Origin of the sequence: Loktanella sp. IMCC34160, from assembly GCF_004145845.1 — a bacterium.
Classification (GTDB): domain Bacteria; phylum Pseudomonadota; class Alphaproteobacteria; order Rhodobacterales; family Rhodobacteraceae; genus SELP01.
This window is the reverse complement of sequence record NZ_SELP01000005.1, coordinates 1-56650: the sequence shown is the minus strand read 5'-3', so window position 1 is coordinate 56650 and position 56650 is coordinate 1. Positions and strand designations below refer to the sequence as shown.

Genomic DNA, 56650 nt, shown 5'->3' with positions numbered 1-56650 from the left:
CCGGCGTGGCGCAAGGCCGCGATCAGCGAATACGACTGGTCCCTGTCCGAAGCCGCAAAGCGGATGGGGCTGGCCCCGCGCGAATGCCGGTTGTTCATGGTCGCCACCGAGCGGTGGAAGTTCATGCATGCCGAGGGCGGGTTCCGGCCCATGTTGTTCGACCTCGAAACCGATCCGCAAGAGCTGGTCGATCTGGGCGCCAGCCCGGATCATGCCGGGGTGATCGACGAGATGTACGATCTTCTGTTCACCTGGGCGCGGCGGATGTCGCAGCGCACGACGGTGTCAGAGCCTGAGATCCTTGCCCGGCGGCAGGGCGGGTCTGCGCGACGGGGCATCCTGCTCGGCGTCTTTGATGAAAACGATGTCGCGGACGAAATGCTTGTGAAATATCGCGGTCCGGCCAAACCCATTCCCGCGAGGGGTTAGGGCGGGTCGCGGGCTAGGCCGCATCAAGCGCACGGAGTGCGCTTGCGTAACTGACAGCCGGGTTTGTCACATCGAAGTGGACGGCCGTCATTCCTGCGGCTTCGGCACCGCGAATGTTCTTCAACTGGTCATCGACAAAGACGCAGTCGCCCGGCGCCACCCCCAGCGCGTCGGTCACCAAACCGTAGGCGCGCGGATCGGGCTTGAGGATGCCGGTATAGGTGGCGTCGACGATGGCGTCGAAGTCTTTCAGGAACGGCAGCTTTTCGCGGAAGTCGGCCCCGTAGAACAGGTCCAGTTCATTCGACAGGATGGCAAGCTTTCGACCGGCGTTCCGCGCTTTTTCGATCGCCGCCAAAGCCTCGGGCCGGATGACGGCGGCGGGATCCGCACCGCGCACACGCCCGACGAATTGCGCAAACTCGGTCCAGTCTTCGCCCACCAATGCGCCGGTGTCCCGCATCCGCAAGGTCCAGTAGTCGCGTTCCGTCATCTCGCCCGCCTGCATGGCCCGCCAGGGGGCATCCTGATCGGGGTCGAAGGGACCGCGCCAGGTCAATGTTCCGGGGGCAAGACCAAGGGCGCGTTCGGACAGATCGTGGGTTTCGAAAAGGGTGCGCGAAATCACCCCGCCGAAATCGAGCACAAGGGCTGCCGCCATGGTCAGACGACCCCTTGCAGGAGGCCAGTGTCGACCCAACCGTCGAACAGGTCCAAGGCTGCTTGGGCAAAGGCCGGGTCGTTTATGTGGGCCTCGAGTTCGACAAGGGTGACATTGTCCGGGCAATGGGCGCGGATCTCGTCAACGAAGGCCTGCAGACCCTCGGGATCGGACAGGGGGCCGCCAGCGCGGTCCCATTCATTGCCGCCGTGCATCGGCAGAAGCAACGCGGTCGGCCCCTTGGCCCGCGAGAGTTTTTCGCAGATGGCGCGGGCCATCTCGCGGCGTTGATCGGCAGTCATCAGGACAGAGGACAGAAGCCGGTTATGGGCGTGCACATCCTGTCCTCGCAGCCGGGCAGGGGTGTCTTGCCAACCCACGAAATCGACAAGGTCGTAACAGCCGATCGAGACGATCTGTGGCGTTCCCGATGCGCCTGCGTTGGTCATCCGGTCGGCGCCCGCACTGATCGACGACCCCATCAGGTGATTGCCGACTTCCTGCGGGGCGAAATCCAGAACCGCAGCAAAGGCGCCTTCGGCCACAAGGCTTTCGAATGCCCGCCCGCCCATGCCGGTGGCGTGAAACACCGCGACCTCGAAGCCGCGCCGTTCCAGTTCCGGCTTCAGGGTGACCATGTAGCGCAGCACCGTCTTTCCGAAAGAGGTCATGCCGATCAGCGGACGGTCCCGCTTGGGCCGTTCTACCGCGCGGGCCGCGCCCAGAACGGCACCCGCGGCCTGACTGAGCGAGGCCTTGCAGATCGAATTCAGGCCGAAAAGTCCGCCCGCCCAAAGGATCATCTGCACGTCCGCCGCGAGCCGGTCTGGCGGGATCAGCGGGGAAAAGGACACGGTCGAAACGATATATTTCGGGACGCCAAGCGGCAGGGCAGCGCAGACATCAAGCGCAAGGTCGGTGCCCATGGTGCCCCCCAGTACGAGCACCCCGTCGATGCGCCCCTCGCGGTGCAGGCGGGCGGTCAGCAGAGCCGCCCCCTTTGCCATGATCTGCATGGCAAGGTTCTCGTCGCCGCCGTCGATGGCCTCTTGGATCGAATGCCCGCCTTCCTCGGCGACCTAATGCTTGGACAGGTCCGTCGGAACCGAAGGATCGCCCAGCACGCTGACATCCATGGTCAGGACGCCGCCGCCCTGCGCGCGGATGACCTGCGCGATATAGGTTAGTTCGTCGTCCTTGGTATCGTAGGTCCCGACGACAAGGATGGTGCGATCCGTCATAGTTTGATCCAGGCCGTCTTGAGGTCGAGATACTTGTCGAAAGCGTGCAGCGACTTGTCGTGCCCATTCCCGGACTGCTTGACCCCGCCCAAGGGCACGGTGACGTCCGGGCCGCCATAGGTGTTGACGTGAACAACGCCGGCTTTGATCGCGCGGATCATGCGGTGGGCACGGCCCAGATCGGCTGTCCAGACCCCGGCGGCAAGGCCGTAGTCGGTGCTATTTGCAATCGCGATGGCTTCCTCCTCGGTGTCGAAGGGGATGACGCCGAGAACGGGCCCAAAGACTTCTTCCCGGACGATGCGGTCCTCGGGCGTCAGGCCCGTCACGATGGTCGGGGCCATGTAGTAGCCGCCCGTTTCTTCTAGAATGCGGTGCCCGCCGGTCCGGATGTCCCGCCCCAGGGCGCGGGCCTCTTCGACGAACCCCAGATCCTGCTCCAGCTGGCGCAGGGAGTTGACCGCGCCTGCCGTCGTGGACGGGTCCAGCGGGTCGCCCACCTTCATGGTTTCGGTAAATGCGGCGAGGTCCTCGACGAACCGGTCATGGATCGACCGCTCTACCAACAGGCGCGACCCCGCCACGCAGACCTGCCCGGAATTGCGAAAGATCGCGCTGGCCGTGACCTTGACCGCCTCGGCCATGTTCGGGGCATCGGCGAAGACGATGTTCGGGGATTTGCCCCCAAGTTCAAGAAACACGCGCTTGAGGTTCGAGCGGGCTGAGTACTCCATCAGGCGCCGCCCGACCGGACCCGACCCGGTGAACACAAGCACATCAATGTCCATCGACAGGCCCATCGCCTCACCGACCACGGTGCCTTTTCCGGTGACGACGTTCAGAACGCCCGGTGGCATCCCGGCCTCCAGCGCCAGTTCTGCAATCCGCACGAGGGTAAGCGAGGCGGTTTCGGCCGGTTTCAAAACAACGGAATTGCCCGCGGCGAGGGCCGGGGCCAGCTTCCATGCGCCGATCATCAGAGGGAAGTTCCACGGCACGATTGCGCCGACGACACCGACAGGTTCACGGTGGACCAGCCCGAGGATGGCCGGATCGGTCGGCGCAATCTCGCCGTAGATCTTGTCGATTGCCTCGGCATAATAGCGGATCGTGGCGATGGCCGATCCGGGTTCGGCGTTGATCGCCATGCCGATTTCGGTTCCGTTGTTGCGGGTGCCCAGAACGGCGAGTTCGGTTTTCTCGGCCTCGATAAGATCCGCCCATTTCAACATGACCGCCTTGCGGCGCGCCGGGGGAAGGGACGACCAGCGTCCGTCGTCAAAGGCACGGCGGGCGGCGGCGATCGCCGCTTCGGTATCTTCCTTGGTTCCGCGCGCCATCGTCGTCAGGACCCGGCCGTCCAGCGGTGACAGGACATCCATCGTCCCGCCATCCGACGCGGCGCGCCGTTCCCCGTCGATGATGTGCAGGGCGGGCGGGACAGCGCTGTTGCGCAGCGCCTCGATCCGGGTCTGGTCAAGCATCTTGATTATCCTTGTTGGCTGTCGTGCATGTCATGATCGTGCGCCGACTCTGGTTCGGTCAGCTTGCGTTCCCGCAGCACGCCCCAGAAATGCAGCACGATCAGAAAGAGGATGGCCGCGGCGAGGATCGCAGAGATCGGCCGGTCGACGAAATCCAGCGGTGTCTTCACGCGTGCCATGGCAGAGCGCAGTTTGACCTCCATGATGCCGCCGAGCACCATCCCGAGGATGACCGGAACAATCGGCAGGTTCTGCCGTTTGAGCACCAGCCCAAGGATACCAAAGACGGCGGCCAGCATGCAGTCGGTCAGCGAGTTCCGCAGCGAGTAGACCCCGACGAAGCTGAGCGTGAGAATGGCCATGCCGAGGAACCGGGTCGGGATCTGGATGATCTTCATGATCAGGTTCGAGGACAGCCCGACGAACACCACGACGATCACGTTCAGCAGGATCATCGCGATGAACAGCGCATAGATGAAATCCATGTTGTTCTGGAACAGCGCGGGCCCCGGCACGACATTGTGCACGTAGAACACCGAGAGCATCATCGCGGTCAACGCTTCGCCCGGAATGCCGAGGGCAAGCAGCGGGATCATCGCCGCGGCCGGGACGGCATTGTTGGACGCCTCGGACGCGATCAGGCCTTCCTCGCTGCCCTTGCCGAACTGGTCCGGGGTCTTCGAGGTCCGTTGGGCATAGGTATAGGACAGGAATTGGGCCGTGAATTCGCCGACGCCGGGGATCATCCCCATGAGCACCCCGAACCCCGAAGAGGCAGAGGCAACACGCTTGTGTCTGAAAACGCCCGCCATCGCCTTGAACATATTACCTTCGACCCGTTGGTCGCCCGGCGCATGATCGGGTTCCGAAAGCAGGACAAAGGCCTGGCTGAGCGCGAAAAGCCCGAGGACGACGACAATCAGGTTCACGCCCGACGACAGGAATTCGAACCCGTAGGTGAACCGCTGCGTGAACTTGACCGGCTCCAGCCCAACGGTGCCAAGGAAAATGCCGAAGGCGGCCAATGACCCCGCCGCGAAGGTCTGGCCGCGATGGGCGACGATGACCAGCACGATGCCTAGAAGCGCCGCAAGGAATATCTCTCGGCTGCCGAACATGGGCGCGATCTTGGCAAGGACGGGGGACAGAGCGATCAGCGCGATGATCGAGGCGATCCCGCCAAAGAACGACGCGCCATAGGCCAGCCCGAGCGCCTTGAGCGCCTCGCCCCGCTTGGTCATCGGGTGCCCGTCATAGGTGGTCAGCGCGTTGACCGCGGTGCCGGGGGTATTAATGAGAATGGCCGGAAGCGACCCGCCATACATCGACGACCCGTAGATGCCCAACAGCATCGTCAGACCAATGATCGGCTCGAAGGCGAAGGTGGCGGGCAGCAGGATGGCGATGGCCACCGCCGCACCGACACCGGGGATCGCGCCGATGATCACGCCACCGATCGAACCGATCAGCAGGGCGATGGCGACTTCTGGTGTAAAGACCAGTTGCAGTCCGGAAAGAAAGGCGTCCATCTGGCGTTCCCCTTAGAGGTACAGAATGAAGAAGGTGCGCAGTGATCCGGCTGGCAGCAGGTCGTAGATGGCGCCGGCGGGGATCTTGACCTGAAGGAACCCTTTGAAAAGCGCCACAACCGCGACGGCGAAGACGGCCGACGCCAGGATCGGCCGAGGGCCGCGATAGCCCAGCCGAAGGGTCAGGGCGATGCAGAACAGAAGGGTGCAGGGCAGGTATCCAAGGCGCGGCACCAGCAGCGCGTAGACCAGGAACCAAATCGCGTATTCGATGGATTTGACCCAGTGCAGGACCTCTTCCATCCGGCCCGGAAGCCTCTCGGACACCAAAGCGCCGATGACATGGAGACCCGAGAAAAGAACCATGAATCCGACCGCCACCGTGGGCCAGAATGAAGGTTGGGCAAAAAGCGCAGTGCGTTCTACCCAGGTCGTTTGAAAGGGCAGGCTGACGGCAAGAAACAGCGCGAAGGCAAGCGAAAGGACAGCGATCGCAAAGTCGCCCGGACGCCGGTAACGGCGGAACAGATCCTGAAGTGTCTTAATGCGCGCCATGAAATGACCCCCTGAATGAACTGGACCCCGCGGCAGGTGCCGCGGGGTCCGGAAGCTTACTGGCCGTTCCGTTCGGCGATGGTGGCCATGGTCGCCATGTCGCTTTCGATCTGCGCGGCCGATGCCTCGGCGTCCTTCCAGTAGATCAGTGCGCCGGTCTGCGCGGACAGTTCGCGCGCCGAGTCGGAATTCATGACGCGTTCGGCCACATCGGCGATCTTCTCGCGCACATCTGCGGGCGTGTCCTTGTGAACGAACAGGCCGTTCCACAGCGCGACATCCAGGTCCGGCGCAACCTCTCCGATGGCGCGGGTGTCGGGAATCAGCGAAATGCGCTCACCGGTGATCGACACGAGAACGTTGACCTGATCGAGGCAGGGCAGGATCAGCTGCAGCGTGGTGTTGATCACGTCCGCATCGCCAGACGCAAGCGTGTTGCAGTCCAGCGCGTCGAAGGCGGCTTCGGAACCGTAGTCAAACCCCAGTTCGGCAGCGAGAGCGAAGGTTGCCTGGGTCGGAACCAGAGGCGACCCGAAATGGCCGAGCGCCACATCGTTGTCCTGTGCGTAGGCGGCAAGCTCTTCCATTGACCCATACGGCGCGTCAGCCGAGGTGGCGATGACGAAGGGGTAGGTGAGGAAAAGCCCAACCGGTTCGAACGGATTCGGGTTCAGCACCGGGATACCGGTTTGCGGACCGACCAGCGGAACACCCGTCACGAAGGAGCCGATCGTATAGCCATCGGGGGCCGCCTGCGCGACCTCGGCAGCGCCGGGGAAGGGGCCGCCGCCGCCACCGGGCTTGTTCACCACTGCCGCGGGCACGCCATAGGTGGCCTGGAACTCGTCAGCGATCATCCGGGTCAGCACATCCTCAAGGTCACCCGGGGGCCACGGCACGACGAATTCGACCGGCTTCTCGGGGTATTCAGCGAGCGCCGCCATCGGCAGCGCGGTTGCGGCAATGGCGGCCAGCGCCAGAAATTTCTTCATCTCTTCTCTCCCTGTTCGGTTCATTATTTGAACCAGCGGTAACATAATTCTTGCCTACTTTTGAATTCTCTGTCAATCATTGTCTCACCGGGTAACGCGCAATGAGCGCCTCACACAAAAGCAGGTCTGATGGGAACGATCACTAAAGCTCTGGAAATGTTGAACTTCTTTTCAAGGAGTCGTTCACATATCGGGCTAAGCGAATTCGTGAAGCTGACCGGGCGCGACAAGGCAACTGTGCACCGTCACCTTGTTGAACTGGAGGAAAACGGCTTTCTCGAACAGGATTCCGTGTCGCGCGCCTATCGGCTCGGGCCGGCGATTCTGCGCCTGACCGGGGTGCGCGAGGCGGCTATTCCGGTCCGCACGGTGGTGCGGCCAATCGTGCGCGCGCTGGCCGAGGACGTTGGCGAATTGGCCCATGTCTCGCTTTTGCAGGGGCGCATGTTGTCACCGGTCTTTCATTTCGATCCGTTCGAACACGGCACGCAGGTCCATTTCGACGAGGCCGAGATGTTGCCGCTGCATGCCACGTCCTCGGGGATCGCGCTCCTGGCGTTTGGCGCGGAAGGGCTGCGCAATGCGGTTCTGTCTGGTGCGCTGACGGAATTCACCCCCGATACGCCGACCGATTCGGAACGGCTGAAACAAGCGATCGAGGACGCGCGCCGCGCCGGATACAGTCGCCTGGACCGCGCTTTCGATCGTGAGGTCAGTTCCCAGGGGGCGCCGATCTTTGACGCAGGCGGCATTGCAATCGGAGCGGTTTCGGTTGCCGTGCCTGCCGTGCGCGCCACGCCCGAGAAGCTGGAAACGATCAAAGGCAAGCTGCTCGCCGCCGCGGCGAAACTCACCGAATCCCTCGGGGGACGCCCGTCCCCCGCCCATCCGTCCGAACCCACCACCGGCACCGCGTCCGCGTGACGCCGCGCCGATCTCAGAATGAGGCCGACATGAAAGACTCTAACTTCCTGAAAGAAATGAACGCGCGCAGCCTCTGGCACCCGATGGCGCACCCCGCTGACAGCATGGCCAACCCGCCGGACATCATCGTCGGTGCGGAAGGCGTTGAAATCATCGACGTGGACGGCCACCGTATGGTCGATGCGGTCGGCGGGCTGTGGAATGTCAACCTGGGCTATTCCTGCGCCCCGGTAAAAGAGGCGATCTCGGCGCAACTCGACCGGCTGCCATATTACTCGATCTTCCGAGGCACCTCGAATGACAACGTCATCGAGCTGTCCGAGATGCTTGCGGAATTCTTTGCCCCGGACGGGCTGACCCGCGCCTTCTACACGTCGGGCGGATCCGACAGTGTCGAAGTCGCCCTCCGGTTGGCGCGCCAGTATCACAAGATCCGCGGTGAGGGCGGACGCGTCAAATACCTGAGCCTGAAGAAGGGCTATCACGGCACTCATACGCTGGGCGCGTCGGTGAATGGCAACGCGAATTTCCGCACCCAGTATGAGCCGATGATGCCCGGCTGCTATCACATCCCGGCACCCTATACCTATCGCAACCCTTTCAATGAAACCGACCCGGAGCGTCTGGCCCAGCTGTGCCTTGCCGCGCTTGAGGACGAGATCAGGTTCCAGGGGGCCGAAACCATCGCCGCCTTCATCATGGAGCCGATTCTGGGGGCCGGCGGGGTTATTCCGCCGCACGAAAGCTTCATGCCCGGCGTGCGGGAGATCTGCACGAAATACGGGATCCTGCTGATCGCGGATGAGGTGATCACGGCCTTCGGGCGCACCGGAAGCTGGTCGGGATCGCGCCATTGGGGTGTGCAGCCGGACCTGATGTGCACCGCCAAGGCGATCACCAATGGCTATTTCCCCTTTGGTGCCGTGATGATCGCGGGCCAGGTTGCCGAGGTGTTCGAAAAGGATACCACGGGCAAGGGCGCAATCGGGTCGGGTTACACCTATTCCGGCCATCCTGTCGGGGCGGCCGCGGCCATCGCCTGCCTGAAGGAAACCGACCGGCTGCAGGTCAAGGACAATGCCGCCGCGCGGGGTGCGCAGCTTTGGCAGGGTCTTCAGGACCTGAAATCGCGCTTCGATCTGATCGGCGACGTTCGGGGCGGCCATGGCCTGATGTGCGCAATGGAACTGGTGTCCGACCGGGCCAGCAAGGCACCCGCCGGCCCCAATGTGACCTCGGTCGTGCATCGCACCGCCTATGAACAGGGCGCAATGATCCGGGTGTCGGGCAACAACATCATCCTGTCGCCGCCGCTGGTCATCGCAGAGGCCGAAATCGACAAGATCCTGTCGGCGCTTGCGGCGGGTTTTGCCGCGGCGGGTTGATCGGCGCACGCCAATGGGAGCTGCTGCTTGGCTTCCTTCGTTTCGGCTGCAACAATATGGCAGCCGAAACACACGAAAGAGGACACGATGAAACTCGAGACATTCTTTCCCTATCGGCTGGCCGTCGCGGCCGAAGCGTTTTCCCGCAACCTGACCGATGTCTATGGGCGGGAATTCGGGCTGACGCGCGAGGAATGGCGCCTTTTGTTCCTCCTTGCCGACGAGGAGGAAGTCACTTCGCTGGAATTGGCGCGTCGGACGACCTTGGACAAGGTGCAGGTCAGCCGCGCCTCGCTCCGGCTCGAGGAAAAGGGTCTGATCACCCGCAGTGTCTCGGACACCGACCGGCGCCTGCGCATCTATCGCTGCACAGAGAAGGGCAGCAGCCTGTTCGAAGCGGCGCTTGCCAAGGTCGAGGAGCGGGCGCGGCTGATCCTTGACGCGATGCCCGCCGCGGACCGGGATGCGCTGTCACGCGGGCTTGATGCGCTTGTCGCGGCGGTGGGAACCGTCCACGAACGTCTGGACGGGGACGATCCGGTCTGAACCTATTGGTCCAATGGCGGCCGCGGGGCCGCAAGCGGATCGTCGTCAAGCACCTTGTGGAGCTTCTCGACCACCGAAAGAAACTGGTCCATTTCCTGGGGCGACACCGTCTGGACCAGATTTGACTCGAAGGCGAGCGCGTCGGGCACAATCGCTGCAAGCGTCTTGCGCCCCTTGTCGGTCAGGGAGATCACGATCAGCCGCTGATCTTCCTTCCCGCCCTCCTTGCGCAGAAGCCCCTCGGCTTCGAGGCGGGATACCGCGCGACTGACACGCGGCTTGTCGAGATTGGCGAAAGTATGGATTTCGCGGATCGACACCTCTTCGCTACGGGCCAAGTGAACAAGCACGCGCCATTCTGCGACAGACAACCCATGATCCTTGCCATACTCCAGCGACAGCCGCCTGCTGACCCGTTCCGACAGAAGGGCAAGGCGGTAGGGCAGGTACTCGGACAAGTTGAATGTCGCGTAATCCATGGCGGCTCCAAGTCGTTTCAAATGTAACGACATTGACTTTCGTTTCTTTTGAAACGATAACCAGATTCGTAGCGGGCGCAAGTGACCCGGCCAGATGGGGGGATCCCCAACACCACGGCCGCGCCCACAGGAGGAGATATCGCATCACTCTGTCGCCGTCTCGCGACGAAACCCCGCCCGGCGACCCTTATTCGATATACAGACAGCAACCCAAAGGGAGGAGAAACCATGGGCCTGAAATTTCCCAAGATTGCGAACGCGTTTGCAGGAATTGCGATCGGTGTCGGGGCATTTGCCTCGGCCGCTATCGCCGAAACCGAACTGGTGATGTCCAGTTGGCTGCCCCCGCGCCACCCGATCGTCGTCGGAGCCATGAAGCCATGGGCCGAGCAGATCGAAGAGGTGACCGAGGGCCGCGTGACCGTACGTGTTCTGACGTCGCCACTCGGGGCGCCGCCCGCACATTTCGACATGGCCGCGGAAGGTGTGGCCGACATCACCTATGGTCTGCATTCCTTCACCACCGACGACCGGTTCCAGCGTTCGCGCATCGGCCAGTTTTCGTTCCTTGGCGATGATGCCGTCTCTGGGTCCAAGGCCTTCTGGAATGTCTATGCCAATGACCTTGATGCGCAGGCCGAACACGAGGGCGTCAAGCTGCTGGGCCTTTTCGTCCATGGCCCCGGCGTTCTTCACAACAACGTCCGGCGGATTGAAACCGTCGACGATATCGCCGGTCTGAAGATCCGCGTGCCGGGCGGTTACATCGCCGATCTGATGGCCGATCTGGGCGCGACGACGCTGTTCATGTCGTCGGGCGAAGTCTACGAAAAACTGTCGCGTGGCGTGATTGACGGCGTGACCTTCACCTACGAGGCCTTGACCGCCTTCAACCTGACCGACGACCTGCAATATTCCATGCGGGTGCCGGGCGGCATCTATAACACCACCTGGTTTGTCGTCATGAACGACGACAAGTGGAACGAGATTTCCGCCGAGGATCAGGCCGCGATCGAAGCGATCTCGGGCGAGGCCTTTGCGGAGTTGGTTGGCGCGGCCTGGAACGCCGCGGACGAAGCGGCCATCGAAGAGATTCAGGCAGAGGGGATCGAGATCTACGACGCCCCGGCGCCGGTTCTCGAAGCGATCAAGCAGGCCGCCGCGGCCTATGAACAGGCGTGGATCGATGCCATCGCCGCAGACGGTTATGACGGTGCCGCCGCGCTTGGGGCGTTCCGCGCGCAAACCGGCGTGGCCTACTGACCCATGGAGGAGTTGCGCAAGCGCTTCAAATCCGGGCCCCCCGAGAACGGGGGGCTCGAGATTGGTCCGATCCTTGACTGGTCGGTCGGGATCGGGGCCGCAACCATCCTGTTCTGCCTCGTTCTCATCACCTGCGTGGACGTGGTTGGACGTTATATCCTGGATACCCCGTTGACCGGCGCGTTCGAATTGACCGAGGTCTTGCTGGCGGCGCTGGTTTTCCTTGCCCTGCCACTGGCCACCGAACGGCGCGAACATGTCGAGGTCGATCTGCTTGGCCTTCTCGGACCAAGATGGAACACGCTCTTCTCCGCCTTCGCGGGATTGTTCTCGGCGGCGCTGCTCGCTACCTTCTCGTGGCGTCTGGCCTCGCACGCCTGGAAGGCGGCACAGGACGGCTCGGTCACCAACGCGCTTGAAATACCGCTGGCCCCGTTCGGGTATCTTGCCAGCCTGTCCTGTCTTTTCTGCGCCTTCATCGCGTTTCTGCGCGGCATCCAACCCCCGGCCCATGAACGTCGGGCCAAGACAGAGGAGGGAATCCTGTGACGGAATCCCTGATCGGTTTCGCAGTTCTTTTCGGCCTTATCCTGTTGCGGGTTCCGATTGCCTTTGCGATGGCCGCCGTTGGCGGCATCGGCTTTGCGCTCCTCCGGGGGTGGGAACCTGCTTGGGCGCTGACCGGGCAGGTCGCCTTTGACACGACATTGTCCTACAGCCTGTCGGTGATCCCGCTGTTCATCTTCATGGGCAACGTTCTGGCAGCCTCGGGCGTGGCGCATGGGCTTTATGCCGGGGCGGACCGGCTGTTCGGACGGATGCGGGGCGGCTTGGCCATGGCCTCTGTCTTCTCCTGCGGCGGCTTTTCCGCCGTCTGCGGCTCGTCGCTTGCCACGGCCGCGACCATGTCCAAAGTGGCCATGCCCTCCATGCGCAAGTTCGGCTATGACGACCGCCTTGCCACCGGGTCCATCGCCGCGGGTGGCACGCTGGGCATCCTGATCCCGCCCAGCGTAATCCTGATCATCTATGGGCTGATGACCGAAACGGACATCGCCAAGCTGTTCATCGCCGGGGTGATCCCGGGGATCATCGGCGTGCTGTTCTACCTGTTTGCAGTCCGCATCGCGGTTGCGATCAACCCCGCGCTTGCGCCTGAAGGCCAGCATTCAGAGCCTATGACCCGGAGTGACAAGATCGGCGTGTTTGCCGTGCTTGGGCTGTTCCTGTTCATCATGGTCGGCATCTATGGGGATTTCTTCACCCCGACCGAAGCCGCGGGGATGGGCGCGGGGGCCGCTGTCGTGATCGCAATCGCGCTGCGCGCCATGAACCTGCGCGCCTTCATCGAGGCGACGCTGGACAGCGTGCGGGCCACCGCGATGATCTTTGCCGTCATCATCGGGGCCGAGCTGTTCACAAAGTTCATCAACCTTGCCGGGCTTCCGGACGCGCTTGCCGGGATTGTCCTTGATCTTGAAATGCCCGCCTGGGCGGTGATCGGGATCATCATCCTGATCTACCTGCTTCTGGGCTGCGTTCTGGAAAGCCTGTCGATGATCCTGCTGACGGTCCCGGTCTTCTATCCGCTGATGTATGACCTGCCGTTCCAGAGCGAGCTTCTGCAAGACCCGGAAAACGCGCTGATCTGGTTTGCCATCGTTGTGGTCGTGGCGACCGAGATAAGCCTGATCACGCCACCTGTGGGGATGAATGTTTTCGTGCTCAAGGGGGTATTGCGCGACGTGTCCCTGTCGACTGTGTTCCGCGGCGTCCTGCCGTTCTGGATCGCGGATATCTTCCGGCTGGGTCTGTTGATCACCGTGCCGATCCTGTCGCTCTGGCTTGTGAACCTGATGTAGGCCGGGCGACAAAAGTGTATCGTTGCAAATGCAATGATCTTGACATTCATTGCATTTGCAACGAAAAAGGAATTGTTGCGATGACAACGATTCTCTGATGAGGGCGCAAGGCGCCAAGGAACTGACCGGGCCGACCGGCAAAGATACAAGGAACACTCCATGGCCAAGGCTTTCGCATCGCAGGGCGACACCGCAGAGAAGAAGATTTCGTTCACCGAGATCGGCGAGGGGCTTTATGCCTTCACCGCCGAGGGGGACCCGAATTCCGGCGTGATCATCGGTGACGAGAGCGTCATGATCGTCGAGGCGCAGGCGACCCCGCGCCTGGCCAACAAGGTGATCGAATGCGTGCGCTCGGTCACCGACAAACCGATCAGCCACGTCGTTCTGACCCATTACCACGCCGTGCGCGTTCTGGGGGCAAGCGCCTTTGGTGCCGAGCAGATCATCATGTCCGACAAGTCCCGGTCTATGGTTGTCGAACGTGGGCAAGAGGACTGGGACAGCGAATTCCAGCGTTTTCCGCGTCTGTTCGAAGGCCATGAAAGCATTCCCGGCCTGACCTGGCCGACCACCACCTTCAATGACCAGATGACGGTCTACCTTGGTAACCGCAAGGTCGAGATCAAGCAGATCGGCCGCGCCCATACCGCCGGCGACAGCGTGATCTGGGTGCCTGACGCCCAGACCATGTTCACTGGCGATATCGTCGAATACCACTCGGCCTGCTATTGCGGCGATGGCCATTTCGAGGATTGGGGCGGCACGCTGGACGCCGTGAAAGCCTATGATCCGCAAAGCATCGCGCCGGGGCGCGGTGACGCGCTTGTCGGCCGCGAAATGGTCGATGCCGCGCTGGAAAGCACCCGCGACTTCGTCAACAGCACCTATCTGCCGGCCAAGCAGGTCGCCGCGAAGGGCGGCAGCCTCAAGGACGCCTGGGACGCCGTGCGCGAGGCCTGCGATCCGAAGTTCAAGGACTATGCCATCTACGAGCATTGTCTGCCGTTCAACGTGTCCCGCGCCTATGACGAGGCGCGCGGCATCGATACCCCGCGGATCTGGACCGCACAGCGCGACATGGAGATGTGGGAACAGCTTCAGAACTGAAGCATCGCCTGAGGAGGAAAGGCATGTTCGACGATCGTTACAAACTGGCCCAGAAGGTCTATCCCTACGAAAAGTCGCCCGACCAGGACCGGGATGGCGCCGTTCGGCACCCGGTCGTGATCGTCGGCGGTGGCCCGATCGGGATCGCGACGGCCATCGACCTTGGCCAGCAGGGCATTCCCGTCCTTGTCCTCGATGATCACGAAGGCATCGGTATGGGCAGTCGCGCGATCTGTTTCGCCAAGCGCTGCCTGGAAATCGCAGATCGTTACGGTTGCGGCGAACCGATGCTGGACAAGGGTGTCGTCTGGAACCTCGGCAAGGTGTTCCACAAGGATGACAAGGTCTTCGAATTCAACCTGCTTCCGGAAGAGGGCCACAAATACCCGGCCTTCATCAACCTTCAGCAACCCTATTTCGAACAATACATGATCGAACGGGTCCGGGCCCTTCAGGCCGAGGGCGCCCCGATCCAGCTGCGCGGCAAGAACCGCGTCGACGCGATCGAAGACAAGGGCGACCATGTCGTTCTTGACGTGATGACGCCCGACGGCCCCTACAAGGTCGAAGCGGATTGGCTGGTGGCCTGCGATGGTGCCAACTCGCCGCTGCGCGGGATGCTGGGCGAGGAATTCACCGGCAAGGTGTTCCAGGACAGTTTCCTGATCGCGGATATCAAGATGAAGGGCGAGCTTCAGTTCCCGACCGAACGCTGGTTCTGGTTCGAACCCAGCCACGGCGAAGGCGCCTCGACCCTGCTGCACAAGCAACCGGACGACGTCTGGCGCGTGGACTTCCAGATCGGCTGGGACGTTGACCGCAAGGAAGAGCTGAAAGAGGAAAACGTTCGTCGCCGCCTGAACGCCTTCCTTGGGCCGGATGTCGAGTATGACATGGTGTGGTCCTCGATCTACACCTTCCAGTGCAAGCGCATGGAAAGCTTCCGCCACGGGCATATCTTCTTTGCCGGGGACGCTGCGCATCAGGTGTCGCCGTTCGGAGCGCGCGGCGCGAATTCGGGCATGCAGGACGCTGATAACCTTGGCTGGAAGCTGGGGCTGGTGATCAAGGGGAAGGCGCCCGAAACGCTGCTGGATACCTATTCCGAGGAGCGGGTCCATGGCGCGGATGAAAATATCCTGAACTCGACCCGATCCACCGATTTCATCACCCCGAAGACCGAGATCAGCAAGATCTTCCGCGATGCGGTTCTAACGCTTGCCGGAAAGGCCGCCTTTGCCCGGCCGCTCGTCAACTCGGGCCGTCTGTCGGTGCCCTGCGTCTATGACGGGCTGTCGCTGAACGGGCCAGACGCCCTTGACGACGGCCCCGAGCGCACACGCGTCGGCGCGCCGATGGTCGATGCCCCCGTGGATGGAACCTGGCTGCTGGAACTGCTGGGCGGATCGTTCCAGATTTTGACCATCGACGCTGACGCCCCCGACAGCATTGACGTGGACGGGATCGGCGTCACCCGCGTCGCGCTCTCGGCCGCGGGCAACCCGGAACTGGCACAGCGCTATCTGGGAGACGCCAAATCTGCTGTCTACCTGATGCGCCCGGACCAGCATATCGCCGCCCGCTGGGACAGCTACGACGCGGCCGCCCTGCGCAAGGCCGTCAACACTGCAACCGGACGCGCCTGAGGAGGACCCGGACAATGACCAAGCTGAACATCGACCCGAACATCGCGAAACCGGACGATTTCTATGCCAAGTTGCTGGCCGTGCACGACGGCCGGTCCAAGGAGGAGAGCGACGCGATCAACGCCCGCCTCGTCCTGATCCTGAGCAACCATATCGGCGATGCTGCCGTTCTGGACGAGGCTTTGTCCCTCGCCGCAGACGCCTGAACGCGCCCAAGGAGAGAAACCATGAAGATCGAAAAAATCCACCACGTCGCCTATCGCTGCAAGGACGCCAAGGAAACCGTCGAGTGGTATGGCAAAATGCTGAACATGGATTTCATCCTCGCCATCGCTGAGGACCATGTGCCGTCGACCCATGAACCCGATCCCTACATGCACCTGTTTCTGGATGCCGGGAACGGCAATGTTCTGGCGTTCTTCGAACTTCCGACCAAGCCCGAGATGGGCCGTGATCCGAACACCCCGATCTGGGTCCAGCACATTGCCTTCAAGGTCAAGGATCGTGCGGAACTGATCGCGTTCAAGGAACATCTGGAGGCCAATGGCGTTGAGGTGTTGGGCGTCACCGACCATTCCATCTTCCATTCCATCTACTTCTTCGACCCGAGCGGCCACCGGATCGAGCTGGCCTGCCCGGATCCGGAAGAAGAGGCGCTGCTCGAACGCATGGACGCGGTGAAATGGGACATGCTGGAAGAATGGTCGCGCACCAAGAAGGCGCCGAAGCACGCCGACTGGCTGCATGCCAAGGAACTGAACAAGGCCTGACAAGACGATCGCGCGCGGAGGAGAACAGGCCCGCGCGCGACTTTGCTGCACAAAGGACACCGCGCCATGAACGATATGGAACCCAAGGGGCTGATTCAGGCCGACGGCGGCACGACGACGCCCGGCTACATGCCCGGCTTTGGCAATGACTTCGAGACCGAGGCGCTGCCCGGCGCCCTGCCGCAGGGCATGAACAGCCCGCAGAAGTGCAACTACGGCCTGTATGGCGAGCAGCTGTCCGGCACCGCCTTTACCGCGCCAAGCCATCAGAACGAACGCACCTGGTGTTACCGTATCCGGCCCTCTGTCAAACATTCGAGCCGCTATGAGCGCATCGACGTGCCCTATTGGAAATCCGCCCCCAACGTCGTCGAGGATGTGACCTCGCTGGGGCAGTATCGCTGGGACCCGCTGCCCCATGGAGAGGAGGCCCTGACCTGGCTGACCGGCATGCGCACCATGACCACCGCCGGGGATGTGAACACCCAGGTCGGCATGGCAAGCCACATCTACCTGGTCACCGAAAGCATGACCGACGACTACTTCTTTTCGGCCGACAGCGAATTGCTGGTGGTGCCGCAGGAAGGCCGGCTGCGCTTTGCCACCGAGTTGGGCATCATCGATCTGGAACCGAAAGAGATTGCGGTGATCCCGCGCGGGCTGGTCTATCGGGTCGAGGTGCTGGAAGGTCCCGCGCGTGGCTTCGTCTGCGAGAACTACGGCCAGAAATTCGAGCTGCCGGGCCGCGGGCCGATCGGCGCAAACTGCATGGCCAATCCGCGTGACTTCAAGGCGCCTGTGGCGGCCTTCGAGGACCGCGAGGCGCCAAGCACCGTTACCATCAAATGGTGCGGCCAATTCCACCGCTGCAAGATCGGACATTCGCCGTTGGACGTGGTGGCCTGGCACGGAAACTACGCGCCGGTGAAATATGATCTGCGGACCTATTGCCCCGTGGGTGCGATCCTGTTCGATCACCCGGACCCGTCGATCTTTACCGTGTTGACCGCGCCCTCCGGCGTGCCTGGCACGGCCAATATTGATTTCGTGCTGTTCCGGGAACGCTGGATGGTGATGGAAGATACCTTCCGCCCGCCGTGGTATCACAAGAACATCATGTCCGAGCTTATGGGCAACATTTATGGCCAATACGATGCCAAGCCGCAGGGCTTTGTCCCCGGTGGCATGTCGCTTCACAACATGATGCTGCCGCATGGGCCGGACAAGAGTGCCTTCGAGGGGGCCTCGAATGCCGACCTCAAGCCCGAGAAGCTGGACAATACCATGTCCTTCATGTTCGAGACCCGCTTCCCGCAGCACCTGACCGAATTCGCGGGCAAGGAAGCGCCGCTTCAGGACGACTACATCGATTGCTGGGACAGCCTCGAAAAGAAATTCGACGGCACGCCGGGCAAGAAATGAGGCTCTATTCCTATTGGCGGTCCACGACATCCTACCGGGTGCGGATCGGGTTGAACCTCAAGGGGATCGTCTATCAGACGGTCCCCGTGGACCTTGTCGCGGGACACCAGAACGCGCCGGACTACGTTGCGCTGAACCCGGGGCAGGGTGTACCGACACTGGTGCTGGAGGACGGCACGGTCTTGACCCAGTCCATGGCGATCCTCGACTGGCTGGAGGACACCCATCCGGCGCCTGCGCTCCTGCCCTCGGATCCTGTCGCGCGTGCGCGGGTTAGGGCCGCAGCGCTGACGATCGCCTGCGACATCCATCCGGTGAACAACCTGCGGGTCGTCGGCAAGTTGAAGTCCATGGGCCACGGTCCGGATGATACCGTTGCCTGGATGAACGACTGGATGACGCGGGGCTTTGCCGCGTTCGAAGCGCTGATCGCGCCCGACACGCCATTCTGCTTTGGTGATGCGCCGGGGCTTGCGGACCTTTGCCTTGTGCCGCAGCTGTACAACGCTCATCGCTGGGGCTGTGACCTGACCCCGTTCAAGCGCCTGACTGACATCGAGGCCCGATGTCTGGCACTGCCAGCCTTCGATGCGGCCCGCCCCGAGACACAACCCGACGCGACCTGAACAAGGAGACCCCAATGACCGATCTTATCCGTTCCTGGGTCGAAAGCGCCAATGCGCCCGATACGGACTTTCCGCTCAATAACCTGCCCTATGGCGTTTTCTCGACGAACGGCAGCGATCCGCGTTGCGGCGTGGCCATCGGTGACCAGATCCTCGATCTGGCGCGGATGGAGGCCGATGGCCTGCTGACCTGCGACGGGGCACTGCAGACCGGGCGCTGGAACGCCTTCATGGCGCAGGGCAAGGCCGCCTGGGCCGCGCTGCGTGCCAATCTGACGGACATGCTGGCCGAGGGGAGCGGCCGGGAGGCGGCGTTGCGCGGCTATCTTGTCGCGCAGTCCGATGCGGTCCTGCACATGCCCTTTGATGTGACCGAATACACCGATTTCTACGCGGGCCGTCACCATGCGTTCAACGTCGGTACCATGTTCCGCGGGCCGGAAAACGCGCTGCCCCCGAACTGGCTGCACATTCCCATTGGCTATAACGGTCGGGCGTCGTCGGTCGTCGTCTCGGGCACCCCGGTCACCCGACCCAACGGGCAGCTGAAAGGCCCGAATGACGACGCGCCGCGCTTTGGCCCGTCGCAGCGCTTCGATATCGAACTGGAGATGGGCGCTATCGTTGGCCAGCCTTCGAATGGCCCGATCTCGGTGGCGGAAGCCTTTGACAACATCTTTGGCTACGTGCTGCTGAACGACTGGTCGGCGCGCGACATCCAGGCCTGGGAATACCAGCCGCTGGGGCCGTTCCAGGCCAAGGCGACCGCGACGACGATCAGCCCGTGGATCGTGACCGCTGCGGCGCTTGAGCCGTTCCGCACCTCAACCCCCGAGCGCGAGAAGACGCTTTTGCCGTATCTCGCCGAACCTGCACCGATGCTGTATGACATCGCGCTCGAGGTCGGGCTTACCCCAAAAGGGGGCAGCGAGACGATCCTGTCGCGGACGAACTACCGCGAGATGTACTATTCCGCCGCCCAGCAACTGGCGCACCATACCTCGTCGGGTTGTCCGATGCGGGTGGGTGACCTGCTCGGGTCGGGGACCATTTCCGGGCCGACCAAGGACAGCCGCGGGTCGCTTCTGGAACTCAGCTGGGGCGGGAAAGAACCGCTGACGCTGGACACGGGCGAGACACGGAGCTTCATCGAGGATCACGATACGTTGGCGCTGCGCGGCGCGGCGCTGGGCGAGGGATACCGGATCGGGTTCGGACCCTGCACGGGCGAGCTTTTGCCGGCCCGCAAATTGGAAGGCTGACCCCATGACAACCAGCGTGCTCTGGACCCCGGACGACGACCGCCGCGCCGCAACGGAACTGTCCCGTTTCCGAGAGCCATTTGCCCGGAAGACCGGGGCGACCATCGACGGGTCGGATGATCTGGCTGCCGTCGCGCTGGAGGACCTCTCTGGGTTCTGGGATGCGATCTGGGACCATATGGGCGTGATCGGCGACAAGGGCGACGGCCCGGTCATCGTCGGCGACGATATGATCAGCACGCGGTTCTTTCCGGGCGCCCGGCTTAATGTCGCAGAGAACCTGCTGCGGCTGGGCGGTCAGCGCGACCCCGAGGCCGACGCGCTGGTCTTTCGCGGCGAGGACAAGGCGCAATTGCGCTGGAGCTGGTCCGAACTGGAAACCCATGTCGCGCGCCTGCAAAAGGCATTGTCGGCGGCAGGCGTCGGGGCCGGGGACCGCGTGGCCGGATTGCTGCCGAACCGGCCCGAGGCCGTGGCGGCCATGCTGGCGGCGGTGTCGCTGGGCGCTGTCTGGTGTTCCGCCTCGCCTGATTTCGGAACGCGCGCGGTTTTGGACAGGTTCGGCCAGATCGAACCCAAGGTTCTGTTCGCGACCGATGGCTACTGGTATTCCGGCAAGGCCTTTGACATCACCGACAAGCTTGCGGAAATCGCCAGTCAGTTGCCAAGCGTGACGCGGACCGTTGTGATCGACTACCTCGGCACGGCGCAGGCAACGGCCGCGGCCGTCGACAATGGCGTGACCTTCGCGGCGTTCGAGGCGGACGCACCCGATGGGCCGCTGACATTTGCGCGGATGCCCTTCGACCATCCGCTTTACATCCTCTTTTCCTCGGGCACGACCGGGGCGCCGAAATGTATCGTCCACAGGGCCGGAGGCGTGCTTCTCCAGCACCTTAAGGAACATGCGCTGCACGCCGATGTGCGGCCCGGCGACCGGCTGTTCTACTTCACCACCCTGGGCTGGATGATGTGGAACTGGCTGGTGTCGGGGCTGGCGCGGGGCGCGACCCTTCTGCTGTTCGACGGGTCGCCCTTTCACCCGCGTCCAAAGGTGCTGTTCGACTTTGCCAGCGACGAGCGGATGACCCATTTCGGCACCTCCGCCAAGTATATCGACAGCCTGCGCAAGGTGGAGTTCAAGCCCGGCGAGGCGCATGATCTGTCGCCGCTTCGGGCAATGATGTCGACCGGCTCGCCCCTGCTGGGCGACAGTTTCGACTATGTCTACAAAACGTTGAAACCCGACCTGCACCTCGCCTCCATTTCCGGCGGAACAGATATCGTGTCCTGTTTCGTCCTCGGCGATCCGACCGCGCCGGTGCATCGGGGCGAAATTCAGCGGGCCGGGTTCGGAATGGCCGTGGACGTTTGGCGCGATGACGGCAGCCGCGCTGCGGACGGCGAAAAAGGCGAACTTGTCTGCACCCGTCCCTTCCCCTCGATGCCGCTGGGGTTCTGGGGGGACGACGGCGGTGCGCGCTATCGCAGTGCCTATTTCGACCGGTTCGACGGGGTCTGGTGCCAGGGCGATTTCGCCGAACGCCGGGCGACGGGCGGTTTCGTGATCCATGGACGGTCCGACGCGACGCTCAATCCGGGCGGCGTCCGGATCGGCACCGCCGAGATCTATGCCGAGGTCGAGAAGTTTCCTGAGGTGAAAGAGGCCGTCGTCATCGGGCAGGACATCGGCGACGACGTTCGGGTGGTGCTGTTTGTCACGATGATGGATGGGGCAGAGCTGACGGAGCCGCTGATCAAGGAGATCAAGACCGCGATCCGCAAGGGTTCGTCGCCGCGCCATGTGCCTGCGCTGATCCTTGCCGTGGCGGATATCCCGCGCACGAAAAGCGGCAAGATCACAGAGCTGGCTGTGCGTGACGTGGTGCACGGTCGGGCGGTGAAAAACACCGGATCGCTCGCCAATCCCGAGGCACTGGACCTGTTCCGCGACCTGCCCGAATTGAAGATGGACGACTGATCCTCAGCTGCGCATGCGCGGCACGTCGTTGGGGTCGAGAACCAGTTCGATCAAAAGTGGGCCGTCCCGTGTTTCGATCGCGGCCAGCGCCGCGTCCAGCTGGGCCTCTGTCTCTACCCGGACGCCGGTGCCGCCAAGCGACGTGGCGATATCCGCGAAGGATGGCCAGTTGAACTGAGTAAGGCCCGGATCCATTTTCCGGTCCATGAACTGGATATGTTCCGCCCCGTAGGCGCTGTCGTTGCAGACGATGATGATCAGGTCCTGCTGGTGCCGCACCGCGGTGTTGAATTCGTTGATCCCGCCCATCATGAACCCGCCGTCTCCAGAGAAATGCACCACGGGCCGATCCGGGGCCGCGATGCCGGCGCCGATCGCCTCCTGAAGCCCGAGACCAATGGAGCCGAAATTCGCGGTCACTATGAAGCTGCGCGGGTCCGGGGCAGAGATCCGGCACCAGACTTCGGTCATGAACCGGCCGCCGTCAGTGGTCAGGATCCGGGTCTTGGGCAAGACCGCTTCCAGCCGGTCCAGCGCATCGACGTAATTGATTGGCGCTGTCGGGGTCCGGGCCGCGGGTTTGCGCGCGGGCGGATGGGCGGCAAGCGTTGCCGGGTCGAGTTCCCGGGTGAACCCGCTTGGCGCAATCTCCGCCTCGTCCAGCCACCAGACGAAATTGTCTGCTGTCAGCCCCGCATCGGCGATCAGCGCTGCGTCGGGATGGAAATTCTTTCCGATCTGGGTGGCGTCCATGTTTACCTGCACGACGCGCTTGCCCTTCATGAGGGCGCCTTTGTCGGTGGTGAAATAGTGAAGGCTCGCCCCGAAGGCGATGATGCAATCCGCCTTGGCGATCACGTCATAGGCGTCGGGAGTGCTAAGCGTCCCGAAGATATCCATGTTGTAGGGATGACCGTTAAACAGGCCCTTGGCCTTGAGCGTGGTCGCCAAGGGCGCCTCTAGCCGGTCGGCAAGCCGCAACAAGGCATGGCGTGCCTCGACCGCGCCGCCCCCAGCAAGGACAACGGGGCGCCGGGCAGAGGCGATCATGCCAATGGCCTCGTCCAGATCATCGCCTTCGGGCACATGGGCGGGACTGCCGAACACCGGATAGACGACCTTCTCATGGGTCACCTCCTGCCACATGAAATCGGCCGGCATATTCAGAACGATCGGGCGGCGTTCCAGCCGCGCGCGGTAGAACGCGTTCGCAACATCGCGCGATGCGGTCTTTGGCGTGCGCATCTGCTCGAACCCGGCGCCGGTCAGCTTGACCACCTCGCGCTGGTCGATGTTCTGCAGGTGCTGGGGCGCGCTGACTGGGGTGTCGCCACACAACAGAACCAAGGGAATATGCCCGCGTGCCCCTTCGGTCAGGGCGGTGACGCAATTCGTCAGACCCGGGCCATGCGTGACCGTCGCGACACCGACCCGGCCCGTCACATGGGCCCAGGCAAGCGCCATGAGAACCGAACTTCCCTCGTGCGCGGCGGGGATGAATGCGCCGCCACCATTGCGTACATAGTCATCGACCATGAACAGGTTTGCATCGCCCATCAGTCCGAACATCGTGTCGATACCGTGGTCCAGAACGGCCCTTGCGATGGATTGATATGCGAATGTCCGGGTCTCCGCCGTGCCTGCCATCACGCTGTCTCCGTGCCGTTAAGAATGGTCCGGGCGGCGGGTAGAGCGCCAACCCCTTTGGCCACATTATTCTACCTATGCGACCTCTGACAGCTTGTCATCCTTCCGGCCCTGCGTCGCACGGATCTTGGATCAACCGGACACGCCGACCCGCGTTGAACAGAAGAACCGGCGGCGCAATCTGCCGCCACCGCTGACCGAATCCGACATATGGAGCAGCAAGGCTCGCAGCCCGATTGCGGGGTCGGACCGTTGTCGACTTCACTTGCACCAGCAAGCTCGTGGAGGAAAACGTGGCCAATATCCTGATTATCTATGATAGCGACAGCGACCGTCGCTTTACCGAAACCGCAGTTCCTTTTGTCAAGGAAGGTGTCGAACAGGTCGGCAGGCATGACATCCGTGTCCGCTTTGTCGACGACGCCGAAACCGCCGATGTTTTCTGGGCGGATGGAATCGCGATCGGCTGCCCGACCCATTTGGGCGGGATATCCTGGCGGATGAAAAAATGGTGGGACGACCGGACCCCGGACATCTGGTTCAAGACCGATGGAAAATTCGCGGTGCCCTTCACCTCGGCCGGAAGTCTGGGCGGGGGTGGCGAATTGGCCTGCATGTCCTTGAGCATCATGATGATGAACATGGGATACATGGTTTTCGGTATCACCGACTATGTCGCGAAAAAGGAAAGCCTGCACTACGGCGCGGTCTTTGCCGGGGAGCCCCGCGCCAACCATGCCAAGGAAGCCTGCCGCCGGGCCGGTCGCCGATTGGGCGAATGGGTCGGCTATTATGTCGAGGGCCGCAAGGACCTGCACCCGCTGAAAGCGCAATACGAACGGTTCTGGGAGCTTGCGGACTGATGGCAAAAGCACGGTTACTTGTCGAACTCGACGTAAGGCCAGACGCCGCAGAGGCCTTTGTTGCCATGTTCCGCGACGAATTCATCTCACGATCCCGCACCGAAGCGGGCTGCGAAACATACGAGCTTTGGTTCGAAGCGGACAGGCCTGCGCGGATGACAATCATCGAGGTCTGGTCGAGCGCCGAAGATCTTGACGTGCATCTGGCTCAGGATTGGTTCTCCGTCTGGGCCCCCAAGATGGAAGCCGCACAGGCGACCCCGCTTGTTGTCCGCAGGATGGTGTCGGCAGAGAATTGACCGTCAGATTTCGGTTTGGTCGGGGCGGGCGCGCTGGCTAGGGTGCGCCCGTCGCTATGCAAGGGTCGGGAATGTCGGGGCCGTCGAATGTCGAACGAATTTGCAGGGTATTGTCGGCCTTTGACGCCGACAACGGCGCCCTGCGCAGGTCCGACATCCTGAAGCGGGCCGGCATCGGCAGATCGACGGGATACGGCCTGATCCGTGAACTTCTTGCGCGCGGCTATCTGGAAGGCATCGGGCACGGATGTTTCCGGCTTGGGCCAACCGCCCGAAACATGGCTCAGGCTTCGGTCGAACGGGCGGTCATTGGCCCGACCCTTCCCGGCCAATTCAGGCGGTTTGATGCGGGGCCCCTTGATCTGGGGTTGACCGATGGCCTGTTCGAACTGGTCTCAGGCCCCGTGCCCCCCGGACCGCCGCCCTGGAAAATCGGATTTGCAAATGCCTCGACCTCGAACCCGTGGCGACGCGCGCTGCTGGCGAGCTTTCGGCACGGGTGCGGTCTGCATCGCGACCAGATTGCCGACACGGTCGTCGCGGATGCCGGTGACGATGCCTCCCGACAGATCAGCCAAATCACCGAGATGTTGGATGGAGGTGTTGCCGCTCTGGTGGTTTCTGCCGCCCCGGACCCCGGCGGCGACCTCGCCGGTTGTTTGGCTGCCGTGCGCGATCGGGGCGTGCCTTTGGTCGCGGTCGACAGGCGGACCGGCGGTGCCGCGACGCATGACAGTTTCGTTGCCGCCTCGGGCGAGATGATCGGCAAGTTGAGCGCGATCTGGATGAAGGAGCATCTTGGCGGAGCCGGGAGGGTCTGGTTGCTTTCGGGTTTGGTGGATTCGAGTCCCGCGGTGCGCAGGCTTGCCGCCGCCCGCGAGATATTCGATGCGGACGAGGGGATCGTGGTGGAAGCGGTGCAGCATACCGGGTGGACCCGCGAAGGCGGGCAGGCCGAAATCGCCCGCTTGCTGGATACCGGACACCCGCCGCCGGACGGGGTTTGGTGCGACAGCGGGTTGCAGGGGCTTGGGTCGATGATCGAATTCGACCGGCGGGGCCTTGTGATCCCGCCACATACCGGCGGCGATGTGAACGGTGCGTATCGCTTCGCGCTGGAACGGGGTGTCGCGTTCTGCGCGATCGACTACCCGGCGGCGATGGGCGCGCGGGCGGTCGAAGTTCTTCTGGATCTATTGCAGGGATCCCCCGTGCCGCGCCGAGTTGAAGTTCCGGTTCTGGCCGTTCTGCCCCGTGGTCGGGAAACGCGAAGCATCAAGGCAGACGTCTGGGCCGAGACCTATGTGAAATGGGACCAGCCCGACGAATATGTCCTGGCACAGGGCAGGGGGCGGTCGCTCCGATGACCGGGAAATCAGCCATATACCGCCGCGCCCTCGACCGTTTTGAAACTGCGATGCGGATTCCGCACCGTCCCGCAGGCGAGACCGCCGGTGCGGCTTTTCAGGAGGCGGGCATCGCGCGATCCACCGCCGCGCGCGATCTTCTGGTTCTGGAGCAGCGGAAGTTTCTGGCCCGGGATTCCTATGGCGATCCGGTCCTGGGCAGCGAGGCATGGCGGGTTGGGTATTCCGCGTGGGGCCATGGGGATGCCGGACCGATGGCGGCAACGATTGTCCGCTATCTCCGCGTTCAGACCCGGCGCACGGCCTTTCTGGGCGTCGTCACCGGTAAGGAATTGACCTTGTTGGCTTTTTCTCTTGGCCGGGGCAACGATTACACCGCGCCGGATCGGAATGCCTCTTACCTGCTTCATAGAAAGATCGACACTGAAACAAGAGGGGCAGTTCATGGCATGAGCAGCAGTGCGAGCCCGGCTGGTTTCAGCATTGCCCCCGTCGCCGAAACTTCGGGTGTAATCCTTGTGGCAGGCTTGCTGTGTCGGCGCGACGAGGCAGGAATAGACCCGGACCGGGTGGTGGTTCTGAGGGATGCCACGCGGAAGCTTCGGATTGGCTTGTCGGGCTATGGTTTATGACGTCGGGATGCCAAGTGGCTTGATCCAAAGAGTTTGGCCAATTACTCCGGTGACCTGGTGAAACGTTTCAGGAGCCTCCATGAAGAAGGTCGGGATCAGGCAGGTCGCGGAGCAGGCAGGGGTCTCTGTTGCGACTGTGTCCTATGTGATGTCCGGCAATGGTCGGGTGTCCAAAGAAACGCGCACACATGTCCTGAAGACCGCCGAGGCCCTTGGGTTCATCCGTAACGAATCCGCCGCGCGACTGCGGTCCGGCCAGTCAAAGATGATCGGGGTCATCCTGAACAACATCGTGAACCCCTTTTTCAGCGTGTTGGTGGCGGAGCTGGAAGCCGCGGCCTATCGCGAGGGGTTTCTGACCGTGCTTGCGACTGCCCAGAACGACCATGAACGGCAGAGCAAGCTGATCGAATCGATGGTGTCACAGGGCGTTGCCGCCATCATCCTTTCACCTGTTCACGAGACGACGCCCGCAGATCTGGAGGTGGCACAGCGGCGCGGGATACCGGTGGTGTCCTGCGTGCGAGACGTGCCGGGAAGCGACGCGTCCTTCGTCGGTGTCGATGACCACAGGTCCGGCTATATCGCCGCGCGCACCCTGATTGACAATGGTTGTAGAACCGCCGCCTTTATTGGCGGATATGACCACACGACAACCTGGAATGGACGCCGTGACGGCATGTTGGCCGCCTTTCGCGAAGCAGGCCTTCCGGAAGCGAATTTCAAGGCCATTCCCGGATTTCTGACCCCCGCCTTTGCCGAGTCGGCCCTGCGCAGTATCGCCGCCGAAGGTCCGTTGCCGGATGCCGTGATGCCCTTCAACGACGATCTGGCCACTGGCATCTATGCGGCCTGCAGGGCAGGGGGGATCAAGGTTGGAACGGACCTGTCGATCGTCAGTTTCGACAATGTTCCGATCGGAACGGTCCTGTCGCCGCAACTTAGCACCGTCGACATCTTTCCGGGGCGGATCGGCGCAGAGAGCGCCCTGCGCGCGATGGAAATGGTGCGCGGTTCGTCACGGGATCGGCGCGAGATCCGGTTGGCCCCCGAAGTCGTCAACCGCGGGTCGGTCAGACGCTCGCAATAGTCCCCAAACGGTTTCGGCTTGACAAGACGGGGTGCTTGGTGAAACGTTTCAAGTAACGAAACGGTTACATGAATCAAATGCCTCGGAACAGCTTCGATTATATCATCTTGGGCGGCGGGTCGGCCGGCTGCGTTCTTGCCGCACGGCTGAGCGAAGACCGGGACGTGTCCGTGCTCTTGATCGAGGCTGGCGGCCGCGACCGGAACATTCTGTTTCATTGGCCCGCTGGCTTTGCCAAGATGACCAAGGGGATTGCCAGCTGGGGCTGGTCCACGGTTCCGCAAAAGCACATGAAGGGCCGCGAGGTCTGGTTCACGCAGGCCAAAGTGATTGGCGGAGGATCGTCGATCAACGCGCAGATCTACACACGCGGAAATGCGCTGGACTATGATGCCTGGTCCGAGGAAGAGGGTTGCGCCGGCTGGAGCTATCGCGAGGTTCTGCCCTACTTCAAGCGGGCGGAGTCGAACGAGCGTTTCAACGATGATTACCACGGAATCGAGGGGCCACTGGGCGTGTCGATGCCCCGTGCGACCCTGCCGGTCTGCGATGCGTTCATCCGGGCCGGGCAGGAATATGGGATGCCCTACAATCCCGATTTCAATGGCAAGCGGCAGATGGGGGTCGGGTTCTACCAGCTGACCCAGCGCAATGCGCGCCGCTCGTCCGCCGCTGTCGCATTCCTGCGGCCTGCCGAAAATCGGCCGAACCTGACGGTGATGACCGGGGCCGAGGCCCGGCGGATCGTCGTGACCGGCGGGCGCGCGACCGGGGTCGAGATCACTGTTAAGGGCCGGTTGGAGACCTATCGCGCGGACCGCGAGGTCATTCTTTCGTCAGGGGCCATCGGCTCGCCCCGCCTGATGATGTTGTCGGGCATCGGTCCGGCAGACCACCTTCGGTCGGTCGGCATCAATGTGGTGCACGATCTGCCGGGAGTTGGTGAAAACCTACAGGACCACATCGACGTTTGCGCCATCGCAGAGTTGAACGGGCCATACAGCTATGACGGCTGGGACCGTCTGCACAAAACGGTCTGGGCTGGGTTGCAATACCTACTGTTCAAATCTGGCCCGGCGGCAGCCTCTTTGTTTGAAACAGGGGCATTCTGGTATGCGGACCCGGCGGCCCGGTCGCCGGACATTCAATTCCACCTGGGGCAGGGGTCGGGCATCGAAAAGGGTATCGTCAAGATCGACGGGGCCGGGATCACGCTCAACAGCGCCTTCATGCGTCCCCGGTCGCGCGGAACGGTCCGGCTGGCCAGTGCCGATCCGAAGACCGCGCCGCTGATCGACCCGAACTACTGGTCCGACCCCTATGACCTTGAGATGACCCTGAAAGGGCTGGAGATGACGCGCGAGATCCTGGCCCAGCCCGCGATGTCGAAATTCGTCCGCAAAGAGGTTCTGCCGGGGCCGTCGATCCGCAGTCGGGAAGACCTGTTCGACTTTGCCTGCAAGATGGCCAAGACGGACCATCACCCCGTCGGAACCTGCCGGATGGGACAGGACGACATGGCCGTGGTCGATCCCAGCCTTCGGGTCCGGGGCATTGACGGGCTGCGGGTCTGCGACGCCTCGATCATGCCGCGGATCAATTCGTCGAACACCAACGCGCCGACCATCATGATCGGGGAAAAGGGCGCGGACCTGATCCGCGACTTGCCGCCGCTACCACCAGTGTTCTTCGCCCATGAACGCAACGATCTGACCCGGGTGAACGTCGCCTGACCCGGATCGGGCAGGGGCGTATTTTGGCCCAATTAGTAACTAACCAGATGGGGATTAGAATGTCGATAATCGGTCTGCACCACATTGGGTTCACGGTTCCGGACATGGACCAGGCAATTGAATTCTTCCGCGACGTCTTTGGCGCGGTCACGGTCATGGAATGCGGCTCTGTCGATGTCGATGATGACTTCATGGCCCGGCATCTTGGCGTCCCGAAGGGGGTCAAGATCGCGGACCAGCGCGTCATTCAGGTTGGCCGTGGCGGATCGCTGGAACTGTTCGAATACGCGGGCGTCGCGGGCGAACAGCACCTCAAACACAATGGCGAGGTCGGCGCGATGCATATCGCCTTTGAGGTCGATGATGCCTTTGCCGTGGCCGACCGGATGCGGGCGGCAGGCGTCGACCTGCTGGAGGGACCGACCCTGATCGAAGGCGGGCCAATGGACAATCTTGTCTGGCTCTACCTGCGGGCACCCTGGGGTCAATACCTCGAGATTGTCAGCGCGAAAGGGCCGCTTGGCTACGAGGCCGACGGCGGCCCCGCGCTCTGGACCCCGTCCGCAGGCGCGTGACGGAACGAAACGCACGCGGGATCACCCCGCGCCGTACCGATGGCCGACCCGGGGGAGGGCGGCATCATAACAGTGGAGGAAGAGATGAAACACCTTAAGACTACGGCACTTTGCGGGTCGCTGCTTGCGGCGATTTCCGGATCGGCCTTTGCCCAGGGACAATTCGACGGCGTCGAACTGAAGATGCTGGCAATCGGTGACACGTCGGTCACCCGACTTGCCCCGATCGTCGACGAATTCGAAGCCCTGACCGGCGCGTCGGTCCAGATTGACATGTTCCCCTACCCGGGGCTGATCGACAAGATCGTCATCGAGGCAAGCTCCAACGATCCCAGCTATCAGTTGATGTGGGTGGACAGCCCGTGGGTCGGCGTTCTGGGAGAATCTGGTGCGCTGCTGGACCTGACCGACCTTGTCCTGCGTGACGCCGAGGAAATCCACCTTGATGACATCATCCCGATCCAGCTTCAGGAAAACACCTGGCAGGGGCGCCTGCTTGCTTTCCCGGCTTCGGGCATGATCTGGCATCAGAACTATCGCAAGGATCTCTATGAAAACGCCGAAGAGGCCGCCGCCTTTGAAGCGCAATACGGTTATCCGCTGGCCCCGGCCCAGACCTGGGACCATTACATCGACATCGCCGAATTCTTCACCCGCTCGGCCGGTGAAACCCTCGCCGGTGAAGTTCTTGAGAAGGACTTCTACGGCAATGCGCAGGCCTACAGCCGCGTTGCCGGGGCCATCACTCATGACTTCTTCCCGATCATGCGCAGCTATGGCGGGCAGTATTGGGACCCTGCAACCGGGCTGTGCGCGATGGACGGACCCGAGGCGGTTGCCGCAGCCGAGGTGATGAAGCGCCTGATCCCGTCGAACCCGCCGGATTACCTGGGCCTGATGTGGGATATTCGCACCGGTTACATGGAACGTGGCGAGGTCGCCCAATCGTCCTATTGGTCGGTCCGGACCGTCCGTCTGACCAACCCCGACGAGGCCGTTCTGCCGACCATCGGCGAGGCCGGCTATGCCGCCAGCCCGACCGGCGACGGCAATCCGCAGCCGACGATGACCGGCGCGCTCAGCTTTGGGATCAACTCCAAGGCCAGCGAGATCGAACAGCAGGCCGCGTGGGAGTTCATCAAGTGGGGCACCAGCCGCGACATGATGCGCCGGTTCGCCGAGGAAGGCAGCGGCGTCAGCCAGTTCCACGTCTCGATCCTGTCCGATCCTGAGCTGCAGGCCCGCTACCCCTACTACCAGGTTCTGCTGGACGCGCAGGAGAATGCGCAGCGCCGCATCTTCCATCCGTTCTACGCCGACGTGGAAGAGGTGTTCGGGGTTGAGCTGAACAAATACATGGCCGGCGAAACGGACAGCGCGCAGGAAGCGCTGACCAGTGCCTGCACCAAGATCAACACCCGGCTTGCTGTCTTCCCGGAAGACCTGCGGCTTCGGTGGATCAACGACGAGCCTGCCGCGATCTTCCAATAGGGAGATGGCAGTCACGGCCCGTCCCGGCGCACCTCCCTGCATCGGGGCGGGCCCCCTCACGGCCCAAATACAACGACGGAGTTGAACGGCGATGGCCTATATCAGAAAGCGAAACAGGCGGATCTTCCTGATCTTTCTGCTTCCGGCAATGCTGGTCCTGTTCCTGACCACGATCTACCCGATGATCTATGCCGGCTACCTCAGCTTCCGGTCTTATGATCTGGCCAAGCTGTTTGTGCCCCGGGTCTTCGTCGGCTGGTCGAACTATGCCGAGGTAATCGGGTCAAGCGAGTTCATCCATTCGCTGATCACGACATTCAAGCTCATGGCCATGACCCTGAGCGTGCAGTTGGTCCTTGGCGTCGGTATCGCCCTGATCGTGACCCAGAAACTGCCCGGAATGCCATTGGCCCGGACGCTTCTGATGATCCCGATGATGATCTCGCCGGTCATCGTGGGGCTGGTCTGGCTGTTCCTCTACTTCCCGGAACTGGGCTATCTCAACTACTTCCTGAGCTTCCTCGGGATCGAGTCAATTCCGTGGATCACCTCGACCAACTGGGCGCTTTGGGCAATCGCGATTGCCGACATCTGGCAATGGACGCCCTTTGTGATGATGGGCACCGCGGCCGCCCTGCAAAGCCTGTCGCCCGAACCCTACGAGGCGGCGATGATCGACGGAAACTCCCGCTGGGACGTGTTCACCCGCGTGACCCTGCCACAGCTGAAACCCGTTCTGGTCAGCCTGATGTTCCTGCGGGCCATCGACGCCTTCAAGATCTACGACATCATCTTCGTTCTGACCAAGGGTGGTCCCGGTGACAGCACCGAAGTGCTGTCGATGTTCATCTATCGCCAGTCGTTCACCTTCTGGCGCATGGGGGTGGGCGCGGCGGCCAGCTTTGTCTCGCTCGTGATCATCGTTGTCCTGATCACATTGTTCTTCAAGTCGCTGCAACGCGAACAGCACGCATAGGGAGGCACGCATGACACGGCCCGGCCTGCAGCAGAAAATCCTGATCTACCTGCTTCTTGCGATTGTCCTGATCGTCTTTCTGACACCGATCTACCTGATTGCGTCGTCTTCGGTGAAACCCTCGCCGATCATGTTCCAACGTCCCCCGGCCTTTTTCTTCACGCCGACGCTGGAGCATTATCAGGATCTGTTCGGGATGCGCCCTTTCGGCAAATTCATCCTCAACAGCCTGATCGTGGCCCTTGGGTCGACCGCCTTCAGCCTGACCATCGGGTCTCTGGCCGCTTATGCGATCAGCCGGATCCGGCACAAGCGGATGAACGATGTGGCCTTCTGGATCCTGTCGATGCGGATGTTCCCGCCCATCGCGGTCGTGGTGCCCTATTACATCATCTTCAAGGCGACAGGCCTTCTGGATACGCCGTTTGCGCTGATCATCGTCTATTCCACCGCGAATATCCCGCTGACGGTCTGGCTCATGAAGGGGTTCTTCGACGAGGTTCCGACCGCGCTGGAAGAGGCCGCTGCCGTCGATGGATACGGCCTGTTGGCGACCTTCTGGCGGGTGACCCTGCCGCTGGCCGCGCCCGGCCTCGCCGTGTCGGCTGTCTTCTGCTTCATCTTCTCTTGGAACGAATTCCTGTTCGCGCTGATGCTGACCGGTTCGAACGCCCAGACCGCGACGGTCGCGGTCATGTCGTTCTGGTCGTCCGACGCGGTGCAATGGGGCCGCATCATGGCCGGATCGTTCATCATCCTCATTCCCGGTGTCATCTTCGTGCTGACCTGCCAACGCTGGCTGGTGCGCGGGCTGACCATGGGCTCAGTCAAGTAGGGGTCGGAAAATGTCCGCAATCACTCTCAACAATGTTATCAAGCGGTACGGCGCGGTTCAGGTTGTCCACGGTGTCGACCTTGACATCGAACAGGGAGAGTTCGTCGTACTTCTGGGGCCATCGGGCTGTGGCAAGACCACGACCCTGCGCATGGTGGCCGGGCTCGAGGATGTCTCGGGCGGGGAATTGTCCATCGGTGGCCGTGTCGTCAACGACGTCGCCCCCAAGGATCGCGGCGTGGCGATGGTGTTCCAGAACTACGCGCTTTATCCGCATATGACCGTGCGCCAAAACATGGAATTCGCCCTGCGCCCGATGAAACTCCCCAAGGCAGAGGTCGACCGGCGGATCGGGGATACGGCCGAGATCCTCGGCTTGTCAGAGCTTCTTGCCCGTCGTCCTGCGCAGCTGTCTGGTGGGCAGCGGCAGCGGGTCGCAATGGGTCGTGCGATGGTGCGCACGCCGGATGTTTTCCTGTTCGATGAACCGCTGTCGAACCTTGACGCCAAGCTGCGGACGCAGGTGCGCTGGGAGATCGGCAAGCTGCACCAGCGGTTGGGCACGACCGTCCTTTACGTCACCCATGACCAGGTCGAAGCGATGACACTGGCGGACAAGATCGTGATCATGCGGGACGGGCATGTGGAACAGGTGGGCACCCCCGAGGAAGTCTATGGAAATCCCCGAACGACTTTCGTCGCGACCTTCATCGGCAGCCCGTCGATGAACATGATCGAGGCCCGCGTGGACAGTGGTCGCCTTGTCGCCGCAGGGCTGTCGGCCGCTATTCCGGCCCGGTTTGCCGACAAGGTTTCGGAAGGACAGGCCGTCACGCTGGGCATTCGCCCGGTGGAACTGAAAATCGCGTCAGGCGATGAACCGGGCGCCATGCAGGCCCAGGTCGAGGTGACGGAATACCTTGGAAACGAAGCGCTTTTGGATCTTCGTGTGGGTTCCCATGAACTGGTTGCCGAAGTGCCTGCCGATCAGCGAGCAGACCCGGGGGACATGATCCATATCCGCCTGAACGAGGCGGCGATCCATCTATTCGACACGGCGTCCGGCCAGAGCCTGGCGCACTGAAGGAGACAGTTATGCCCAAGGAAATCATCTTTCCGGAGAAGAACAGCTTTGTTCTGGGTTCCTATGACGATGCCCCCTTGCAACCCGATGAAATTCGCGGCCCCACCGTGGCGACACTGATCAGCCAGGGGACGGAGTTGGGTTGGGCGGACGGCGATGCTTTCCCGATCCGCCCCGGCTATGCCGCCATCTTCCGGGTCGAGGAAATCGGCCCCGAGGTCACCGGGATCCGCAAGGGCGACCTGCGGTTCTGCATGGGATACCACCGCCAGACCCAACAGCACCCGGCCATCTATACCTTGCCTGTGCCCGAAGGCATGGCCCCTGAACGTGCCCTGCTGGCCCGACTGATGGGCGTTTCCATGACCACGCTGATGACCACGCGGGCAAGGCCCGGCGACAAGGTTGTTATCTGCGGGGCCGGGCCTGTCGGCATACTTGCCGCGCATAACTTCGCCATCGGCGGATACGAGGTGTCGGTGGTGGAACCCGATCCGCTTCGCCGGGAACAGGTGCAGAAGAGCGGGATCGCCGCCGTGCATTCTGCCATGCCCCTCGACGACCCGGATTATCAGGGCAAGGTTGCGCTGGTCGTGGATTGTTCGGGGCACGAGGCGGCGGTTCTGGACGGCTGCAAGATCGTTCGCAAGATGGGCGAGGTGGTTCTGGTCGGGGTGCCCTGGCGGCAATACGCCAACCTGTCTGCCCATGAGGTTCTGAACGCGGTCTTCTTCAACTTCGTCTCGCTACGCAGCGGATGGGAGTGGGAAATACCGGTCCGGTCGCGGGACTTTGTCTGGGAGGAACTGTTGGAAGGGTACAACAACGCCCCGCACGACAGCTTTGGCGGGTTCGAACGCGCTCTTAAATGGCTGAACGCGGGTCATGTGAATACCGAGGGACTGGTCACAACGGTCCGCCCCGACGATCCTTCTACGGTCTATGCGCGCATCAGGTCGCGCGAGATTGCGGAACCGTTCATCGCCTATGACTGGGAGAGCCTTTGATGTCCCATAGCGTTCAGCGGCCGGAGATCACCCCGGCGGCAGCCCGGACTCTGGTCGATGGCGCGCTGGAACATGCACGCGCCAACGGCTGGGAGGTCGCGGTAGCTGTTGTTGATCCGCATGGATATCTGGTGGCGTTCGGGCGCAGCGACAACGTTGCGCCGCCCATCGGGGAATTCGCGCTCGACAAGGCCTATACCGCCGGGACGCTGCGCAAATCTACCAAGGCGTTTGGCGAACGGATGGCCTCGACCCCGACGCTGAGCCTTGGGCTCAGCACCCGGCAGCGGCTCATGGCCTGGGGCGGCGGGTTGGCGATTTTCGACGGCGAGGACTGTATCGGCGGAATCGGCGTTTCGGGCGCCCAATCCTTCGAAGACATCGATTGTGCCGAAACGGCAATCCGCGCGCTTGGGCTTGAAGGCCGCTAATCGACTTGTCCCCCCGTCCGAACGGTCAGGGGGCGACGCAGACCAGCCGCATGATGGTGTCGATGTTGAAGGCAAGTCGCTCTTCAAGAGCCTCCGGCGCCATCAGATCGCGGTGGAACACGATGGAGCCGGTAAAGCGGTTGGTCAGGTAATAATAGCCGATCGCCGCGATGGTGATGTTCAGTTGCACCGGATCGACGCCCTTGCGGAAGACGCCTTCCGCGACACCGCGGTCAAGCAGGCCGCCGACCATGTTCACGAACCGACGGCTGACGACCTCGATCACTTCTGACTTTTTCAGGTGGCGGGCCTTGTGCAGGTTTTCGCTGTTTACGAGGGTGATGAATTCCGGGTTCTTCAGGTAGTAGTCCCAAGTGAAGCGCACGAGTTTTTCCAGGGCTTCCCGCGCTGGCAGATGTTCAAGTTCCAGTTTCTGTTCGGCCGTCCGGATATCGACGTAGGCATCTTCAAGGACGATCTGGAACAAGTCTTCTTTGTTACCGAAGTAGTGGTAGATCATACGCTTGTTGGCCTTGGCGCGCTCGGCGATCACGTCGACCCGTGCACCCCCAAGGCCGCTTTTTGCGAACTCTTTTTTTGCGGCGGACAGAATCCGGGCTTTTGTCGCCTCGGCGTCGCGCTGCTTCTTTACCGGTTGATCTGGCATGTGCCCTCTGCCCTTGCGTGTCGTCGTTGAACGTTACTAGCCGCCCCGGACCATTCGGTCAAAGGGGCTCTGCATCTCCCTTCAAGCAATCTGCTTGTTTCAAGATTGCTATAGGGCTTGACGATTCGGCAATTAAGAAAGTAACTAGTTAGTGCATTAGGTGCGAGGGAGCGCCACATGCGGGACGGTATTCAATCGTTGAAGTCAGAGGCTGACCGACAGAGCGGCCAGCAGATCGACGGACTTAAAGGGAGGACCCAATGTCGTTCATCAAGAAGTACATCGAGCAGGAAAAGGTTAATCGCCGGAACTTCCTGTTCGCATCCGCTGCTGGACTTGGCAGCTTTGCCGCCGCCGGCATGTTCGGCCCCAACATGGCCCGGGCCGCCATTGCTGACCCGACCATCGCCTGGAGCTATCGGAACCGCACCAACCCCTATTGGAACGAGATCGTTTCGGGTGGCGAGGCCTTTGTCGAAAGCCTTGGCATGGACAAGGACGCGCTGGTGCACCTGATCAACGAAGGTTCGTCCGAGAAATCGCTTGCGGACGTGAAAGCGCTTCTGTCGCGCACCGGCGGCGAGCTTGCCCTTGCGATCGACACCAACGACGCGCCGAACTGCCGTCCGGTGGTGGAAGCGGTGGCCGAAGCGGGTGGCTATGTTTCGACGATCTGGAACAAGACCGACGACCTGCATCCCTGGGATTTCGGCGACAACTATGTCAGCCACATGACCTGGTCGGATGAAAAGCCCGCGGAACAGACCGCGCGCATCCTGCTGGACGCCATGGGCGGCAAGGGCGGCGTTGTCCACCTGGGCGGCATTGCGTCTAACAACCCGGCAATCGAACGCCTGCAGGGTCTGAAGAACGCGCTGGCCGACTATCCGGATGCCGAGCTTCTGGCCGCCGAACCGGCCGACTGGGACACCCAGAAAGCCAACCAGGTCATGTCCGGGTTCCTGACCCGCTTCGGCGACGAGATCAAAGGCGTGCACTGTGCCAACGACACCATCGCCTATGGTGTGATCGAGGCGCTGCGGGCCGAAGGCATCGAAGACATGCCCATCGTGTCCTATGACGGCAACCCGCAGGCGGTGCAGCTGGTGGCGGAACGCAAGATCCTTGCCACCGTCTTCACCAACCCGCACTGGGGCGGCGGCATCACCGCGGCACTGGCCTATCACGCCGCGATCGGGTCGTTCAAACCGTCGGAAGAGCCGAACGAGCATCGCGAATTCTATGGCCCGACCATCATGGTCACGCCGGAAGACGCCGTTGCCTTCAAGGCCGATTATCTTGACAATGTTCCGACCTACGACTGGACGGACTTCTGGGGCCCGACCAACGGTCAGATCCAGTACAAGTAATCCATCGGTATTGCCCGGCCGCTACCCAGTGGCCGGGCGACGCCACTTTTATTCAGCCATTCAAGCCTGGGAGGAGCGCGTGAACGGCATCCTGAACCGGGAGACCCTTGTGAAATGGGCCCCGCTGATCGTTCTATTCATCCTGATCCTGTTCTTTACCGTTCTGGAGCCCCGCTTCTTCTCGGTCCGGAACCTTGCGCGCATTGCCATCAGCTCTGCGCCGGCCCTCATGGTGGCCATCGGGGTCACCTTCATCATCATCATGGGGTCGATTGACCTGTCGATGGAGGGGACCGTGTCGGTGTCCGCCGTCGTCTTCGCCTTTGCCTTTCTCGCGTTGGGCGGAACGATCCTGAGTTGGGCCTGGCTGGCGCTGCCGCTGGCGGTGCTTGTCGGGGCGGCGATCGGGTTCCTGAACGGGCTGGTCCACGTCAAGCTGAAGGTACCGTCCTTCATGGCGTCGCTTGCGATGGGCTTCGTTGGGACCGGGTTTGCCCTTCTTCTGACCGGCGGCGACCGCATCCGGGTCGAAGATGAAGTGTTTCGGGGTCTTCTGACCGAACGCTGGCTTGGGTTTCCGGTGATGGTCTATGTCGCGCTGGCATTCCTGCTGATCGGATGGTTCATCCAGTCCCGGACGGCGCTTGGCCGCAACTTCTATGCGGTTGGCGGCGGCGAGGAACTGGCCCATGCGTCCGGGCTGAACGTGAACCGGCTTCGGATCATGGGGTTCATGCTGGCGGGGGTGTTCTATGCGGTCGGCGCGCTTCTGGCCGTGGGGCGGATCGGCATTGCCGAAACCGCGACGGGCAACAATTTCATGTTCATGTCCATCACCTCGGTTGTGGTTGGTGGAACCGCACTTTGGGGCGGAGTCGGCGGCGTCTGGAACACGCTTGTCGGGGTGCTGATCGTCAATGTCATCGGCAACGGCATGGTTGTGATCGGCCTGCCCGGCTACGTGCAGGACGGTGTCCTTGGCCTACTTGTGATCATTGCGGTTGTTCTGTCGACGGACCGCAAGTCGGTCAGCTTTGTGAAATAGGGGGCGGGACCATGTATCAACTCAACAAGGTCGACAAGAAGTTCCCGGGTGTTCACGCGCTCAAGGCGGTCGATTTCACGATCGGACGGGGCGAGATCGTCGGGCTGGTCGGGGAAAACGGCGCCGGCAAGTCCACGCTGATGAAAGTGATCTACGGCGCCTATCAACCTGACGGCGGCACGGTCACGATCGACGGCAAGACAGTCCGGTTCCAGAACCCCCGTCAGGCGATGGACCACGGCATCGGCATGGTGTTTCAGGAACAATCCCTGATCACGAACCTGACCGTGATGGAAAACATCTTTCTCGGGTTTGAAAAGCAATTCGTGCGTTTCGGCGTGGTCGACTGGAAGGCCATGGCAGAGGCGGCGCGCAAGCAGCTGGCCAAGGTCAAGCTTGATATCGACCCCGGCATGATCACGGCCAAACTGTCGTTTGCACAACGGCAGTTGGTGGAACTTGCCAAGGTGCTGACCCTGGAAGAGCGGGTCGAGGGCGATCTGGTGATCCTTCTGGACGAACCGACATCCGTTCTGGCCCGGGAAGAGGTGGAACTTCTGTTCAAGCTGGTCCGCGAACTGACCAGTCGCGCCTCTTTCATCTTTGTCAGCCACCGGATGGACGAAGTCCTTGAGCTGTCGGACCGGATCTACGTCATGAAGGACGGAGAGGTGGTGGATGTGGTCGATCAGGCGGCGGCCAATATCGACAGCATCCAACACAAGATGGTCGGCCGCGACGTGGACAAGGAATACTACCGCGAACAGCGTCAGGGCGCCTATGACCCGGACCGGGTGCTGGTCAGCTTTGACGGCGTCACGGTGCCCGGCCGCTACGAAGACATCAGTTTCGACCTGCATCCCGGCGAGGTTCTGTGTCTGGTCGGTACCGAAGGGTCCGGCCGTGAAGCGATCCTGCGCACGATCTTCGGACTGGAAAAGCCCGCCGAAGGCAGCGTCCGGATCAAGGGGCAGGAGATCACGCGTTTCAACGCCCGGCAAAGCGTCGAGCTGGGCGTCGGGTACGTCCCGCGGGAACGCAAGGTCGAAGGGATCGTCGGCGGCATGAACGTCTACGAGAACATGACCCTCAGCCAGATGGGCAACTATTCCAGCGCCGGTGTTCTGCGCATCGCAGAAGAAAAAGCGCTGGCACAGAAATGGATCGACCGGTTGGCGATCAAGACCCCGTCGGTGTTCAAGGACTGCGGCGGCCTGTCGGGGGGCAACCAGCAGAAGGTCGTTCTGGCGAAATGGCGATCCGGCGGGTCCGATATCATCCTGCTCGATCACCCGACCCGCGGCCTTGATATCGGGGCCAAGGAAGATGTCTACGACATGGTCCGCGAGATGTGCGATGCCGGGGCAGGGATCATCCTTGTGGCCGACACATTGGAAGAGGCCATCGGCCTCAGCCACACGATCCATGTCGTCAAGGACGGGAAGACCCAGAAGGTCTTCCACGGTTCACCGGGCAACAAGCCGTCCTTGTTCGATCTTGTCCACTACATGACCTGAGGCACGCGCATGACCCTTGAACGTATCAAACCGCATCTGCCCTGGATCACGCTTCTGGCCCTCGTGCTGATCGTTGGCGCGGCAGATTCCAACTTCCTGCGCCCGCAGAACCTGATCTCGATGACTGCGGACATCATGCCGCTGTTCATCATGGCGCTGGGGATGACATTTGCCATCTATATCGGCGGCATCGACCTGTCGGCGCAATCCGTCGCCAATATGACGACGGTCATCGCCACGGTTACCTTGCCGACCCTTGGGATTGGCGCGGCGCTGGTCTGCATCGCCGCCGGTCTGATCTTCGGCGCGATCTCGGGCTATATCACGACAAAGCTGCTGGTGCCGTCCTTCGTCTCGACCCTCGCGGTCGGCGGTGTGGCCTATTCCAGCGCGCAATATCTTTCGGGGCAGCGCGCGCTGTACATGGATGCAGGGCTGCGGGATTCCTCCTTTGGGTGGATGGTTGGCAAGACGGCGGGCATTCCCCATGAAATCCTGGTGGGGCTTGTCCTGCTTCTGGCAATGCTGTTCCTGCAAAGCCGCACGACGTTCGGTCGCGCGCTCAAGGCTGTGGGGGCGGGCGAACTTGCTGCCGTTGCCTCGGGGCTGAACGTCACCCGGATCAAGGTTATCGCCTTTGCCCTGTCGGGCATGCTGGCGGCAATCGCGGGTCTGTTGTTTTCGGTCAAGCTGTCCGGAGGGTCGCCAACCCTGGCCAACGGGTTCCTGTTGCCTGCGATCGTCGCGGTTCTTGTCGGGGGCACGCCGCTGACCGGCGGGGTCGGTGGCGTGGTCAATACGCTGATCGGCACGTTGATCGTGGCGGTGATCCGGTCGTCGATGCTGTACTTCGAGATCGACGCCACGATGCAGCAGATGGTCTTCGGCATCATCCTGATCGTCGCCATCGCCGCAACCATCGACCGCAGCAAATTGCGCGTGGTCAAATAGGAGGCTCGGATGACCGGAACAATGGAGGCTGCCGTTCTTGTCCGTCCCGGGAGGTTCGAGATCCGGCAGCGCCCCATTCCGGCACCGGGCCGGGGAGAGGCGCTGATCCGCATCACCCGGGTCGGGATTTGCGGGACAGACCTGCACATCTTCAACGGCCACTACGCCGCCGAAAGCCTGCCCATGGTGCCCGGCCATGAATTCACCGGGATCATCCATGCGTTGGGAGAGGGCGTGTCCGGTCTGGAGATCGGGTCCAAGGCCGTCGTGGACATGAACATCGGCTGCGGCACCTGCTATTGGTGCCGCCGGAACGAGATCCTCAACTGCCCCGAGATGCAGCAGATGGGGATCACGATGGACGGCGCCTTTGCCGAATACATGGTGGTCCCGGCCCGGCTGGTCATTCCGGCCCCCGCCGAAATCCCGGACGAATTTCTTGCCCTAACCGAACCGCTGGCCTGCGTGGTCCGGGCGGCCCGCAAGGCAAATGTGACCTTCGGCCAGTCTGTCGTGGTCATTGGCGCTGGGCCGATCGGGAACCTGCATGTCCAACTTCTGCGGACAATCGGCGCTGCGCCGATCATCGTGGCAGACACTTCGGCCGAGCGGGTCTCATTGGCGCTGGAGGCGGGCGCCGATGTCGGGGTCAGTGATCCGGCGCAGTTGGAGGAAGCCGTTCTGAAGGCAACCGGCGGTCGCGGCGCGGATATCGTGATCGAAAGTGTTGGCTCGGCAGCCCTTTACGCTCAGGCCAGCCGGCTGATCCGCAAGGGCGGACATATCGCCGCATTCGGTCTGACCGGTCCCGATGCCGAACTTCCCCTGAATATCCTTCAGACGATCCTGCAGGAAAACTCGATCAAGGGGTCCGTGGCCGGGATGGGGCAGGACATGCACGATGCGCTGACCCTTTTAGTACATGGCCGTATCCGGACCGATGCATTCGTTCGGGCCGCCTACCCGTTGGCCCAGATCCAAACGGCCTTTGACACTATCCGCGACAGGCCTGCGGACCTGAAAACCCAAATCGTGGTGGGTTGACAATCCCGCCATTAAATAACCAAATGGTTACATACGCGCGATGCGCGACCCGACGACATGAACGGAGATGAACATGGATCAGGCCAGCAGCAAACTCTCGCCGCCCTCGGCGCCGCGGGAATTCGGTTTTTTCGTGAACGGGAAATCCATCCCGGCCGGTGATCGCGACATCTTTGAACGGGCGTCGCCGGGTCATGGCGTGCCTGTCACGCGTATTCCGAAATGCACCCCGGCGGATCTGGATGCGGCTGTTGCCGCTGCCCGCGCAGCCTTTGACGACCGGCGCTGGTCGGGTCTGAACGGTCAGGCCCGGGCCGCCGTTCTGCTGAAGGCCGGCGCGCTTATCCGCGAACGGGCCGAAGAGATCGCCTATTTCGAAACCCTGGAAAACGGCAAGCCGATCAGCCAGGCGCGGGCCGAAGTGGGCGGCTGTGCCGATATGTTCGAGTATGCCAGCGGACTGGCGCGTAGCTTGCACGGTGACAGCTTCAACAACCTTGGCGATGGGCTGTTCGGGATCGTCACCCGCGAGCCTGTCGGCGTCGTCGGGCTGATCACGCCATGGAATTTCCCGTTCCTGATCCTGTGCGAACGGGTACCCTATATCCTTGCATCCGGGTGCACGATTGTCGCCAAGCCGTCGGAAGTGACCAGCGCCACGACCCTGATCCTTGCCGAAATCCTGACCGAGGCTGGTCTGCCGGACGGTTGCATGAACGTGGTGACCGGATCCGGGTCCACGATCGGGCAGGGCCTGATTGAGCATGTAGACGTGGACATGCTGTCGTTTACGGGGTCCACCGCCGTGGGTCGTCGCGTGGTCGAGGCCGCAGGCCGCACCAATTTCAAGAAACTGGGGCTGGAACTGGGTGGCAAGAACCCGCAGATCGTTTTCGCCGATGCGGATCTTGAAGACGCGGCCGACGGTGTGGCCTTCGGGATCGGGTTCAACACCGGGCAATGCTGCGTGTCCGGATCGCGGCTGATCGTGGAACGGTCGGTTGCCGACAAATTCGCGCAGATGGTTCAGGACAAGTTCGCCAAGGTTCGTGTGGGTGACCCGCTGGACGAGGCGACCCAGGTTGGTGCCATCACCACCGACGCCCAAAATACGACGATCATGTCCTATATTGAGAAAGGGCAGGCAGAGGGCGCGCGCCTGATTTGCGGCGGTGAACAGTTGGACATGGGCCGGGGCCAATACATCGCGCCGGCGCTTTTCGGGGATGTCACCCGCGATATGGCCATTGCGCGCGAAGAGATTTTCGGTCCCGTCCTGACCATCATGCCGTTCGATAGCGTGGAAGAGGCCATCGCCATTGCTAACGATACCGTCTACGGGCTGGCCGCGAGCGTCTGGACCAAGAACATCGACAAGGCGCTGACCGTCACCCGCCGGGTTCAGGCGGGCCGGTTCTGGGTCAACACCACGCTGGCCGGTGGTCCGGAACTGCCGCTGGGCGGGTTCAAGCAATCGGGCTGGGGCCGCGAGGCGGGCAAGTACGGCGTCGAGGAGTACACCCAGATCAAGTCCGTTCACATCGAGATCGGCAAACGCACACCTTGGATCGAATGATGTCACAGGCAGGATATGACTATGTGATCGTTGGGGGCGGATCATCCGGCTGCGTGCTGGCTGCCCGCCTGTCCGAGGACAGCAGTTGCCGCGTGCTGTTGCTTGAAGCGGGCGGCAAGGATAGCCACCCGCTGATCCACATGCCTGTCGGATTTGCCAAGATGACGACGGGCCCGCATACTTGGGGCCTGACCACCGCGCCGCAAAAGCACGCGAACAACCGGGAAATTCCCTACGCCCAGGCCCGCGTGATCGGTGGCGGCTCGTCGATCAACGCCGAGGTCTTTACCCGTGGCAATCCCGCGGACTACGACCGCTGGGCGGAAGAGGAAGGCGCCGAGGGCTGGGCCTTTAAGGACATCAAGAAGTATTTCATCCGCTCCGAAGGCAATACGATCCTGTCCGGCGACTGGCATGGAACCGACGGCGAATTGGGGGTTTCGAACATTCCCGATCCGCAGCGGATGACCCGCGCCTTCGTGCAGTCCTGCCAGGAATATGGCCTGCCCTACAATCCCGACTTCAACGGGGAGACCCAGGAAGGGGCGGGGGCCTATCAGACGACCACCCGCAACGGCAAACGCTGTTCAGCGGCTGTCGGCTATCTGCGCCCCGCAATGAAGCGCCCCAACCTGACGGTCGAGACCGGGTGCCTTGTGCATCGGGTCGTGGTCGAACATGGCCGGGCGACGGGCGTGGACTATTCCCGCAAAGGCGGGGCCCGAACGATGGTCCGGGCCGAGTCCGAGGTGTTGCTGACCGCGGGGGCGATCGGCTCTCCCAAGCTAATGATGCTGTCGGGGCTTGGTCCCGCGGCGCATCTGTCGGACATGGGGATCGACGTGGTGCAGGACTTGCCGGGTGTCGGTGAAAACCTGCACGATCACTTCGGGATCGATATCGTCGCCGAACTGACCGGCCACTATAGCCTCGACAAATACAACAAGTTGCACTGGATGGCCTGGGCGGGGGCGCAATATTACCTGTTCGGGTCCGGTCCGGTCACGTCGAACGTGGTCGAGGGCGGTGCCTTCTGGTACGCGGACAAATCGCAACCCGTCCCCGATCTCCAGTTCCACTTCCTGGCCGGCGCCGGGGCAGAGGCAGGGGTGCCGAGCGTCCCGAAGGGGTCGTCCGGGATCACGCTGAACAGCTATACGCTGCGGCCCAAGGCGCGCGGCACGGTGCGGCTTCGGTCTTCCGATCCTACGGCCCTGCCGATCGTGGACCCGAATTTCCTGGGCCACCCCGATGACCTGAAGACCTCGGTCGAGGGGGTGAAGATCAGCAAGGAAATCTTCAGCCAGCCGAGCCTGCAAAAGTACATACGCCAGATCCGGTTCCCGGATGACAGCGTGAAGACCCAGAAAGACTATGAGGACTACGCGCGGCAGTATGGCCGGACCTCATACCACCCGACTTGCACCTGCAAGATGGGCGCCGACAGCGATCCGATGGCGGTTGTCGATCCGAAATTGCGGGTGCGCGGCATCGACGGGCTGCGGATCTGCGACAGCTCGACCATGCCCAGCCTTGTCGGATCCAACACCAATGCGCCGACGATCATGATCGGCGAAAAGGCCTCTGACATGATCCGCGGCAACCACTAAAGGAATCCTCCCGGAGACCTGGGGCAGCCTACGGGCTGCCCCTTCTTTTTGGGCTAGTCGAAATCGGGGGCGTAGGGCACCAGATCCTTGCCGACGATCCGATACCCGGTGGCCATCATGGCATCGATTCGGGCCAAGTCGATCGAGGACAACGTGAAGTCCATCACGTCAAAGTTCGCGCGGATATTCTCGGGCTTGGTCGACATAGTGTTGATGCTGACCCCCTTCTGCAGAATCCAACGCAACACGACCTGCGCAGCCGACTTGCCATAGCTGGCGCCGATTTCAGCGAAGAGCGGGTATTTGAACACCTCTCCCCGTGCGACCGAACAATAGGACGCAAGCGGGATGCCGGTTTCCGTCGCTGCAGCCAGCAGCTTGCCCTGATCCAGAAGCGGATGGAATTCCACCTGGTTGGTAACCAAAGGCGCATCCACGATCGCCTTTGCGTCGATCATCATCTGAGCGGTGTAGTTTGATACGCCGATGTTGGCCGCAAGCCCAAGGTCATAGGCCTTTTGCAGAAGGCGCAGCGACAGTTTGATATCGCCTCCGGGGGTCGGCCAGTGAAGCAGCAGCACATCGGTCTTGTCGATTTGCAGGTCACGCAGGCTTTGTTCGACGGAAGGGATGAAATCGGCCTCGGAGAAATGCGCGATATCCACCTTGGTCGTGATGCAAAGGTCTTCACGCGCCAGACCGGTCGCCTTGAGCGCGGCCCCGGTATCGGCCTCGTTGCCATACATCTGCGCGGTATCGAAGGCGCGATAGCCGACCTCAGCCGCTGCAAGAACCGCATTGTGCAGTGTTTCACCAGTCAGCGGAAATGTCCCGAAACTGCGCTGAAAGGTTTTCTGAAAATAGATCGACATTCTTCTGTCCTCCTTGACTGGCGTCAGAGTAACCAAAAGGTTACTTAAGGGGAAGCACAAAACAAAGTCCCTTGATCGGCGGCAGAGTTCCAGCCATATTACAAATAACCAGTTAGTTACTCTGGAGTGAAGAATTATGTCCAAGATCCGCACCGCACAGGAAGCTGTGGCCCTCATCAAAAGCGACTCGGTCGTGGCGGTGAATTCGTCAAGTGGCCTGTGCTGCCCGGACGCGGTTCTTGCCGCATTGGGCGAAAGGTTCGACAAGGACGGCCAGCCCCGGAACCTGACGAGCATCCATCCGATCGCAGCCGGGGATATGTTCGGCACCAAGGGCGTCGATCACATTGCCCGCCCCGGGCTACTTTCTAAGATCGTTGGCGGGTCCTACCCCTCTGGCCCGACCAAGGCTGAGCCGCCCCTGATCTGGCAGATGATCGTGGCAGAGCAGGTGAAGGCCTATAACGTTCCCTCCGGGATCATCTTCGACATGCTGCGCGAGGGCGCCTCTAAGCGCCCCGGCGTGCTGACCAAAGTCGGGCTGAAAACATTCGTCGACCCTGATCTTGAAGGCTGCGCGATGAACGCATCGGCCAGGGCAGAACCGATCGTGCGCAAGATGCCGTTCGAGGGTGAAGAGTGGCTCTATTTCAAGTCGATCCAGCCGGATGTGGCGATCATCCGAGCCACCACATCTGACGAACGTGGCAACCTGAGTTTCGAACACGAGGGCGCCTATCTTGGTGCGATGGAAATGGCCCTGGCCGCGCGCAACAACGGCGGGCTGGTCATTGCGCAGGTCAAACGTGTTGCGATGAATGGGTCGATCAAACCCCATGATGTGCGCGTGCCGGGTATCCTCGTGGATGTGGTCGTCGAGGCGCCAGACCAGTTGCAAACTACGGCGACCCCCTTCGATCCCGCCATTTCGGGTGAACTGATCCGGCCACTTGAATCCTTCCGCACGGCGGACTTCAACGTGGGCAAGGTGATCGCGCGTCGGGTCGCGCAAGAGCTTCGCGACGGGTGGGCCGTCAATATCGGGTTTGGCATTTCCGCCAACGTCCCGCGAATCTTCGTGGAAGAGGGGCTGCATGGGTCCGTCACCTGGATGATCGAACAGGGCGCGGTCGGGGGCATCCCGCTTCTTGATTTCAAGTTCGGGTGTTCCGCCAATGCCGAGGCCTTCGTCGCCTCGCCCCATCAGTTCTGCTATTTTCAGGCGGGCGGATTCGATGCCTCGCTTCTGTCGTTCCTTGAGGTCGGGAAGGATGGGTCTGTGAACGTGTCGCGCCTGTCCGCCGTGCCCCACCGCACCGCCGGGGCGGGGGGATTTGTTGACATCACGGCCCGTGCCCGCAAGATCGTTTTCTCAGGCAACTTCAACGCCGGAGCAAAGATGCGGATCGACGATGGCAGGCTGGTCATCGACCAGGAGGGCAAGGTGGCGAAATTCGTGGATGAGGTGGATCAGGTATCCTTCTCGGGTGCCCGCGCGCTGGAACAGGGGCAGGACGTGACCTATGTGACCGAACGCTGCGTTATCCGCCTAATCGAGGGTGCACTGGTCGTGACCGAAGTCGCGCCGGGGCTGGATATCCAGCGCGATGTGCTGGATCAGGCCGCAACCGATCTGCGCGTGGCCGATGACCTGAAAGTCATGGACGCGGCACTGTTCAAACCGGAGCTGATGAACCTGACGCTGGCGTCGACCTGATGTCCTTTCCCGGGTTTCATCTGTCGGCGGACGCGGGGATCGGAGTTCTTCGGATCGACCGAGAGGAAAAGCTGAATGCCTTGGACGCCGCAATGGTGGACGATCTGGGTCGGCTGTGCCGCGAGATCGAGCGGCGCGAGGACATTGGTGTTCTGATTCTGACAGGAACCGGCCGGGCCTTTTGTGCCGGCGGCGACATCCGCGCATGGAGTGGCGAATCCCCCGAGGCGTTCGGCCGACATTGGGTGCGCGACGGCCATGATGCATTCGACCGGCTTGCCCGATTGCGCCAGCCGGTGATCGCCGCGCTGAACGGTCATGCGCTGGGCGGCGGCTTGGAACTTGCCGCCTGCGCCGACTACCGGATCGCCGAGGCACATGTGAAGATCGGCCAGCCAGAGGCCGGGCTGGGCATCATCGCGGGATGGTCGGGGACACAGCGCGCCGTGCGACGCTTTGGTGCCCAACAAGTCCGGCGCATGGCGCTTTTCGGCGATGTCTTGACTGCCCACGAGGCGCAGACAACCGGAATTGTCGACATGGTCGTCGAGACGGGCGGCTCTTTGGATGCGGCCCGGCAACTCGCCGCACGGGTCTTGTCCCGTGGTCCCCTTGCGACAGAGATGACAAAGATGTTGATCAATGCGGCAGAGCGCGAAGAGGTGGGCCGGGTTCTGGAATCCCTTGCCGGTCGCATCGCCGCCGCCAGCGATGAACTGAAGGAAGGCGTTGCCGCCTTTACCGAGAAACGCGCGCCGGACTTCGGCGGGAAAGGACGCTCATGATCCGTCACCTTGTACATCTTCGGTTTCGCCCCGATGTTTCGGAGGCGGAAAAGCAGGCGCTTTACGATCGGCTGGCCGGTCTTTCCGGGCGGATTGACGGTATTCTGGATTTCCAGCATCGGGCGAATGTCTCGGTCGAGACCCCCTTGGTTCGGGGCTTTCTGGACATGTTCTGGTTCGATTTCCGCGATGTTTCGGTCCGGGACGCCTATCTGGTGGACGAGGTGCATCAGGCCATCGGCGCCGATATCGTGGCGGCGCTGCAGGGCGGGGCCGAGGGCGTGTTCGTCTGCGACGTTGAGATCTGATGACCCCTGACGACAAGACCTTTCTGACCGGGCTGTTCGACGCGGCCGTTGCGGCAGCTGACCCGGCGCAGGCCCTGCGCCCGCATCTGCCCGCACGGCCAAAGGGCCGGGTCATTGTCGTCGGCGCGGGCAAGGGCGCGGCGCAGCTGGCCGCCGCCTTCGAGGAACTGTGGGATGGGCCGGTCGAAGGGGTTGTGGTGACCCGATACGGCTATGCCGCGCCTTGCCGGCATATCCGGGTGATGGAGGCAGCGCATCCGGTGCCGGATGCGGCGGGGCTGGCGGCCAGCGCGGCCCTGATGCAGGCGGTTTCGAACCTGACGGCGGACGATCTGGTCGTGGCGCTGGTCTGCGGCGGCGGATCGGCGCTCTTGCCTATGCCTGCCGACGGTCTGACCCTTCAGGACGAACAGGATCTGAACGCGGCGCTTCTCGCCTCCGGTGCGCCGATCGGGGTGATGAACGCGATCCGCAAGCATGTGAGCGGGATCAAGGGCGGGCGGCTGGCCTTGGCGGCCCATCCGGCAAAGGTGGTCACGTTGGTGGTCTCGGATGTGCCCGGCGACGACCCGGCCGAGGTGGCCTCTGGCCCGACGGTCCCGTCACGGGTGTCGCTGGAGGACACGCTGGCGATGATCCGCAACCGGGGCATCGCCCTGCCGCCCGCGATCACCGTGCATCTGGCCAGGGGGCAGGGGGCGCCGCGCCCCGACGATCCGCGTCTGGCCGGTCACGAGGTTCGGGTCATCGCGTCGGCCCGGCTGTCGCTAGAGGCCGCGGCCGCCCGGGCCGAGGCCGCGGGCATCCCCGCCGTGATCCTGTCCGACGCGATCGAGGGCGAGGCGCGGGATGTGGGGCTGGTCCATGCGGCCATCGCCCGCGAGGTGGCGGCGCGTGGCCGCCCCTTTGCCGCGCCGGTGGTGATTCTGTCGGGCGGCGAAACCACCGTGACCCTGCGGGGCAGCGGCGGCCGGGGCGGGCGCAACACCGAGTTCTTGCTGTCCTTTGCGGGAGCCATTGACGGGCAGGGTGGGATCGTGGCCCTCGCCGCTGATACAGATGGGATCGACGGGTCGGAAGACAACGCAGGGGCCTTCGCCGACGGAGCCAGCGCGGCACGGATGCGGACCGCCGGGGTCGATCCTGTCGCCGCGCTTCAGGGCAATGACGCTTGGGGCGCGTTCGACGCCGCCGGGGACATCTTCGCCCCCGGACCCACCGGAACCAACATTAACGATTTTCGCGCGATCCTGATCCGTCAGGTGTAGATCATCAGGCGGTTTTGCCCGCGCTGCACGGTCACACCATCCTGATTGGTCACGTCGAAATCCAACGTCGCGATCCCCCGATCCTGACGGGATGTCTGGCGCAGTCCGGTGACAGTGATCCGCGCCGTGATCGTGTTACCCACCAGCACCGGTGCCTGAAACCGCCAGTCCCAGCCGAGCGAGGCAATCGCATCGAACTGCGCCGGGGTCTGGTTCTTGAGCCCGTCGACAACCGACAGGACAAGAAGGCCGTGCGCCACACGGTCGGCAAAACCGTGCCGCGCGGCAGCGTCCCGATCCATGTGGATCTCGAACCGGTCGCCGGTCTGATCGGCGAAACCGTCAATCATCGCTGTAGTGATCTGTCGGGAACCGGTTTCAATCCGGTCCCCGACCTGAAGCTGGGCGAGCCGATATCGGCCCGGCCCAAGAAGGCGCCCTTCGTCGGTCACACAGGAACCGGCGCGTCTTCGCGCAGCAGCCCCTTCGCCTTGAGGTCCGCCCAGAACTCGACCGGGATCGGGTGGCTGAACCAGTCCAGGTTCTGTTGCAGCTGTTCGACGGTCCGGGTGCCCGCCATGAAGGTCGGGATCGCCGGGTGTGCCACGACGAACTGCAGCGCCGCAGCGGGCAGGGGAACGTTGTAGTCGGCGCAAACGGCCTCGATCCGGCGAACCCGGTCCATGATCTCGGCAGGGGCAGGGGCGTAGTTGTATTTCGCGCCCTCTTTCGCGCCCGTGGCCAGAATGCCCGAGTTGAAGCCGCCGCCGACGACAACCGCCGCGCCGCGCTCCTCGCAAAGCGGGAGGAACTTGTCGAGCGCCGCTTGCTCGAGCAGGGTGTATCGCCCGGCCAGCAGGAAGCAGTCGAAGTCACGCCGTTCAAGCGCGGCATGGCAGACTTCCCATTCGTTGACGCCGACGCCGATGGCCTTGACCACCCCTTGGTCGCGCAGGTCGGAAAGCGCGCGCCAGGCTCCATCCATCGCCTGTTCGAAAACTTCGGGCTGTTCGGACCCGCGGGTGAACACGTCGATATCGTGGATAAAGCAGATATCCATCCGTTCGAGGTTCAAGCGCTGCAGACTGTCTTCGAAGGACCGCATGGTGCCGTCATAGGAATAGTCGAAATGCATCGTGAATCGCCCGGCGTTGGTCCAAGGGGCGTAGTCGATATCGGCCTTGCGGGCGGGTTTCAGGATTCGGCCCACCTTGGACGACAGGACGAAATCATCGCGGTTCTTCCAGCGCAGGGAATGGCCGGCGCGCAATTCGGACAGCCCGTGCCCATACATCGGCGCGGTATCGAAATAGCGGACGCCCTGATTCCAGGCCTCCTGGATCATCGCATCCGAGGTTTCTTCGTCGATTTCACGGAAAATATTGCCGATCGGGGCCGTTCCGAAGCCGAACGGAGTAACCTCCAGATCGACGCGACCGAATTTGACCTTGCTGTCGGGTGTCATGGCTTGCCTCCCAATATGTAACTAGTTAGTTATATAGACACAGGGAGGGTCGCCGATCAAGTCCTCCAGTCTTGACCCGGCGCGGAATCAAACTTACAAGTAACCATCTGGTTACCGGAGGAGCCAATGTATCTGACTGAGATGCACCAGCAGGTGCGGGACATGACCCGGCAATTCGCCAACGAGGTTATCCGCCCTGCCGCAGAAGAACTGGACCGCGAAGAGCGGTTCCCGGCTGAAATCTATGACCAGATGGCCGAGTTGGGCCTGTTCGGCATCTGTGTCCCCGAAGAAATGGGCGGGCCGGGGTTTGACACCGTGACCTATGCGCTGGTCATGGAAGAGCTGTCGCGCGGCTATGCTTCGATTGCGGACCAATGCGGGCTGGTCGAGTTGATCTCGACACTTCTGTCGCGGCATGGGACCGATGCGCAGCGGGCGGAATGGTTGCCCGGGGTTCTCTCTGCGAAAACCCGTGTTGCCTATTGCATCACGGAACCCGAAGCTGGCACCGATGTGTCCGGTATCCGTACCGAAGCCCTGCGCGATGGCGACGGGTGGGTGCTGAACGGTGGCAAGATCTGGATTCACAATGCACCCGTTGCGGACGTGGGGTTTGTGCTGGCCCGAACCGACAAGGACGCCGGCCATCGCGGCATGTCCATTTTCATCGTTGACCTGCATGCCGCCGGCGTGAGCCGCGGCCCCAAGGAGCACAAGATGGGCCAGCGGGCCAGTCAGGTCGGGCCACTGACCTTTGACGAGGTGCGGCTGCCCGCGACGGCCCTGCTGGGGCAGGAAGGCCGCGGATTTCACATGATGATGAGCGTGCTGGACAAGGGCCGCGTCGGCATCGGCGCATTGGCGGTCGGCATCGCGCAGGCCGGGCTGGAGGCGGCTGTCGACTATGCCGCGCAGCGCAAGCAGTTCAAGAAACCCATTGCAGAGTTTCAGGGCGTTCAGTGGCTTCTGGCCGACATCGCCAAGGACGTCGAAGCGGCACGGTTGCTGGTGCACAGCGCCGCCTCGAAGATCGACCTCGGCGCCGACGCGACCAAGGCCTGTTCGATCGCGAAATGCTTTGCCGGGGACATGGCGGTCCAGCGGACGGCGGACGCGGTGCAGGTTTTCGGCGGCTCCGGCTATATCCGTGGGTTCGAGGTGGAACGGCTCTATCGGGACGCGAAAATCACGCAAATTTATGAAGGCACCAACCAGATCCAGCGCATGATCATCGCGCGCGAACTGTTGTCCAAAGGGGCGCAGTCATGACTAGGAACGTCGCCCTTGTCACCGGTTCCAGCCGGGGAATTGGCTTTGCCGCCGCTGTCGAATTGGCGCGTGAAGGTTTTGCGGTCGCGATCAACGGTCCTGCGGACGACGATGAATTGCGCGGTGCAGTCGAGCGGATCCGGGCCGAAGGCGTCCCGGTCTTCGCCGCCCCCTTCGATGTGACAGACCTTGCCGCACATGATCGGGTTCTGGGCGAGATCGAGGTCGCGCTTGGCCCCCTGACCACCCTTGTCAACAACGCGGGTGTGGGTGTCATGCAGCGCGGTGACCCGCTAGAGGTGTCCGAGGCCAGCTATGACCGCTGCCTTGCGGTGAATACCAAGGCGATGTTCTTCCTGACCCAGGCCTTTGCCCGTCGGCTGTTGCGCCGGGACCGGAACCCTGACCTGTTCCACGCCGTCGTCAACGTGACGTCCTCGAACGCGGTCGCGGTGGCCGAACCCCGGTCGGAATACTGTGTGTCCAAGGCCGCGGCGGCAATGGCGTCCAAGGCATGGGCGGTGCGGCTGGGGCGCGAAAACATTGCCGTCTACGACGTGCAGCCCGGTCTGATCGCAACCGATATGACCGCCCCGGTGATCGCGCAATACGAACAGCGGGCCAAGGATGGGTTGACGCTGATCCCCCGCGTTGGCCAGCCCGAGGATATGGGTCGGATCATCGCCTCGCTCGCCTCGGGCAAACTTCCCTACACAACCGGACAGGCGATTTCGGCGGATGCCGGTTTGCTTGTTCCCCGCTTCTGAAAGGACAGTCGATGAAGATCGCCTTGCCCGACACCTCCGGTCGTCTGACGGACTATCACCTGCGCGGCGAACCGGTCCCGCAAACCGCAATGCCGTCCAACCCGGCTCGCATCGTCTACTCGGCTGCCCATGTGGTGGCCGACCCGTTCACGGCCAATGATCCCAGCGGCGCGGCGAGCATCGATTGGGACAAGACAATGGCCTTCCGCCATTACCTGCACGGTTTGGGGATGGGGATCGCCGAAGCCATGGATACGGCGCAACGCGGCATGGGGCTCGACTGGTCCGGGGCGCTGGAACTGATCCGGCGGACCCGGTCCGACCTGCCCGACGCTTTGGTGGCGAACGGATGCGGCACCGACCATCTGGACCCGGTCCTTGCCAATACCGTCGATGACGTCAAGCGGGCCTATATGGAGCAACTGGAGGCCATCCAGGCGCTTGATGCACGGGTGATCCTCATGGCCAGTCGGGCGATGGCCCGCGTGGCCCGTAGCCCCAAAGACTATGTCACGCTCTATTCCGACCTGCTCAACGCCTGTGATCATCCGGCAATCCTGCACTGGCTTGGGGATATGTTCGATCCGGCGCTGGCCGGATACTGGGGCGGCGACAGTTTCGAAGGCGCACTGGAAACCGTGGTCGAGATCATCGAGGCGAATGCCGACAAGGTTGACGGCATCAAGATCTCGCTGCTGGACAAGGACAAAGAGATCATCCTGCGGCGGCGTCTGCCTGCGGGCGTGAAGATGTATACCGGGGACGATTTCAACTACCCGGAACTGATCGAAGGGGACGAGCAGGGGTTTTCCCATGCGCTACTCGGGATATTCGACCCCTTGGCGCCCGCTGCGGCCCATGCGGTGACGCAACTGGGGAACGGCGATGCCGCGGGGTTCCGGGCCACCCTCGACCCGACGGTTCCGCTGGCACGGCTGATCTTCCGGGCGCCGACCCAATACTACAAGACAGGGGTGGTCTTCCTTGCCTGGCTCAACGGGTTCCAGGACCACTTCATCATGCTGAACGGGGCGCAGGCGACACGGCCGCTGCCCTATTTCACCGAGGTCTTCCGGCTGGCCGACGGCTGTGGGCTGCTGCGTGATCCCGACATGGCTGTCGGGCGGATGAAGAAACTTCTGGCGCTTTACGGCGTGGACTGATGCGCGATTTCTCGAACGATCATTCGGCGCTTGCGCTGAATACCGCGACGCTGGGGCACAATCTGCCCGGGCGCGGGGCAGGGTGGTCCCCCGAGCAGGTGATCGACGCCTGCGCCGCCCGCGGCTATGGCGGGATCGTGTTCTGGCAGCGCGAGTTAGGACGCGCCGCGGCCCAAATCGGCGACCGGGTGCGGGCCGCCGGGATGGAGGTGACCGGCCTGTGCCGCACCCCCTATCTGACCGGGTCCGAGGCCGGAACTGATGCGGCAGTGACCGAAAGCATCGACACCGCCGCGGCGTTGGGGGCGCCCGTCCTGACCATCGTGACCGGCGGAACCGAACTGGGCAGCAAGGGGTTGGACGATAGTCGCAAACGGCTGGCCGAGCGGGTCGCACACCATGCGGACCATGCCGCCGCCTGCGGCGTGTCATTGGCGCTTGAACCGCTGAACCCAATGTTCGGCGGTAACCGGACCTGCATTTTCACCGTGCGGGACGCGCTGGATATCTGCGACATGGTCGGCAAGGACAATGTCGGGATTGCCGTCGATGTCTATCATGTCTGGTGGGATACGACCTTGGCCGAAAGCCTGCTGGCGGCCTCCGGCCACATCCTTGGCTACCACCTGTGCGACTGGCTGGAAAACACCCGGGACATGCTGCTGGATCGCGGCATGATGGGCGATGGGGTCGCCGATCTGAAGGGCATTCGCGCCGCCGTGGAAGCGGCCGGCTACAACGGAAAATGCGAGGTCGAAATCTTCTCGGCCGTTGACTGGTGGGCCCGGTCCCCGGACGAGGTTCTGGACGTCATCGTCGACCGGTTCCGCTCCTGCTGCTGAAATCGAAAGGAAAGGCTTATGAAGGTCTTGGTGCCTGTGAAGCGCGTGATCGACTACAACGTGAAGGTTCGTGTTAAGGCGGACGGTACGGGTGTTGATCTTGCCAATGTGAAGATGTCGATGAACCCGTTCGACGAGATTGCGGTTGAAGAGGCGATCCGTCTGAAGGAAGCGGGCAAGGCCGAGGAGGTCGTTGCGGTTTCGATCGGCGTGA

54 protein-coding genes and 2 pseudogenes (1 of these 56 cut by a window edge) are annotated in these 56650 nt (G+C 62.4%); 44 read left to right on the top strand and 12 right to left on the bottom strand.

Going from position 1 to position 56650, the window contains the following annotated elements; translation table 11 throughout:
• Window positions 1-429: the final stretch of a sulfatase-like hydrolase/transferase gene (locus EU803_RS13885; protein WP_129683863.1), read on the top strand. 1236 nt of this gene lie to the left of the window's left edge; 429 of the gene's 1665 nt are visible here — the last part of the coding sequence; its start codon lies off the left edge, out of view; its stop codon occupies window positions 427-429.
• 13 nt (window positions 430-442) lie between these two features.
• On the opposite strand, the gene EU803_RS13880 is transcribed toward EU803_RS13885, so the two are convergent.
• The 6 genes and pseudogenes from EU803_RS13880 to EU803_RS13855 form a co-directional block, all read right to left on the bottom strand.
• Window positions 443-1090, bottom strand: coding sequence for an HAD-IA family hydrolase (locus EU803_RS13880; RefSeq protein WP_129683861.1), 648 nt, complete (start codon window positions 1088-1090; stop codon window positions 443-445).
• Between the two features lie 2 nt (window positions 1091-1092).
• Window positions 1093-2331 (bottom strand): annotated as a pseudogene (locus tag EU803_RS13875) (Tm-1-like ATP-binding domain-containing protein).
• Window positions 2328-3815, bottom strand: coding sequence for an aldehyde dehydrogenase (locus tag EU803_RS13870; RefSeq protein WP_129683859.1), 1488 nt, complete (start codon window positions 3813-3815; stop codon window positions 2328-2330). Before EU803_RS13870 ends, EU803_RS13875 begins: the two are co-directional and overlap by 4 nt.
• A 5-nt stretch (window positions 3816-3820) precedes the next feature.
• A complete protein-coding gene (locus tag EU803_RS13865) occupies window positions 3821-5344 on the bottom strand; it encodes a tripartite tricarboxylate transporter permease (RefSeq protein WP_129683857.1) in 1524 nt (507 codons plus the stop codon).
• A 12-nt stretch (window positions 5345-5356) separates the two neighbouring features.
• A complete protein-coding gene (locus EU803_RS13860; RefSeq protein ID WP_129683855.1) occupies window positions 5357-5899 on the bottom strand; it encodes a tripartite tricarboxylate transporter TctB family protein in 543 nt (180 codons plus the stop codon).
• 56 nt (window positions 5900-5955) lie between these two features.
• Window positions 5956-6891: a tripartite tricarboxylate transporter substrate binding protein gene (locus EU803_RS13855; protein WP_242494376.1), complete on the bottom strand. Its 936-nt coding sequence runs from the start codon at window positions 6889-6891 to the stop codon at window positions 5956-5958.
• A 129-nt stretch (window positions 6892-7020) separates the two neighbouring features.
• On the opposite strand from EU803_RS13855, the gene EU803_RS13850 reads away from it, so the two are divergent.
• From EU803_RS13850 to EU803_RS13840, 3 genes are all read left to right on the top strand, one after another.
• Complete coding sequence (locus EU803_RS13850; protein WP_129683853.1) at window positions 7021-7815, top strand: IclR family transcriptional regulator; 795 nt, start codon at window positions 7021-7023, stop codon at window positions 7813-7815.
• A gap of 29 nt (window positions 7816-7844) precedes the next feature.
• The gene (locus EU803_RS13845) at window positions 7845-9200 is read left to right on the top strand and encodes an aminotransferase class III-fold pyridoxal phosphate-dependent enzyme (protein WP_129683851.1); all 1356 of its coding nucleotides are present in this window, start codon (window positions 7845-7847) and stop codon (window positions 9198-9200) included.
• 87 nt (window positions 9201-9287) lie between these two features.
• Window positions 9288-9746: a MarR family transcriptional regulator gene (locus EU803_RS13840; protein WP_129683849.1), complete on the top strand. Its 459-nt coding sequence runs from the start codon at window positions 9288-9290 to the stop codon at window positions 9744-9746.
• A gap of 2 nt (window positions 9747-9748) precedes the next feature.
• On the opposite strand, the gene EU803_RS13835 is transcribed toward EU803_RS13840, so the two are convergent.
• Window positions 9749-10225 carry a MarR family winged helix-turn-helix transcriptional regulator gene (locus EU803_RS13835; RefSeq protein ID WP_129683847.1) on the bottom strand — a complete coding sequence of 159 codons (477 nt, stop codon included), beginning with the start codon at window positions 10223-10225 and terminating at the stop codon, window positions 9749-9751.
• Between the two features lie 228 nt (window positions 10226-10453).
• On the opposite strand from EU803_RS13835, the gene EU803_RS13830 reads away from it, so the two are divergent.
• The 11 genes from EU803_RS13830 (at window position 10454) to EU803_RS13780 (ending at window position 22167) form a co-directional block, all read left to right on the top strand.
• The gene (locus tag EU803_RS13830) at window positions 10454-11488 is read left to right on the top strand and encodes a TRAP transporter substrate-binding protein (protein WP_129683845.1); all 1035 of its coding nucleotides are present in this window, start codon (window positions 10454-10456) and stop codon (window positions 11486-11488) included.
• Between the two features lie 12 nt (window positions 11489-11500).
• Window positions 11501-12037: a TRAP transporter small permease gene (locus EU803_RS13825; RefSeq protein ID WP_165352841.1), complete on the top strand. Its 537-nt coding sequence runs from the start codon at window positions 11501-11503 to the stop codon at window positions 12035-12037.
• The gene (locus EU803_RS13820) at window positions 12034-13350 is read left to right on the top strand and encodes a TRAP transporter large permease (protein ID WP_129683841.1); all 1317 of its coding nucleotides are present in this window, start codon (window positions 12034-12036) and stop codon (window positions 13348-13350) included. The genes EU803_RS13825 and EU803_RS13820 overlap by 4 nt, the downstream gene beginning before the upstream one ends.
• A gap of 159 nt (window positions 13351-13509) precedes the next feature.
• A complete protein-coding gene (locus EU803_RS13815) occupies window positions 13510-14460 on the top strand; it encodes an MBL fold metallo-hydrolase (protein WP_129683839.1) in 951 nt (316 codons plus the stop codon).
• Between the two features lie 23 nt (window positions 14461-14483).
• Window positions 14484-16106: an FAD-dependent oxidoreductase gene (locus EU803_RS13810; protein ID WP_129683837.1), complete on the top strand. Its 1623-nt coding sequence runs from the start codon at window positions 14484-14486 to the stop codon at window positions 16104-16106.
• A gap of 14 nt (window positions 16107-16120) precedes the next feature.
• Window positions 16121-16312: a DUF2783 domain-containing protein gene (locus EU803_RS13805; protein WP_129683835.1), complete on the top strand. Its 192-nt coding sequence runs from the start codon at window positions 16121-16123 to the stop codon at window positions 16310-16312.
• Between the two features lie 21 nt (window positions 16313-16333).
• On the top strand, window positions 16334-16876 hold the full coding sequence (locus EU803_RS13800; RefSeq protein ID WP_129683833.1) for a VOC family protein: 543 nt from the start codon (window positions 16334-16336) through the stop codon (window positions 16874-16876).
• A gap of 66 nt (window positions 16877-16942) precedes the next feature.
• Entirely contained in the window at window positions 16943-18298 is a 1356-nt protein-coding gene (gene hmgA / locus EU803_RS13795) for a homogentisate 1,2-dioxygenase (protein ID WP_129683831.1), read from the top strand.
• Window positions 18295-18924, top strand: coding sequence for a maleylacetoacetate isomerase (maiA, locus tag EU803_RS13790; RefSeq protein WP_129683829.1), 630 nt, complete (start codon window positions 18295-18297; stop codon window positions 18922-18924). The genes hmgA and maiA overlap by 4 nt, the downstream gene beginning before the upstream one ends.
• A gap of 14 nt (window positions 18925-18938) precedes the next feature.
• Window positions 18939-20186 (top strand): fumarylacetoacetase, encoded by a 1248-nt coding sequence (fahA, locus tag EU803_RS13785; protein WP_129683827.1) that lies wholly within the window; start codon window positions 18939-18941, stop codon window positions 20184-20186.
• 4 nt (window positions 20187-20190) lie between these two features.
• On the top strand, window positions 20191-22167 hold the full coding sequence (locus tag EU803_RS13780) for an acetoacetate--CoA ligase (RefSeq protein WP_129683825.1): 1977 nt from the start codon (window positions 20191-20193) through the stop codon (window positions 22165-22167).
• Between the two features lie 3 nt (window positions 22168-22170).
• Here EU803_RS13780 and EU803_RS13775 read toward each other — a convergent pair whose 3' ends face one another.
• Window positions 22171-23814 (bottom strand): thiamine pyrophosphate-binding protein, encoded by a 1644-nt coding sequence (locus EU803_RS13775; protein WP_129683823.1) that lies wholly within the window; start codon window positions 23812-23814, stop codon window positions 22171-22173.
• Window positions 23815-24107: 293 nt separating this feature from the next.
• Between EU803_RS13775 and EU803_RS13770 the strand changes: the two genes are divergently transcribed.
• From EU803_RS13770 to EU803_RS13710, 13 genes are all read left to right on the top strand, one after another.
• On the top strand, window positions 24108-24677 hold the full coding sequence (locus EU803_RS13770; RefSeq protein ID WP_207209208.1) for a flavodoxin family protein: 570 nt from the start codon (window positions 24108-24110) through the stop codon (window positions 24675-24677).
• On the top strand, window positions 24677-24976 hold the full coding sequence (locus tag EU803_RS13765) for an antibiotic biosynthesis monooxygenase (protein WP_165352840.1): 300 nt from the start codon (window positions 24677-24679) through the stop codon (window positions 24974-24976). The genes EU803_RS13770 and EU803_RS13765 overlap by 1 nt, the downstream gene beginning before the upstream one ends.
• A 71-nt stretch (window positions 24977-25047) precedes the next feature.
• A complete protein-coding gene (locus EU803_RS13760) occupies window positions 25048-26343 on the top strand; it encodes a substrate-binding domain-containing protein (RefSeq protein WP_165352839.1) in 1296 nt (431 codons plus the stop codon).
• Between the two features lie 50 nt (window positions 26344-26393).
• Window positions 26394-26975 (top strand): hypothetical protein, encoded by a 582-nt coding sequence (locus EU803_RS13755; RefSeq protein ID WP_129683817.1) that lies wholly within the window; start codon window positions 26394-26396, stop codon window positions 26973-26975.
• A gap of 79 nt (window positions 26976-27054) precedes the next feature.
• Complete coding sequence (locus EU803_RS13750; RefSeq protein WP_129683816.1) at window positions 27055-28065, top strand: LacI family DNA-binding transcriptional regulator; 1011 nt, start codon at window positions 27055-27057, stop codon at window positions 28063-28065.
• A gap of 77 nt (window positions 28066-28142) precedes the next feature.
• A complete protein-coding gene (locus EU803_RS13745) occupies window positions 28143-29798 on the top strand; it encodes a GMC family oxidoreductase N-terminal domain-containing protein (protein ID WP_129683814.1) in 1656 nt (551 codons plus the stop codon).
• Window positions 29799-29857: 59 nt separating this feature from the next.
• The gene (locus EU803_RS13740) at window positions 29858-30373 is read left to right on the top strand and encodes a VOC family protein (protein WP_129683812.1); all 516 of its coding nucleotides are present in this window, start codon (window positions 29858-29860) and stop codon (window positions 30371-30373) included.
• Window positions 30374-30457: 84 nt separating this feature from the next.
• Complete coding sequence (locus EU803_RS13735; RefSeq protein WP_129683810.1) at window positions 30458-31864, top strand: extracellular solute-binding protein; 1407 nt, start codon at window positions 30458-30460, stop codon at window positions 31862-31864.
• A gap of 91 nt (window positions 31865-31955) precedes the next feature.
• A complete protein-coding gene (locus tag EU803_RS13730) occupies window positions 31956-32840 on the top strand; it encodes a sugar ABC transporter permease (RefSeq protein ID WP_129683808.1) in 885 nt (294 codons plus the stop codon).
• A 10-nt stretch (window positions 32841-32850) separates the two neighbouring features.
• The gene (locus tag EU803_RS13725) at window positions 32851-33675 is read left to right on the top strand and encodes a carbohydrate ABC transporter permease (RefSeq protein ID WP_129683806.1); all 825 of its coding nucleotides are present in this window, start codon (window positions 32851-32853) and stop codon (window positions 33673-33675) included.
• 10 nt (window positions 33676-33685) lie between these two features.
• Entirely contained in the window at window positions 33686-34759 is a 1074-nt protein-coding gene (ugpC, locus tag EU803_RS13720; RefSeq protein WP_129683804.1) for a sn-glycerol-3-phosphate ABC transporter ATP-binding protein UgpC, read from the top strand.
• An 11-nt stretch (window positions 34760-34770) separates the two neighbouring features.
• Complete coding sequence (locus tag EU803_RS13715) at window positions 34771-35766, top strand: zinc-binding dehydrogenase (RefSeq protein ID WP_129683802.1); 996 nt, start codon at window positions 34771-34773, stop codon at window positions 35764-35766.
• A complete protein-coding gene (locus tag EU803_RS13710; protein ID WP_129683800.1) occupies window positions 35766-36197 on the top strand; it encodes a heme-binding protein in 432 nt (143 codons plus the stop codon). The genes EU803_RS13715 and EU803_RS13710 overlap by 1 nt, the downstream gene beginning before the upstream one ends.
• Before the next feature lie 25 nt (window positions 36198-36222).
• On the opposite strand, the gene EU803_RS13705 is transcribed toward EU803_RS13710, so the two are convergent.
• Entirely contained in the window at window positions 36223-36864 is a 642-nt protein-coding gene (locus EU803_RS13705) for a TetR/AcrR family transcriptional regulator (RefSeq protein WP_129683798.1), read from the bottom strand.
• A gap of 260 nt (window positions 36865-37124) precedes the next feature.
• Between EU803_RS13705 and EU803_RS13700 the strand changes: the two genes are divergently transcribed.
• The 7 genes from EU803_RS13700 to EU803_RS13670 all read left to right on the top strand — a co-directional run bounded on the left by EU803_RS13700 (window position 37125) and on the right by EU803_RS13670 (window position 45977).
• Window positions 37125-38234: a sugar ABC transporter substrate-binding protein gene (locus tag EU803_RS13700; protein ID WP_129683791.1), complete on the top strand. Its 1110-nt coding sequence runs from the start codon at window positions 37125-37127 to the stop codon at window positions 38232-38234.
• A 79-nt stretch (window positions 38235-38313) separates the two neighbouring features.
• Window positions 38314-39279 carry an ABC transporter permease gene (locus EU803_RS13695; RefSeq protein WP_129683789.1) on the top strand — a complete coding sequence of 322 codons (966 nt, stop codon included), beginning with the start codon at window positions 38314-38316 and terminating at the stop codon, window positions 39277-39279.
• A gap of 11 nt (window positions 39280-39290) precedes the next feature.
• Window positions 39291-40796 (top strand): sugar ABC transporter ATP-binding protein, encoded by a 1506-nt coding sequence (locus tag EU803_RS13690; RefSeq protein WP_129683787.1) that lies wholly within the window; start codon window positions 39291-39293, stop codon window positions 40794-40796.
• A 9-nt stretch (window positions 40797-40805) separates the two neighbouring features.
• Entirely contained in the window at window positions 40806-41747 is a 942-nt protein-coding gene (locus EU803_RS13685; RefSeq protein ID WP_129683785.1) for an ABC transporter permease, read from the top strand.
• A gap of 9 nt (window positions 41748-41756) precedes the next feature.
• Window positions 41757-42791, top strand: coding sequence for an alcohol dehydrogenase catalytic domain-containing protein (locus EU803_RS13680; RefSeq protein ID WP_207209207.1), 1035 nt, complete (start codon window positions 41757-41759; stop codon window positions 42789-42791).
• A 73-nt stretch (window positions 42792-42864) separates the two neighbouring features.
• Entirely contained in the window at window positions 42865-44367 is a 1503-nt protein-coding gene (locus EU803_RS13675; protein ID WP_129683783.1) for an aldehyde dehydrogenase family protein, read from the top strand.
• Entirely contained in the window at window positions 44367-45977 is a 1611-nt protein-coding gene (locus EU803_RS13670) for a GMC family oxidoreductase N-terminal domain-containing protein (RefSeq protein WP_129683781.1), read from the top strand. The genes EU803_RS13675 and EU803_RS13670 overlap by 1 nt, the downstream gene beginning before the upstream one ends.
• A gap of 53 nt (window positions 45978-46030) precedes the next feature.
• On the opposite strand, the gene EU803_RS13665 is transcribed toward EU803_RS13670, so the two are convergent.
• A complete protein-coding gene (locus EU803_RS13665; RefSeq protein ID WP_129683779.1) occupies window positions 46031-46849 on the bottom strand; it encodes an aldo/keto reductase in 819 nt (272 codons plus the stop codon).
• A gap of 136 nt (window positions 46850-46985) precedes the next feature.
• Between EU803_RS13665 and EU803_RS13660 the strand changes: the two genes are divergently transcribed.
• From EU803_RS13660 to EU803_RS13645, 4 genes are read left to right on the top strand one after another with little or no spacing between them, the layout of a single operon-like run.
• On the top strand, window positions 46986-48566 hold the full coding sequence (locus tag EU803_RS13660; protein WP_129683777.1) for an acyl CoA:acetate/3-ketoacid CoA transferase: 1581 nt from the start codon (window positions 46986-46988) through the stop codon (window positions 48564-48566).
• Window positions 48566-49351, top strand: coding sequence for an enoyl-CoA hydratase/isomerase family protein (locus EU803_RS13655; protein WP_129683775.1), 786 nt, complete (start codon window positions 48566-48568; stop codon window positions 49349-49351). The genes EU803_RS13660 and EU803_RS13655 overlap by 1 nt, the downstream gene beginning before the upstream one ends.
• Window positions 49348-49659, top strand: a complete 312-nt coding sequence (locus EU803_RS13650; protein WP_129683773.1) for a Dabb family protein — start codon at window positions 49348-49350, stop codon at window positions 49657-49659. The genes EU803_RS13655 and EU803_RS13650 overlap by 4 nt, the downstream gene beginning before the upstream one ends.
• Window positions 49659-50927, top strand: coding sequence for a glycerate kinase (locus EU803_RS13645; protein WP_129683771.1), 1269 nt, complete (start codon window positions 49659-49661; stop codon window positions 50925-50927). The genes EU803_RS13650 and EU803_RS13645 overlap by 1 nt, the downstream gene beginning before the upstream one ends.
• On the opposite strand, the gene EU803_RS13640 is transcribed toward EU803_RS13645, so the two are convergent.
• Window positions 50918-51379, bottom strand: coding sequence for a MaoC/PaaZ C-terminal domain-containing protein (locus EU803_RS13640; RefSeq protein WP_129683769.1), 462 nt, complete (start codon window positions 51377-51379; stop codon window positions 50918-50920). The genes EU803_RS13645 and EU803_RS13640 overlap by 10 nt on opposite strands.
• Window positions 51376-52392, bottom strand: a complete 1017-nt coding sequence (locus EU803_RS13635; RefSeq protein WP_129683767.1) for an aldo/keto reductase — start codon at window positions 52390-52392, stop codon at window positions 51376-51378. The genes EU803_RS13640 and EU803_RS13635 overlap by 4 nt, the downstream gene beginning before the upstream one ends.
• 126 nt (window positions 52393-52518) lie before the next feature.
• Between EU803_RS13635 and EU803_RS13630 the strand changes: the two genes are divergently transcribed.
• The 5 genes and pseudogenes from EU803_RS13630 to EU803_RS13610 all read left to right on the top strand — a co-directional run.
• Window positions 52519-53664: an acyl-CoA dehydrogenase family protein gene (locus EU803_RS13630; RefSeq protein WP_129683765.1), complete on the top strand. Its 1146-nt coding sequence runs from the start codon at window positions 52519-52521 to the stop codon at window positions 53662-53664.
• Window positions 53661-54431 (top strand): 3-ketoacyl-ACP reductase, encoded by a 771-nt coding sequence (locus EU803_RS13625; protein WP_129683764.1) that lies wholly within the window; start codon window positions 53661-53663, stop codon window positions 54429-54431. The genes EU803_RS13630 and EU803_RS13625 overlap by 4 nt, the downstream gene beginning before the upstream one ends.
• Window positions 54432-54442: 11 nt before the next feature.
• On the top strand, window positions 54443-55594 hold the full coding sequence (locus EU803_RS13620) for a dihydrodipicolinate synthase family protein (protein ID WP_129683762.1): 1152 nt from the start codon (window positions 54443-54445) through the stop codon (window positions 55592-55594).
• The gene (locus tag EU803_RS13615) at window positions 55594-56436 is read left to right on the top strand and encodes a sugar phosphate isomerase/epimerase family protein (protein WP_129683760.1); all 843 of its coding nucleotides are present in this window, start codon (window positions 55594-55596) and stop codon (window positions 56434-56436) included. The genes EU803_RS13620 and EU803_RS13615 overlap by 1 nt, the downstream gene beginning before the upstream one ends.
• Window positions 56437-56454: 18 nt before the next feature.
• A pseudogene (locus EU803_RS13610) lies at window positions 56455-56650 on the top strand (electron transfer flavoprotein subunit beta/FixA family protein); the annotation flags it as partial.

What these genes read in the sequence shown, in the direction of transcription:
- EU803_RS13670 (WP_129683781.1), top strand. Translation starts at nt 44,367, where the DNA reads ATGTCACAGGCAGGATATGACTATGTGATCGTTGGGGGCGGATCATCC.
- EU803_RS13865 (WP_129683857.1), bottom strand. Translation starts at nt 5,344, where the DNA reads ATGGACGCCTTTCTTTCCGGACTGCAACTGGTCTTTACACCAGAAGTC.
- EU803_RS13690 (WP_129683787.1), top strand. Translation starts at nt 39,291, where the DNA reads ATGTATCAACTCAACAAGGTCGACAAGAAGTTCCCGGGTGTTCACGCG.
- EU803_RS13635 (WP_129683767.1), bottom strand. Translation starts at nt 52,392, where the DNA reads ATGACACCCGACAGCAAGGTCAAATTCGGTCGCGTCGATCTGGAGGTT.
- EU803_RS13630 (WP_129683765.1), top strand. Translation starts at nt 52,519, where the DNA reads ATGTATCTGACTGAGATGCACCAGCAGGTGCGGGACATGACCCGGCAA.
- EU803_RS13700 (WP_129683791.1), top strand. Translation starts at nt 37,125, where the DNA reads ATGTCGTTCATCAAGAAGTACATCGAGCAGGAAAAGGTTAATCGCCGG.
- EU803_RS13815 (WP_129683839.1), top strand. Translation starts at nt 13,510, where the DNA reads ATGGCCAAGGCTTTCGCATCGCAGGGCGACACCGCAGAGAAGAAGATT.
- EU803_RS13800 (WP_129683833.1), top strand. Translation starts at nt 16,334, where the DNA reads ATGAAGATCGAAAAAATCCACCACGTCGCCTATCGCTGCAAGGACGCC.
- EU803_RS13665 (WP_129683779.1), bottom strand. Translation starts at nt 46,849, where the DNA reads ATGTCGATCTATTTTCAGAAAACCTTTCAGCGCAGTTTCGGGACATTT.
- EU803_RS13660 (WP_129683777.1), top strand. Translation starts at nt 46,986, where the DNA reads ATGTCCAAGATCCGCACCGCACAGGAAGCTGTGGCCCTCATCAAAAGC.
- EU803_RS13855 (WP_242494376.1), bottom strand. Translation starts at nt 6,891, where the DNA reads ATGAAGAAATTTCTGGCGCTGGCCGCCATTGCCGCAACCGCGCTGCCG.
- EU803_RS13680 (WP_207209207.1), top strand. Translation starts at nt 41,757, where the DNA reads ATGACCGGAACAATGGAGGCTGCCGTTCTTGTCCGTCCCGGGAGGTTC.
- EU803_RS13710 (WP_129683800.1), top strand. Translation starts at nt 35,766, where the DNA reads ATGTCCCATAGCGTTCAGCGGCCGGAGATCACCCCGGCGGCAGCCCGG.
- EU803_RS13650 (WP_129683773.1), top strand. Translation starts at nt 49,348, where the DNA reads ATGATCCGTCACCTTGTACATCTTCGGTTTCGCCCCGATGTTTCGGAG.
- EU803_RS13755 (WP_129683817.1), top strand. Translation starts at nt 26,394, where the DNA reads ATGCGGATTCCGCACCGTCCCGCAGGCGAGACCGCCGGTGCGGCTTTT.
- ugpC (WP_129683804.1), top strand. Translation starts at nt 33,686, where the DNA reads ATGTCCGCAATCACTCTCAACAATGTTATCAAGCGGTACGGCGCGGTT.
- EU803_RS13810 (WP_129683837.1), top strand. Translation starts at nt 14,484, where the DNA reads ATGTTCGACGATCGTTACAAACTGGCCCAGAAGGTCTATCCCTACGAA.
- EU803_RS13880 (WP_129683861.1), bottom strand. Translation starts at nt 1,090, where the DNA reads ATGGCGGCAGCCCTTGTGCTCGATTTCGGCGGGGTGATTTCGCGCACC.
- EU803_RS13735 (WP_129683810.1), top strand. Translation starts at nt 30,458, where the DNA reads ATGAAACACCTTAAGACTACGGCACTTTGCGGGTCGCTGCTTGCGGCG.
- EU803_RS13685 (WP_129683785.1), top strand. Translation starts at nt 40,806, where the DNA reads ATGACCCTTGAACGTATCAAACCGCATCTGCCCTGGATCACGCTTCTG.
- EU803_RS13675 (WP_129683783.1), top strand. Translation starts at nt 42,865, where the DNA reads ATGGATCAGGCCAGCAGCAAACTCTCGCCGCCCTCGGCGCCGCGGGAA.
- EU803_RS13860 (WP_129683855.1), bottom strand. Translation starts at nt 5,899, where the DNA reads ATGGCGCGCATTAAGACACTTCAGGATCTGTTCCGCCGTTACCGGCGT.
- fahA (WP_129683827.1), top strand. Translation starts at nt 18,939, where the DNA reads ATGACCGATCTTATCCGTTCCTGGGTCGAAAGCGCCAATGCGCCCGAT.
- EU803_RS13620 (WP_129683762.1), top strand. Translation starts at nt 54,443, where the DNA reads ATGAAGATCGCCTTGCCCGACACCTCCGGTCGTCTGACGGACTATCAC.
- EU803_RS13705 (WP_129683798.1), bottom strand. Translation starts at nt 36,864, where the DNA reads ATGCCAGATCAACCGGTAAAGAAGCAGCGCGACGCCGAGGCGACAAAA.
- EU803_RS13715 (WP_129683802.1), top strand. Translation starts at nt 34,771, where the DNA reads ATGCCCAAGGAAATCATCTTTCCGGAGAAGAACAGCTTTGTTCTGGGT.
- EU803_RS13625 (WP_129683764.1), top strand. Translation starts at nt 53,661, where the DNA reads ATGACTAGGAACGTCGCCCTTGTCACCGGTTCCAGCCGGGGAATTGGC.
- hmgA (WP_129683831.1), top strand. Translation starts at nt 16,943, where the DNA reads ATGAACGATATGGAACCCAAGGGGCTGATTCAGGCCGACGGCGGCACG.
- EU803_RS13745 (WP_129683814.1), top strand. Translation starts at nt 28,143, where the DNA reads ATGCCTCGGAACAGCTTCGATTATATCATCTTGGGCGGCGGGTCGGCC.
- EU803_RS13845 (WP_129683851.1), top strand. Translation starts at nt 7,845, where the DNA reads ATGAAAGACTCTAACTTCCTGAAAGAAATGAACGCGCGCAGCCTCTGG.
- EU803_RS13750 (WP_129683816.1), top strand. Translation starts at nt 27,055, where the DNA reads ATGAAGAAGGTCGGGATCAGGCAGGTCGCGGAGCAGGCAGGGGTCTCT.
- EU803_RS13615 (WP_129683760.1), top strand. Translation starts at nt 55,594, where the DNA reads ATGCGCGATTTCTCGAACGATCATTCGGCGCTTGCGCTGAATACCGCG.
- EU803_RS13775 (WP_129683823.1), bottom strand. Translation starts at nt 23,814, where the DNA reads ATGGCAGGCACGGCGGAGACCCGGACATTCGCATATCAATCCATCGCA.
- EU803_RS13760 (WP_165352839.1), top strand. Translation starts at nt 25,048, where the DNA reads ATGTCGGGGCCGTCGAATGTCGAACGAATTTGCAGGGTATTGTCGGCC.
- maiA (WP_129683829.1), top strand. Translation starts at nt 18,295, where the DNA reads ATGAGGCTCTATTCCTATTGGCGGTCCACGACATCCTACCGGGTGCGG.
- EU803_RS13870 (WP_129683859.1), bottom strand. Translation starts at nt 3,815, where the DNA reads ATGCTTGACCAGACCCGGATCGAGGCGCTGCGCAACAGCGCTGTCCCG.
- EU803_RS13805 (WP_129683835.1), top strand. Translation starts at nt 16,121, where the DNA reads ATGACCAAGCTGAACATCGACCCGAACATCGCGAAACCGGACGATTTC.
- EU803_RS13850 (WP_129683853.1), top strand. Translation starts at nt 7,021, where the DNA reads ATGGGAACGATCACTAAAGCTCTGGAAATGTTGAACTTCTTTTCAAGG.
- EU803_RS13725 (WP_129683806.1), top strand. Translation starts at nt 32,851, where the DNA reads ATGACACGGCCCGGCCTGCAGCAGAAAATCCTGATCTACCTGCTTCTT.
- EU803_RS13765 (WP_165352840.1), top strand. Translation starts at nt 24,677, where the DNA reads ATGGCAAAAGCACGGTTACTTGTCGAACTCGACGTAAGGCCAGACGCC.
- EU803_RS13730 (WP_129683808.1), top strand. Translation starts at nt 31,956, where the DNA reads ATGGCCTATATCAGAAAGCGAAACAGGCGGATCTTCCTGATCTTTCTG.
- EU803_RS13655 (WP_129683775.1), top strand. Translation starts at nt 48,566, where the DNA reads ATGTCCTTTCCCGGGTTTCATCTGTCGGCGGACGCGGGGATCGGAGTT.
- EU803_RS13780 (WP_129683825.1), top strand. Translation starts at nt 20,191, where the DNA reads ATGACAACCAGCGTGCTCTGGACCCCGGACGACGACCGCCGCGCCGCA.
- EU803_RS13835 (WP_129683847.1), bottom strand. Translation starts at nt 10,225, where the DNA reads ATGGATTACGCGACATTCAACTTGTCCGAGTACCTGCCCTACCGCCTT.
- EU803_RS13840 (WP_129683849.1), top strand. Translation starts at nt 9,288, where the DNA reads ATGAAACTCGAGACATTCTTTCCCTATCGGCTGGCCGTCGCGGCCGAA.
- EU803_RS13645 (WP_129683771.1), top strand. Translation starts at nt 49,659, where the DNA reads ATGACCCCTGACGACAAGACCTTTCTGACCGGGCTGTTCGACGCGGCC.
- EU803_RS13740 (WP_129683812.1), top strand. Translation starts at nt 29,858, where the DNA reads ATGTCGATAATCGGTCTGCACCACATTGGGTTCACGGTTCCGGACATG.
- EU803_RS13830 (WP_129683845.1), top strand. Translation starts at nt 10,454, where the DNA reads ATGGGCCTGAAATTTCCCAAGATTGCGAACGCGTTTGCAGGAATTGCG.